Genomic DNA, 55,233 nt, shown 5'->3' with positions numbered 1-55,233 from the left:
CAGCCCCGCCCCGACTGGGTTCGCATTCTGGCCTGGGTGATCCTGGCGGTGCTGGGCGTGCAGGTGGTCACCACCGCAATTCGCGCCCCCGCGCAGCCGTTCGACACCGTGCTGGCCGTGGTGGTGGTGCTGTGCTTTGTGGGGCTGCTGTTCGTGTCCTGGCACATGCAAACGTCGATCACCACGATCGACGATCGCGGGCTGCGCCAAACCTGGTTCACGCGTCGCGAAGTGGCGTGGGAAGACGTACGCTATGCGCGCTTCGTGCCCATGCTGTTTTCCAAGCGTCTGGTGATATTCACGCACCGAGGCAAACCCGTCATCATCCAGGGCGGCACGCGCGAACTGCGCGCGGCCTTTGTGAAGATCGCGCAGCTGTATCGGCGCGGATGACGGGCTTGGAGCCAGGGTGCGGCGTTACCGCAACCCTGTAACCCCGCCGGTCAGCGGATCGGCAACGCGTACATCAAGCCGCCTTGCGTCCATTGCGCATTCAGGCCGCGCTTGATCTTCAGCGGGCTGCCTTCGCCCACGTTCCGTTCAAAGCTCTCGCCGTAATTGCCCACCTGCTTGACGATGTTGTAGGCCCATTTTTCGTCCAGGCCCAGGTTCGCGCCGCTGCCGGGCGTTACGCCCAGAATGCGCTTGATGTTGGGGTTGGCGCTTTTCAGCTGCTCGTCCACGTTCTTGGACGTGACGCCGTATTCTTCGGCTTCTATCATTGCCGACAGCGACCAACGCACAATGTTCAGCCACGTATCGTCACCCTGGCGCACGAACGGGCCCAGCGGTTCTTTGGAAATGATCTCGGGCAGCACGACGTAGTCGTCGGGATTTTGCAGTTTGGAGATACGGATCGACGCCAGGCCCGACGCGTCCGTCGAGAACACGTCGCAACGGCCCGCGGCGAAGGCGTTGACCACTTCGTTGAAGGTCTCGATCACCACCGGCTTGTACGTGACGTTGTTGGCGCGCGCCCAGTCGGCCAGCGTGTTTTCGTTGGACGTGCCCGTTTGCAGGCAGATGGTTGCGCCGTTGATGTCCTTGGCGCTTTTCACGCCCAGCGACTTGGGCACCAGAAAGCCCTGGCCGTCGTAGAAATTGATGCCGGCATGGATGATGCCCAGCGCCGTGTCGCGCTGCTGTGTGACGGTGGTGTTGCGCGTCAGCACATCCACTTCGCCCGATTGCAACGCGGTGAAGCGCTGCTGCGAGTTCAGCGGCACCACCTTGATCTTGTTGGCATCGCCAAAGACCGCCGCGGCGATGGCGCGGCAAAGGTCTACGTCCAGCCCTTGCCACTTGCCTTGCGCGTCGGGCGCGGAAAAGCCGGCAAAGCCCGTGGTCGTGCCGCAAGCCACGGCGCCACGCTGGCGCACGACGTCTACCGTTGCCGCCTGCGCGCCCTGCGCCGCCGCTACCAATAGCGCCGCGCCCACCAACCCTTTTGCAATGTTCATGACCTGGATTCCTGTTGTACCGGGCGCGCGGACGCGCCGAGGCAAGAAGCTTATAGACATGAAGCGCCCGCGCCAAATAACAAGCGCTCATTAAGGTATGCGCGGCGGCGACCGGGTGCCTGGGCCCCTACGCCGCCAACGAAATCGACACCGGCTCGTTGGCTACGCAAGCGTCCAGCGCGCGACCCAAACGCACCATGCCCTGCGCAATTTCCGCTTCATTCATGGTGGCAAACGACATGCGCATGGCGAACAGGTCGGCCTGTTCGACGTTGGCGTAGAACGCCTTGCCGGGTACATAAACCACTTCGTGTTCAATCGCGTACGGCAACAGGCGCGTCGCGTCCACATCGCCCGTCAGCCGTGCCCAGAAGAACATGCCGCCTTCGGGCTTGCTGAAGCTGACGCGGCCGTCCAGTTCGCGCGCCAACGCCTGGGCCATCGCATCGCAGCGCAGGCCATAGGCGGCGCGAATGCGCGGCACGTGTTCGTCATAGCGGCCGTTGGCCAGGTATTGCGCCACCACTTCCTGGATCCACGCCGACGAGGCCATATCGTCGGCCGCCTTGGCGCTGACGCAGCGGCGACGGATTTCAGGCGGGGCGATCAGCCAGCCGATGCGCAGCGCGGGCGCCATGGTCTTGGACATGCTGGCCAGGTATACGGCCCAGTGGCGGGCTTCGCCTTCCGCCAGGGCCGCGATGGGCGGCACGGCTTCGCCGGCAAAGCGCAGTTCGCTGTACGGGTCGTCTTCAACGATCAGGAAGCGGTGCTTGACGGCCAGTTCCAGCAAGCGCAGGCGGCGCTGGCGCGAAATGGTCGCCCCGCAAGGGTTCGAGAACGAGGCCACGACGCAAACCATCTTCGGCTTGATCCGCGCGGCCAGCTCGTCCAGCGCGTCCACGTCGATACCGTCCGGGCCGGAGGCCACCGTGTGCACCGTGGCCCCGGTGTAGCGCAACGCCTGCACGGAATTGGGGAACGCGGGCGATTCGATGATGGCGTGGTCGCCCGGTTGCAGCATCACCCGCGTCAACAGCGCCAGCGCCTGCTGCGACCCGCCCGTTACCACCAGTTCGGTGTCCGCATTGCAATGCAGGCCACGCGCGGCGGACAGGCGGGCCAGTTCGTTACGCAGGCTGGCCTGGCCGTCGATATTGGAATATTGCAGGCAGGCACCCAGCCGCGACATGACCTGGGTGGACGCCACCGACAAGCCCTCGACGTCAAACAGTTCCTGCGCGGGATAGCCGCCGGCCAGCGAAATGGTGCCGGGACGCAACGCGTACGGCATCAGCGATCGGATGGGGGAAGCGGGGGGATTCAGGAAAGGCGTGGCAAAGGCGTATTCTGGCGCAGCGCTGGACATGGCGGGAGACTGGGGAAGGTGGGAAACCGTGTCGCCCGCTGGGGCGGCGCCGGAGGGCATAGAACATTGAAATATAAACAAATCTCCGCAAATTCTAAGCCTGCGTATTACGCAGGGTCAACGACTGGCGCGCATCGTGTGGCGAAACGATCGCGCGCAGTCCTACACTATGGGACATCCTGTTCCTGCAAGAGAGCTGCATGACCGTCGAAGACACCATGGCCGGGCGCATTGCCCACATCCACCAACGCATTGCCGACGCCTGCGCGCGCGCCGGGCGCAGCCCGGACAGCGTGGTGCTGCTGCCCGTCAGCAAGACCTTCGAGGTGGACGCGATCCGCGAAGCCATGGCGCTGGGCATGACGCGCTTTGGTGAAAACAAAACCCAGGAAATCCGGCAGAAGGCGGCTGCCCTGGCCGGCCAGGGCCTGCAATGGGTGCTGATCGGCCATTTGCAGACCAACAAGGCCAAGGACGCCGCGCGCGACGCCACCGAAGTGCAGTCGCTGGACCGCGTCGACCTGGCCGAAGCCCTGCATCGCCGCCTGCTGAATGAAGGCCGCACGCTGGACGTGCTGGTGCAGGTGAAAACGTCTTCCGAGCCCAGCAAGTTCGGCATGGCGCCTGAAGACGTGTCGGCCTTCCTGCGGCGCATCGCGGCCGAATTTCCCACGTTGCACGTCAAGGGGTTGATGACGCTGGCCGTCAATTCGCCCGATCCAGAACAGGTCCGGGCCTGCTTTCGCGCCCTGCGCATGCTGCGCGACAGCCTGCTGTCCGAAAACATCGAGGGCGTGTCAGTGGACCGGCTGTCGATGGGCATGAGCGGCGACTTCGAACTGGCCATCGAGGAAGGCTCGACCGAAGTGCGCATCGGCACGGCGATTTTCGGCGCCCGCACCTACCCCGACCCGCAATAACCGGGTAGCGCGATGCGGGAAAACAGGGGGCCGGGCGGCCCCCTTTTCACGTCGAACGCGAGCATAATAGCGGCGCAAAAAATAGCGACGCGAACCGACGGCGCAGAACACGACCGCCCGCGTCGCGCTCAAACTTTGATCCCGCACGAGGAGACACCCCATGCAACATTCCGCACGGCGCCTATTGGCGCTGGCCGCCCTGTCGTTGGCCGCCGCCACGGCATTCGCCCAATCGTGGCCCACGCAACCCGTCCGCTGGATCGTGCCGTACCCGGCCGGCGGCGGCACCGATGTGGTGGCGCGCACCGTCGCCAGCGCTCTGGAAAAATCGTTGGGCCAGACCATCGTGGTGGAAAACCGCCCCGGCGCGGCCACCATCATCGGCGCCACCGCCATCGCGCAGGCAGAATCCACCGGCTACATGGTGGGCACGGCGGACTCGGGCACTCTGGCGTTCAACTCGTCGCTGTACGCCAAGCTGTCCTACGATCCGGCCAAGTTCACCTACATCGGTGGCATTGCCAAGTTTCCGCTGCTGTTGGCCGTGAACGTGAATTCGCCGTACAAGACGGTGCAAGACGTGCTGGATGCCGCCAAGAAAGAGCCCGGCAAGCTGACCGCGGCGTCGGCCGGCGCGGGTTCGCCGCACCATCTGGCGCTTGAGCTGTTCAAGCAGCGCACCGGCGCCAACCTGTTGCACGTGCCCTACAAGGGCGCGGCGCCCGCCATCCAGGATCTGCTGGGCGGACAGGTGGACGTGATGTTCATTGACCTGGCCTCGGGCCTGCCCAACGTCAAGGCGGGCAAGCTGCGCGTGCTGGCCGCCGCCACGCCGGAACGCGTGTCGGTCTTGCCCGACACGCCGACCATGGCCGAACAAGGCGTGGCCAACTTCACGGCCTACGCCTGGCAAGGCCTGGTGGGCCCGGCCGGCGTGCCGGAAGCGGTGGTGAAGAAGCTGTCGGGGGATTTGGACGCCACGCTGAAAAGCCCCGCCGTGTCGCAAAAGATGCTGGACATGGGCGTGATCCCGATGCCGATGTCCGCGCAGGACTTCAAGGCCTATGCCGAACAAGAGCGCAGCGCCTGGGCCGACGTGATCAAGAAGGCCAACATCAAGCTGGAGTGATCCGTCATTCGGCCAGGCGATAAAAAACCCGCGTTCATCGCTGAACGCGGGTTTTTTCATGGGGTCAGGCGGGGGCCGCTTTACACCAGCACGCGCTCGATACCGCCGGCGTTGGCGCGTTTCACGTAGTCTTCCATCCAGCCTTCGCCCAGGATGTGGCGGGCCATTTCGACGACGATATAGTCGGCTTCCATCTTGACGTCGCCTTCATAGCGCGACAAGCCCTGCAAGCACGACGGGCAGGACGTCAGCACCTTCACGTCGCCCGCAAAGCCGTCGCCGCGCAGCGCGGCATCGCCCTTGAGCAGCTCTTCCTGCTTGCGAAAGCGCACCTGCGTCGAGATGTCGGGCCGGCTGACCGCCAAGGTGCCCGATTCCCCGCAGCAGCGGTCGCTCTTGATGGCTTCGTCGCCGACCAGGGCGCGAACCGTCTTCATCGGCTCTTGCAGCTTCATCGGAGTGTGGCAAGGGTCGTGATACATGTAGCGCACGCCCTTGGCGCCTTCCAGCTTGATGCCCTTTTCCAGCAGGTATTCGTGGATGTCGATCAGGCGGCAACCCGGGAAGATCTTGTCGAATTCATAGCCCGACAGCTGGTCGTAGCAGGTGCCGCAGCTGACCACCACGGTCTTGATGTCCAGGTAGTTCAGCGTGTTGGCAACGCGGTGGAACAGCACCCGGTTGTCGGTGATGATCTGCTCGGCCTTGTCGGTCATGCCGTTGCCGCGCTGGGGGTAGCCGCAGCACAGGTAACCCGGCGGCAAGACCGTCTGCACACCGGCGTGCCACAGCATGGCTTGCGTGGCCAGGCCCACCTGCGAGAACAGGCGTTCGGAACCGCAACCGGGGAAATAGAACACGGCTTCGGTGTCGGCGGTCGTGGCCTTGGGGTCACGAATGATCGGCACGTAGTTCGCGTCTTCGATGTCCAGCAGCTTGCGCGCCGCCTGCTTGGGCAGTCCGCCGGGCATCTTCTTGTTCACGAAGTGAATGATCTGCTCGCGCAGCGGCGGCTTGCCGACGGTGGCCGGCGGCTTGGCCGTCTGCTTTTTCACCAGGCCGGAGAACAGGTCATGCGCCGCGCGCTGCACCTTGTAGCCCACGCCCACCATCGCCTTGCGCGTCGCGTTGATGGTGGCCGGGTCCTTGGCGTTCAGGAAGAACATGGCGCTGGCCGTGCCCGGGTTGAACGACTTGCGGCCCATGCGGCGCAGCACGGCGCGCATGTTCATCGACACGTCGCCAAAGTCGATATCGACCGGACAGGGGTTGTAGCACTTGTGGCAGACCGTGCAGTGGTCGGCAACGTCTTCGAATTCTTCCCAGTGCTTCAGGCTGACGCCGCGGCGGGTCTGCTCTTCGTACAGGAACGCTTCCACCAGCAAGGAGGTGGCCAGGATCTTGTTGCGGGGCGAATACAGCAGGTTGGCGCGCGGCACGTGGGTGGCGCACACCGGCTTGCACTTGCCGCAACGCAGGCAGTCCTTGATGGATTCCGAAATGGCGCCGATGTCGCTTTGCTGCATGATCAGCGACTCGTGGCCCATCAGGTTGAAGCTGGGCGTCCAGGCGTGGCGCAGGTCGGCGCCCGGCATCAGCTTGCCGGCGTTGAAGTGGCCGTTGGGGTCCACGCGACGCTTGTAGTCCTGGAACGGCGCCAGTTCGGCTTCCGTCAGGAATTCGTACTTGGTCAGGCCGATGCCGTGTTCGCCCGAGATCACACCGTCCAGGTCGCGGGCGATCTGCATGATGCGGTCGACGGCCTGATGGGCCTCGCGCAGCATTTCGTAGTCGTCCGAGTTGACCGGGATGTTGGTGTGCACATTGCCGTCCCCGGCGTGCATGTGCAGCGCGACAAACACGCGGCTTTTCAATACGCGGCCGTGGATGGCGACGAGTTCGTCGACGATCTTCTTGTACGACGCGCCCGAGAACGTGCGCTGCAAACCCGCCAGCACTTCGGTCTTCCAGGACACGCGGATGGTGCGGTCCTGCACCACGTCGAAGACGCGCGCGGTGGGCTGCGCGACCAGGCGGTCGGTCAGCGTGGCCTGGACGTCGCCCAGGCCCAGCGCTTGCAGTTCGGGCAGCGCCTGCGCCAGCGGCAGGTCCAGGTTGTCCAGCAGCCATTGCCAGCGCTGGCGCACGCTGCCCAGCAGCTCAAGCGCCTGGCGCGTGCGGTCGGCCAGCACTTCGGCGCGGGTGCTTTCGATATCGGCGTCGTCGGCCTTGCCCACCGGCAGCGGCGTGCACAGGTAGGCATCCAGCGCGCCCAGCAGCTTGAGCTTGTTGCTGGTCGACAGTTCGATGTTGATGCGTTCGATGTGATCCGTGTATTCGCCCATGCGGGGCAGCGGGATCACCACGTCTTCGTTGATCTTGAAGGCGTTGGTATGGCGCGCGATGGCGGCGGTGCGCGAGCGGTCCAGCCAGAACTTCTTGCGCGCCTCGGGGCTGACGGCCACGAAGCCTTCGCCATGGCGCGTGTTGGCCAGGCGCACGACTTCGCTGGCGGCTGCCGCTACGGCATCATCGTCGTCGCCGACGATGTCGCCGATCAGGACCATCTTGGGCAGCACGCCGCGCTTGCTCTTGGTGGCGTAGCCGACCGCGCGCAGATAGCGTTCGTCCAGGTGTTCCAGGCCGGCCAGGATGGCGCCACGCGCCTTGCCTTCGCCGTCCAGATAGCCCTTGACCTCGACAATCGACGGGATGGCGTCGCGCGCCTGCCCGAAGAATTCCATACAGACCGTGCGCGTGTGGCGCGGCATGCGGTGCAGCACCCAGCGCGCCGACGTGATCAGGCCGTCGCAACCTTCCTTCTGAATGCCGGGCAGGCCCGCCAGGAACTTGTCGGTAACGTCCTTGCCCAGGCCTTCCTTGCGGAACACCCGACCCTTGATTTCAAGCAACTCGGTTTTCAGCAGGCGCTCGCCGGGCTTGCCCTTGCCGTCGAACCACTTGAGTTCGAAGCGCGCCGTTTCCACGTCATGGATCTTGCCCATGTTGTGTTCCAGGCGGGTGACTTCCAGCCAGTTGCCATCCGGGTCCACCATGCGCCACCAGGCCAGGTTGTCCAGCGCGGTGCCCCACAGCACGGCCTTCTTGCCGCCGGCGTTCATGGCGATATTGCCGCCCACGCACGACGCTTCGGCCGAAGTCGGGTCCACGGCAAATACGAAACCGGCGGCCTCGGCCGCTTCGGAGACGCGCTTGGTGACGACGCCGGCGCCGGCATGGATGACGGCCACGGGCTCGGTCAGGCCGGGCAAGATACAGGACTCGACCTTGCCCAGCTTGTCGAATTTTTCGGTGTTGATGACGGCCGACTTCCAGGTCAGCGGGATGGCGCCGCCGGTGTAGCCGGTGCCGCCGCCGCGCGGCACGATGGTCAGGCCCAGTTCAATACAGGCGGTGACCAGCGCGGCGATTTCGTCTTCGGAATCGGGGGTCAGCACCACGAACGGGTATTCCACGCGCCAGTCGGTGGCGTCCGTCACGTGGGATACGCGTGACAGGCCGTCGAACTTGATGTTGTCGCGCGCGGTGATGCGGCCCAGCACCTTCTGCGCCTGCTTGCGCATCATGGTGGTCTGGTCGAATTCCCCTTCGAAGGCGGCAATCGCGGAACGGGCGCGGGCCAGCAGGCCAACAACCTTCTCGTCGCGATGCGGGTCGTGGCCTTCTTCGGTGGGCGAACCCGGCTCGCGGCGGCGATCGATTTCGCTCAGGCGATGATGCAGGGCGTCGATCAGCTGCTTGCGGCGCTTGGGGTTGTCCAGCAGGTCGTCTTGCAGGTACGGGTTGCGCCGCACCACCCAGATATCGCCCAGCACTTCGTACAGCATCCGCGCGGAGCGGCCGGTACGGCGTTCGCCGCGCAGGTCGGACAGCAGGCTCCAGGCGTCATCGCCCAACAGCCGGCCCACAATCTCGCGGTCGGAAAACGACGTGTAGTTGTAGGGGATTTCGCGCAATCGCGCGGGAGCGGCGGGCGGCATCGCCCCGTTCAAGATGTGGCTAGCGAGTGGGGCGTTCATGGCGGCAAGAGGGGCCCATAAAAAATTATTTTATGCCATTGGCCGGACTTGACCCCTAATACCCCTAGGAAGCCGGCCCATGGCGCGGGGAAAACGGCATGTACCGTCCCCGATTAAACGAAAGTTGGTGCTTAGATCTGGCCCGGGAAGAACCACAGCAGGCTGGCCGTCATGGCCAGGTAGCGCAGGAATTTGCCGATAGCCATATAGACCACGCACGGCCAGAACGACAAACGCAGCCAGCCGGCCACGGCGCAAAGCGGATCGCCCACGGCGGGCAGCCAGGACAAGAGCAGCGCGGGCGGGCCCATGCGGTGCAGCCAGTCATGCGCGCGTTCGTTCCAGCGGCCGCGCATGCGCCCGCCTTCGGTGGCGTCCGGATGCGGATGCGGGTGCTTTTCCTTCCACCGTTGCACGGCTTTTTCAGCGCCTACGCCCATCCAGTAGCTGATTGCCCCGCCCACGGTGTTGCCGGCGGTGGCCACCAGGATGGCGGGCCAGAACATATCGGGCGCCAGCTTGATGAAGCCGAACACCGCCGGCTCGGAGCCCAGCGGCAGCAAGGTGGCGGATATCAGCGACACCGTGAAGATGGCGGACAGGCCCACCGAGGGCAGCGCCAACATTCCCAGCAACCAGTGAACAGCGGATAAGAGGCTTTCTTCCATGAGGAGCGAGTGTAGCCGCGCGCAGTGAAATGACGATCAGGAATCGAACCGGCCCGCGTGTCCACGTCGCGGCATCGCAACCAGAAACCTGACGGGCGACGCGGCTTTCCCTGCAATAATCTCGCCCAATCCTCACTTTTGCTTCTTTGCGCGGCCCCATGTCCACTGATTATCTGAAACGCATCCTGACTTCGAAGGTTTACGACGTGGCGGTGGAATCGCCGCTGGAGGCCGCGCCCCAGCTGTCCGCGCGCATGTCGAACACGGTGCTGCTCAAGCGTGAAGACACCCAGGCAGTGTTCAGCTTCAAGCTGCGCGGCGCCTATAACAAGATGGCGAACCTGCCGCCGGCTGCATTGAACCGGGGCGTGATTGCCGCCTCGGCCGGCAACCATGCCCAGGGCGTGGCGCTGGCCGCCAGCCGGCTGGGCTGCCGCGCCGTCATCGTCATGCCCACGACCAGCCCCCAGGTAAAGGTGGACGCGGTGCGCCGCCTGGGTGGCGAAGTGGTGCTGGCCGGCGAGAGCTTCACCGACGCCTTCGCGCACGCGCAAACCCTTGAGAAGAAAGAAAAGCTGACCTTCGTCCACCCCTTTGACGACCCCGACGTGATCGCGGGTCAGGGCACGGTGGGCATGGAGATCTTGCGCCAGCACCCGGGCCCCATCCACGCCATCTTCGTGGCGATCGGCGGCGGCGGCCTGATTTCCGGCGTGGCTGCCTATATCAAGCAGTTGCGCCCCGAGATCAAGATTATCGGCGTGCAGACGGAAGACTCCGACGCCATGCTGCGCAGCGTGCGCGCCGGCCGCCGCGTGCAGCTCAATGACGTCGGGCTGTTCTCGGACGGCACCGCCGTCAAGATGGTGGGCGCCGAAACCTTCAAGCTTACGCGCCAGTACGTGGACGACTTTGTCGTGGTCAACACAGATTCGATCTGCGCCGCGATCAAGGACGTGTTCCAGGACACGCGCAGCGTGCTGGAACCGGCGGGCGCCATGGCCGTGGCCGGCGCCAAGCAATACGCCGCCGAACACAACCTGAAGGGCAAGACGCTGGTGGCGATCGCCTGCGGCGCCAACATGAACTTCGACCGCCTGCGCTTCGTGGCCGAGCGCGCCGAAGTCGGTGAAATGCGCGAAGCCGTCTTTGCCGTGACCATGCCAGAACAACGCGGCAGCTTCCGCCGCTTCTGCGAACTGGTGGGCGAACGCAGCGTGACCGAATTCAACTATCGGATATCCGACGCGGACCGCGCGCATGTGTTCGTGGGCATCCAGGTGTCCTCGGCCGCCGAGCCTGACAAGATTGCCGCCAATTTCCGCCGCCACGGCTTTGACACGCTGGACCTGACGCACGACGAAATGGCCAAAACGCACTTGCGCCACATGGTGGGCGGCCGGTCGGCGCTGGCGCGCAACGAACTGCTGTACCGCTTTGAATTCCCGGAACGCCCGGGCGCGCTGATGCGTTTTTTGAACGCGATGAATCCGGACTGGAACATCAGCCTGTTCCACTATCGCAACCAGGGCGCCGACTATGGCCGCATCCTGATCGGCATCCAGGTGCCGCCCGCCGACAAGAAACAGTTTCGCGCGTTTGTGGCCGAACTGGGCTACCCGCACTGGAACGAAACCGAGAACCCGGCCTACAAGCTGTTCCTGTAGACGACGCGCCACCACACCACGCGCCGCCCCAATGCGAGAGGGCCTCCATCTGGAGGCCCTTCCCTTCTGTCCGTCAAAGACGCCCGGCCGAACCCAAGGGGGGCTCGCTGTCACTCGGCGGCCTACGGAGATAAGCCGCGCATTCAGCAGGGTTCAGCCAGACGTCCCGCCGATTAGAAGCGGTGGCGCAAGCCCACGGCGACGGCGGTGTCGCGTGCGTCGTGCTGGAACGCGTAGTTGTCGCCGTAGGACGCGTACGCGTACAGGTTGGTGCGCTTGGTGAAGTCGTAGGTATAGCCCAGGCTGTACACGTTGAACGTGGCGTCATCGCCCGTCAGTTTGTCGTTGCCGGGGGTGGCGCGCTGCCACGAACCGAAGACGGCGTGACGGCCCAACGGAACGGTGGCGCCGATCATGTACGAATTGGCGCGAAAGCCGTCGGCCAGCTTGAACGAACCCAGGTTGTTCATGCCTTCCGGCGTGGTGCCCATGTTCTGGCCAACGAACCAGCCGTCGCGCGTCTGGCCGAATGCGGCAGCCAGCTTCACCACTTCAAAGTCGTACGAACCGCCGACGATGTATTCCTGAATGCGCGCGGCGCTCTTGCCGCCAACGCGATCGTTGGTCGGGTCGAAGCGGTCATACGCGGCGGCCAGGTTCAACGGGCCGTTCACGTACTGCGCGCCTACGGTCAGCACGCGGTTGTTGTTGCCGGTGGCAAAGCCGGTCTGCGTGGTGTCGCTGACGGTGTCATCCGCGCTGAACGAATAGCCCACGCCGGCCTTGAAGCCGCCCAGGCTGGGCGTTTGATACAGCACCATGTTGTCCAGGCGCATCGTATTGGCGCTGCCGAACGTCGTACCCATGTTGGCGGTGTTGTAGCTGATCGAGAACGGGTCGATGGAGCCGAAGTACTTGGACGCCAGGTTCGTTTGACGACCGAATTCCAGACGGCCCCAGGAATCGCTGTCCAGCCCAACCGTGGCTTGACGACCGAACAGGCGGCCGTTCTGGGCCGACTTGCCGTTCATCGGGCCAAAGCCGCCTTCCAGGGTGAACACGGCGCGCAGGCCGTCGCCCAGGTCTTCCGTGCCGCGCAGGCCGAAGCGCGAGCCGCTGCTCACGCCCTGCACGCCGCCAATACGGCTTTGCTTCACACCGTTGAACTTCACTTGTTCGTAGCCGATACCGGCGTCGATCAAGCCGTACAGCGTCACGGAGTCGGCGGCTTGCGCGGCGCTGGCAAAGCCTGCCAGCAACGCGACGGCCAATAGCGTCTTCTTCATAACAGTTACCCCAAAATGGCGAGATGAAAAGGCATGCGCAGCGGCCGCGCCCAAGCGGCGGGCCTGCTGCGTGCCGCTGCGATCCGCATGCGGCGTCTGCACTGACGCTAGTGTCCGGCGTGCTGCAACGCGAAGTAACACGGATTTCGACGAACTACTTTCCATGGTTGGGATAATCCCGCCGCGCAAGCCTGGCTTGGCGACATCGCGCCACGCTTAAGGCCTTGAAAATAAATGCGAATGTTTGCTCGCCATTGCGTCGCGCGCGGCGCGGACGACTTCGATGTGGCAGAATTTTCCGACAGCACTTGTTGTGCGCCTCGACCAGTTGTGCGGCAAAAACGCCACAGTGTGCGGGGCTTCACACATGCCGACAAAAATGGCCGGCAAATAAAAAACCCCTTGGCGTCTCAAGGGGTTCTTCGTGACCAGCGGGCAGTGCAATAAAACAATAGGCGGGCTTACTTGCCCTTGGGCGGGTAGTCCAATTCGCCAAAGGTGTATTCGCCGCGCGCCTTGGCTTCGGCCAGTTCCTGGCGCACCTGTTCGCGCGTCTTGCCACCGGATTGCGACACGGCGGCGCGAGGCGGGTAGTCCAGTTCAGCGGTGGTGACCTGGCCGGCGGCCTTGGCGCTTTGCAGTTCTTGCTGAACCTGATCGCGCGTCAGACCAGTTTGCTGCACGGTGGCGGGCGGGTAGTCCAGTTCACCAAACGTGACCTGACCGGCGGCCTTGGCGGCTTGCAGTTCTTGTTGGACCTGTTCACGCGTCTTGCCATCGGCGTGGGCGGCGGACATGCCAACCAGGGTTGCGGTAACCATGAGTGCGGTTGCTAGGGCTTTCATTGTGATGACTCCATCCTAAACCTTGCACAGCGTGCGGCGCCAGAATGGCGGCCGCGATGTGACTGTTTGATTGCTGGGACGAAGTATCTGGAAAATCACGCCTAGTAAAAACCCTTAATTTGGGGAACATATTTGCACGGATGGGACAATCGCAGAATGTATCCGGCTGCCGCTGTGCCACGGTTGCGGAATTGGGCGGGGTGTCTTGAGCGTGACAGCGGCGCCAAGGCGCCGCAAGCCTTGCGGGCATTCAGCTTCCCGCAAGCCAACGCGCCGAAATCGGGAAGCGCCAAGAAGGAAGCGGACCTTCAGCGCAAGGAAATAGACATTTCAGCTGGCGGGACAATAAATCCATTTATCATACAAACCTGCCAGAAATGGAATTTAGAGAGTCGAGGACCCCATGGATATCCAGCTTAACGACATCGCGCTTTTTGTCGAAGTCGCCAAGCGCAAGAACTTCAGCCACGCCGCCGAAGCCTTGAATATTCCAACGTCCACGCTGTCGCGCCGCGTCAGTGAACTGGAACGCAGCGTTGGCATGCGGCTGCTGAACCGCAGCACGCGCAAGATCGACCTGACCGAAGCCGGCGCCATTTACTTCGAGCGCTGCCGGCACATCGTTGAAGAAGCGCGCATCGCGCACGACCAGTTGCTGGACATGGCGGTGCAGCCCAAAGGGCGCCTGCGTATCTCGCTGCCGACCAGCCTGGCCCAGCTTTTCCTGCCGGCCGTCATCAGCGAATTTCGCGAGCAGCATCCCGACATCGAATGCGATTTCGATCTGAGCATGCGTCCGATCGACCCGATCAGCAATCCGTTTGACCTGATCCTGCGCTTTGGGCAGCAACCCGATTCCAGCTTGATTTCGCGCAAGATCGTACTGATGGCGCACCAGCTTTACGCGTCGCCGGATTACCTGGCACGCTATGGCGAACCGCGTGTGCCGGGCGACCTGACCCACCACGAATGCCTGCGCCCGACCATGCGCGAGGAATCATCCTTCTGGATGCTGCATTCGGGAGACAAGGTGGAACGCGTGCAGGTGTCGGGCAGGCTGTCCGCCAACAACGTGGGCATGTTGGGGCGGCTGGCCAGTCAGGGGCTGGGCATTACGCCGCTGCTGGTGTTCGATGCGATGGAACGCGCCATCAAGCAGTCCGGGCTGGTGCGGGTGCTGCCCGATTGGAGCCTCACGCCGCTGCCGTTGTTTGCGCTGCTGCCCTCGCGCATGTTGCCCGCCAAGACCAAGGCGTTTCTGGATTTCATCCAGCCCAGGCTGTCGGATTCCTAAGCGCGACCTAGGTTTAGGGCGTGGCCGCGCCGTACTGACAGACGGTGAATAGCGGCGTGCCGGTTTCGGCCACTTTGGTCGAGCCGCCCAGATCGGGCAGGTCGATAATCGCGGCGGCCTCGACCACGTTGGCGCCCAGGCGCTGCAACAGCTTGATGGCCGCCAGCATGGTGCCGCCCGTGGCGATCAGGTCGTCGACCAGCAGCACGCGCTGGCCGGTGCGCACGGAATCCGTGTGCATCTCGACGGCGGCATTGCCATATTCCAGCGAATATTCCTCGGCCACGGTGCGGAAAGGCAGCTTGCCCTTTTTGCGCACGGGCACAAAGCCCAGGTTCAGCTCGTAGGCCAGCACGCTGCCCACGATGAAACCGCGCGCGTCGATGCCGGCCACCAGGTCAAGGCGTTGGCGCATGTAGCGGTAGACGAACAGATCGATCAAAACCCGGAACGCCCGCGGGTCCTGCAGGACGGGCGTGATGTCGCGGAAGATGACACCGGGTTGGGGCCAGTCCGGAACGCTGCGGATGGTGCGCCGGATGGTCTCGGCGTTGTCGGTCTGCATGAAAGGCGGGCCTGAAGAATTGAAGCAAGGCGAACTATAACCCTGCCACCGCGCTTAAGCCAGGATTGCCGCCTGCGGTGACAAGTCATGTAATTGACCATTGCACAATTGCAGGCTGCGGTGCACGGCGCCGGGGGGTAGCGCGGCGTGCGTCACCAGCACCACCGAGCGGCCGGCTACCGCGCGTTCCAGGTCATTGAAGAAGCTGGCCTCGGCAGCGGCGTCCAGCCCGGCGGTGGGCTCGTCCAGCACGATAACGGCCGCCGGCGACAACAGGGCGCGCGCCAGACACCGGCGGCGCGCCTGCCCGGCCGACAACTGCGACCCCGTTTCACCTGCCCAGGTGTCCAGCCCTTCCGGCAGCGCGCGAACAAAGTCGCCCAGGCGGGCGGCGTCCAGCGCGCGCCACAATGCCGTGTCGTCGGCGTCGGCATCGCCGATCAACAGATTGGTGCGCAGCGTGCCCAGGAATACGGGAGCATCTTGCGACAGCAAGGCGATGCGGCGGTGCCAATCACGTTGCGTGCACGCGCGGGCGTCCACGCCACCGAAATGCACCTGCCCGGCTTGCGGATCTTCCAGCCGCAGGATCAGGTGCAGCAGCGTGGACTTGCCCGCGCCGCTGGCGCCCAGAATGGCCACGCGTTCGCCCGGTTCGACATGCAACTGGATGCCGTCCAGCACGATCGGGCTGTCGTCAGCCGACCGCGCCGGGTAGCGGAACGTGACCCCGTCCAGCGCCAGCGCGCCGCTTTCGGGCAAGGCGCGTGGGTGGGTGGGGTCTTGCATGTCGGGTTGGGCCTGCGTGACTTCGCGGATGCGGGCGGCGGCAGTCATGGCGGAGCCCATGCGCGACGCCCCTCGCATGATGGGGCCGGCCACCTCAAAAATGCCTATCACCGCCAGCAGCAGCCCGACCAGTACGGGGCCGTCGATACCGCCTGCTTCGTGGGTGCCCAGGCCGAACCACAGCAATGCCAGCACCGACACACCCGCGGCGACCTGCAAGAACCACTGACCGCGTGCGGCGACACGCGCCTGGCTGCGTCGAGCTTGCGCGCTGGCCTTACACAGGTGCTGAAAATGTTCGGCGGTCTGCGCCTGCGTATGCAGCGCGACCATGTCGGCGTGACCTTCCACGGCGTCCAAGGTTGCCGCGCGCAACCCGGCGGCGCTTTCCTGGGCGGCCGCGCCGGGTTTTTTCGCGGCCCGCAGCAACCACAGCGGCACCAGCACGCAGGCGGTCAGCAAGGCCAGCGCAAACGTCAACGCCGCTGCCGGCACCCACATGCCCAACACGGCGGTCAGGACGGCGCCGGCCAACACGGCCGTCGCCAAGGGCGCCAGCACGAACAGGAACACCGTATCCAATGCGTCGACGTCACCCGTCATGCGCGCGACCAGGTCGCCGCTGCGATAGCGGGCCAGTTGCCGTGGCGTCAAACGGATCAGTGCGGCAAACACCATGGCGCGCAAGTCGGCCAACAGGCGCAGCGTGGCGGAATGGCCCACCACGCGATCGGCGTAGCGGGACACGATGCGCAGGAATGACAGCCCACGCACCAGCGCGGACGGCGCGAACAAGTTGAACACACCGCCCGCCCCCGCCAACGCCGCGCCCGTCAGGAACCAGCCCGACACGCCAAGCAAGCCGACGCCGGCAGCGACGGTGGCCAGCGCACAGAATAATGCGAGTAAAAGCCCGCTTTTTCGGCGCGCGTATAGAGGGAGCAGTAACAGCAGGTTCTTCATGCAGCTTCCAATCTTCCGTTCGCAAGCCGAAGCACCTGGCCCACGCGCGCGGCCACGGCCGGCGAATGCGTGGACAGCAACAAGGTGCGGTCTTTGGAAAATTCAACGATCTCGTCCAGCACACGCGCCTGCGTCGTTTCGTCCAGATGCGCGGTGGGTTCGTCCAGCAGGACCAGTCCCGGGTCGCGCAGGAACAAGCGCGCCAGCGCCACGCGCTGGGCTTGTCCGCCAGACAAGCCATGGCCGCGGCTACCCAGCCGCGTATCCAAGCCCTGCGGCAAGGTGTCGGTAAACGCCAGCACGCACGCGCGGCGCGCGGCCTCGTGCACGTCTTCATCGGACGCGGCCGGGCGGCCCAGGCGGATGTTGTCGGCGATGGACCCGGCCAATAGCTGCGGCGTCTGGCCGATCAACGCTACCCGCCCGCGCAATGCGGCTTCGTCCCATGCTTCCAGCGGCTGGCCGTCGATGAGGATATTGCCCTGGCAGGGACGCAGCCGGGCGACGGCCTCGATCAGCGTGGACTTGCCGATGCCGCTGGGCCCCATCAAGGCGGCGTGTTCGCCGGGCGCGAGGGTTAGCGAGGCATCATTTAGCACCGGTTGCGTTCGGCCCGGGGCCAGAACGGTCAGCGCAGACACCGACAGCGCGACGCCGGACGGGTGGAATCGGACAGTGGCGTGCGGCAGGGTCTGCGATTGCGGCCGCGCCGGCTCGGCGGCGCCATCCGTGGGCAAGCCGTCGAACAGCACCGCGATCTGCGTCACGGCGGCCAGCGCCGTGGCGCGGTCGTGATAGTGCGCGGCGAACTGGCGCAGCGGCGCGTAGACTTCCGGCGCCATCAGCAGGCAGAACAAACCCGCCTGCAAGGTCAGCGGCGACCAGCGCACATCCAGGAAACCCAGGTACGTCAGACCGATGTACACCGCCACGCCCGCCACGCCCAGCGCGGCGAAGAATTCCAGCACGGCAGACGACAGGAACGCGATGCGCAACACCGACATCGTGCGCTGGCGCAGCGCATCGCTGGCGGCGACAACCGAGGCGGCCTCGGCGTCGGCGCGGCCGTACAGCTTCAACGTGGACAGACCGCGCAAGCGATCCGCGAAAAAGCCCGACAAGCGCGCAAACGCACGCAGGTGCCGGCGGCTGGCGCCTTGCGCGCCCCACCCCACCAGCGCCATGAACAAGGGAATCAGCGGCGCGGTGATCAGCAGCACCAGGCCGGCCACCACGTCCACCGGCAGCAGCACCACCGAAAACGCCACGGGCAACAGCGCGGCGGCGGCCATGGCGGGCAGGTACTTGGCAAAGAAGCCGTCCAGCGCTTCCACCTGGTCCACGACCGCGCTGGCCAATTCGCCCGAGGCCTTGCCACGAGTCCAGTAAGGCCCCTTGGCCACCATGCGGGAAAACAAGGACTGGCGCACGTGGCGCTTAATGCGTTCGGCGGCATCCGCGCCGGCACGTTCGCCCGCCCAGGTGATGGTGGCGCGCAGCAGCATCAACGCCGCAATGGCCAGGATGCTGGTCAGCAGTTGCTGGCGCGGCACGTGCTGAACGATTGCGGCGTCCAGTACACGCGCCAACAACCACGCCTGCACCACCAGCAACGCGCCGCTGACCAGCGGCGCGGCGCCTGCGAGCATCAAGCCGGGCCTGGCCGCGTTGGCCAGCGTCATCAACCACCGCGATTGTTCGCGCGGTGGTTTTTGCAAACTGGCCGACGGGTCGTGCTCCAGGCTGCTGGCGCCGCCGCTCACTCGTCGTTACGGCTGACGCGCGGGTCGTGCGAGTGACCTTCGCGCAGCTCGAACCACATGGCGTTGAGGATGGCAAAAGCGCATGCCAGGCCCAGGCCGAGTATCCATGAGAAATACCACATGAGGCGGCTCCTTTTAGTACGAATTGGGCGTGCCGCCCACGGATTCATGGGTGACCTTGCCGCGCATGACGCGATACACCCAGGCGGTGTACAGCGTCACGATCGGCAGGAACACAGCCACGGCAATCACCATGATCCACAGCGTCAGGTGGCTGGACGAACCGTCCCAGATGGTCAGGCCGGCTTGCGGCTTGGTCGAGGACGGCATGACGAACGGGAACAGTGCAAAACCCACCGTCAGGATGACGCCCGTGATCGACAACGCCGACGCCAGGAACGCCAGCATGTTGGCGCGCGCCGTCAGCAGCAGCACCACCAGCAGCGCGCCGCCCACGCCCAGCGCGGGCGCGATCCACATCAACGGCCACGTCGCATAGTTGGCCATCCACGCGCCCGACTGCACCGCCACGGTCTTGAGCATGGGGTCGGACGGGCCACCCATGTTGACCGCGCTGGTGATGGTGTGGCCGCCAATGCCGCCGGCCACCCAGAAGCCGCCCGCCACGAACAACGTCGCGGTCAGCAGGCCGGCCAGCCGGCCCCAGTTGCGGGCACGCGAGGACACGGGATCGTCCGTGCGCCAGGCCAGCAGCACCGCGCCGTGCATCGCCAGCATCACCACGCTGAGCACGCCGGCCAACAAGGCGAACGGCGCGAACAGCTGATAGAAGTGCCCTTCGTAGATGGGCCGCAACGTCACGGGGTCAAAGGTGAACGGCACGCCCAGGATGATGTTGCCCATGGCCACGCCGAACACCAGCGAGGCCACCACGCCCGAAAAGCACAGCACGCCATCCCAGCTGTTGCGCCAGCGCGTGCCTTCCATCTTGCTGCGGTACTTGAAGCCCACAGGACGCAGGATCAGCGCAACCAGCACCAGCATCATTGCCAGGTAGAAGCCGGAGAAGGATGCTGCGTATAACAGCGGCCAGGCGGCAAAGATGGCGCCGCCCGCCGTGATCAACCACACCTGGTTGCCTTCCCAGACCGGGCCGACAACGTTGATGACGATGCGGCGTTCGGCGTCCGTCTTGGCCACCACGGGCAGCAAGGCGGCCACGCCCAGGTCAAAGCCGTCCATGACGGCAAAACCAATCAGCAAGGCGCCCAGCAGCACCCACCAGATGACACGCAAGGTGCCGTAATCAAAAGGAATCAGGGTATCCATGTGCTTGTCTCCGCTTAGGCGCGCACGGCGGCGCGCACAGGATCGGCGGCGGCGTCGCTTGCCACCGGCCCATCGGATTTCGGACCCGCCTTGATGGCGTGCAACATGACCTTCACGCCGATGATCAGCAAGACGGTGTACAGCACCAGGAAGATGGCAAGGCTGATGGCCAGGTCGGCAATCGTCAGGCCGGATGCCGCGTAATACGTGGGCAGCACGCCTTCGATCACCCAGGGCTGGCGGCCGTACTCGGCCACGAACCAACCGCTTTCAATGGCGACCCAGGGCAGCGGCAAGCTCCACAGCGCCACCTTCAGCAAGCCACGGCGGCTGTCCAGGCGGCCGCGCGAGGCCAGCCAGAACGCCACGCCGAAGAACAGGATCAGGTACATGCCCACCGCGACCATGATGCGGAACGCCCAGAACAGCGGCGCCACGTTGGGCACGGTATCGATCGCGGCCTGCTTGATGTCGGGCTCGGTCACCTTGGTCATGTCTTCCTGATAGCGCTTGACCAGCAAGGCGTAGCCCAAGTCGGGCCAGGTCTTGTCAAAGACCATGCGCGCGTCCGTATCCTTGGGGTTGGCGCGGATCTTCTGCAAGGCGTCATACGCCACCATGCCGTCGCGGATGCGGTTTTCGGCGCGCAGGATCAGGTCGTCGATACCCAGCAGCGGCGTGGTCAGCGAACGCGTGCCGATGATGCCCATGACGTACGGGATCTCGATGGCGAAGTCGTTCTTGCGTTCGGCCTGGTTGGGAATCGCGATCAGGTTGAAGGATGCGGGCGCCGGCTCGGTGTGCCACATGGACTCCATGGCCGCGATCTTCATCTTCTGATGCTCGGTGGTCAGGTAGCCGCTTTCGTCACCCAGCACCACCACCGAGAGCGCGCCCGCCAGACCGAAGCTGGCGGCCACGGCCATCGAACGCTTGGCCAGGTCGGTATGACGGCCCTTAAGCAGGTACCACGCGCTGATCGACATCACGAACATGGCGCCCGCGACGTAGCCGGCGCTGACCGTGTGCACGAACTTGGCCTGCGCCACCGGGTTGAAGATCACCGCCGCGAAGTCGGTCATCTCCATGCGCATGGTGTCGGGGTTGAAAATGGCGCCCACCGGATTCTGCATCCAGCCGTTGGCAATCAAAATCCACAGCGCCGAGAAGTTTGTGCCGAACGCCACCAGCCAGGTCACAACCAGGTGGCTGACCTTGGACATGCGGTTCCAGCCGAAGAAGAACAGGCCGACGAAGGTGGCTTCCAGGAAGAAGGCCATCAGCCCTTCCAGCGCAAGCGGCGCGCCGAAGATATCGCCCACGTAGTGGCTGTAGTAGGACCAGTTCATGCCGAACTGGAACTCCATCACCACGCCGGTGGCTACACCCAATGCAAAGTTGATGCCGAACAGCGTGCCCCAGAACATCGTCATCCGTTTCCAGATGGGGCGGCCGGTCATGACGTACACGCTTTCCATGATGGCCAGCATGAACGACAGGCCAAGCGTGAGGGGAACGAACAGGAAATGGTAAAGCGCGGTCGCGGCAAACTGGAATCGCGACAGGTTGACGACGTCTAGATCAATCATTGGGGCGCTCCCAAGCAGTCAAGACACCGTGGCAACCGGCGTGGTTCCCCGGCCGACTCTGGCGCCATGTTACGGGCGATGAATACAACGTCATAGCAATTTCCTGAAAAATCGGGGCGCATGGAAACTCAGTCCTTGCCCCGCAATTTGCCGGCGAAGCCCAGCACTTTCTGCACTTGCGAACCCAGTCGCATGAGCTTTTGCACGGTCTCCGGGGGCAGGCGTTGAACCTCATCGAACCATCCGGACGACAGCTCGATGAGTTCCAGCATTTCGGTCATGCGTTGTTGCGCGTAGGCGTCGTTGGGGCCTGACGGGGTCTCCAGCAAGGTGTCGCGCAGCAGGGTCATCGTGGGGTTGATTTCGCGTTTGCGCTTTTCTTCCATCAGAATGCGGAAGATTTCCCACACGTCTTTGGGCGTTTCGAAGTAATCGCGCCGGTCGCCCACTTGGTGGACCAGCTTGACCAGGCGCCACGACTGCAATTCCTTCAGACCCAGGCTGACATTCGAGCGCGAAAAACCCAGTGTCTCGGCAATCTCGTCGGCGTTCAGGGGGTCGGGGTGCAGGAACAGCAGCGCGTAGATCTGGCCAACGGTGCGATTCACACCCCAGCGGCTGCCCATTTCGCCAAAGTGCAAGACGAAACGTTCGTTTTGAGGGGTAAGAACCATGTGTTTATTGCGCCGTAGGACAAGTACACGGTGTTTTGGATGAATCTAGTTACACCGTTTTCAGAAATTCCTGAAATTATCGAACAAACTGTGCGATTGCGCAAACCACAATATCGGCAGGGGCAAAGACGCAAGCGACGCATCGTGGCAGGAAAACGACGGCGGGAAAGCGACGTTCACGGGTGGGGATGACAGGCAACGACAACAGCCACCGGCCCGGAGGGCGCGGTGGCTGCGAGGACAGGGAAAATACGGGCGGCTATTTAATAGAGCCGGGGGGCCCAATGGACCCGGGCGGACATGCCCGTGCCTCAGCCCGCCTTGACGGTGACCGCGGCGCAAACGCGCTTGGCCTTGGCGCGCGCGGCGGCCACGTCGTCGGCCACGGCCAGGCCCACGCCCATGCGGCGCTTGACGAAGGATTCGGGCTTGCCGAACAGCCGGATGTCGGTGCCGGGTTCGGCCAGCGCGTCGGCCACGTTATGGAAGGACACGGCGGCGGCGTCCACGCCGCCATAGATCACGCTGCTGGCGCCGGGCTGGCGCAGGCTGGTGTCCACCGGCAGGCCCAGCAAGGCGCGGGCGTGCAATTCAAATTCGTTCTGGGTTTGGGTAATCATGGTGACCATGCCCGTGTCGTGCGGACGCGGGCTGACTTCCGAAAACCAGACCTGGTCCCCCGCCACGAACAGCTCGACCCCGAAGATGCCCAGCCCGCCCAGGTCCGAGGTGACGGCCAGCGCGATTTCGCGGGCGCGTTCCAGCGCGGCGGGCGACATGGGATGCGGCTGCCAGCTTTCAACGTAGTCACCGTCAACCTGCTTGTGGCCGATGGGCTCGCAGTAACGGGTTTCGACCTTGCCGTCGGCGCCACGCGCACGCACCGTCAGCAGCGTGATTTCGTAGTCGAAGCGGATGAATCCTTCAACAATCGCCCGGCCGCCGCCCACCCGGCCGCCTTCCTGGGCGTAGCGCCACGATTGGGCGACGTCATCCGCGCTTTTGATGACGGATTGGCCCTTGCCGGACGAGGACATCACCGGTTTGATGACGCAGGGGTAGCCGATGCCGCCGTCGATGGCGGCGCGCAATTCTTCTTCGGTGTCGACAAAACGGTAGGGAGAAGTGGGCAGGCCCAACGTCTCGGCCGCCAGGCGGCGAATGCCCTCGCGGTTCATGGTCAACTGGGCGGCGCGCGCGGTCGGCGTCACGCGGGCCACGCCCGCCGCTTCCAGCTCGACCAGCAAACTGGTGGCAATGGCCTCGATTTCGGGGACAATAACGTGCGGCTGTTCCTGCTGGATGATCTTTTTCAGGGCGTCCGCGTCGGTCATGGACACCACATGCGCACGGTGCGCCACCTGATGGCCCGGCGCGTCGGCGTACCGATCCACCGCAATGACCTCCACGCCCAGCCTTTGCAGGGCAATGATGACCTCTTTGCCCAATTCGCCCGAACCGAGCAACATGACTCGGGTGGCCAGGGGGGACAGGGGCGTGCCAAGGACGGGGCTGGAAATGCTGGACATGGAGCGGGCCTGGATAAGAAGAATTGAAAGCCGTTGAAAAGAGCCGCCAGAATGCCATACGGCCCTGGCGGGGGCAAACCCGCCCACTGATATTAAAATCCCCGCATGACTGATCATCCCATCACTTCGTCCGATGCCGCGCTGGCATCCGCCCGCCGCACCTTGCAAGTCGAAAGCCAAGGCCTGCTGGACCTGTCCGCGCGGCTGGACGACTCGTTCACCCAGGTTGTCGCGCTGCTGCTGGCCTGCCGTGGCCGCGTTGTGGTCACCGGCATCGGCAAGACCGGGCACATTGCCCGCAAGATCGCCGCGACCTTCGCCTCGACCGGCACGCCCGCCTTCTTCGTGCACGCCGCCGAAGCCGTGCACGGCGACCTGGGCATGATCACGAAAGACGACGTGGTCATCGCCATCTCTTATTCAGGGGCCGGGCAGGAATTGCTGACCATCCTGCCGGTGGCGCGCCGCATGGGCGCCAAGCTGGTGGCCATTACCGGCAACCCGCAATCCGAACTGGCGCGATTGGCGGACGTGCACCTGGACGGCAGCGTGGCGCAGGAAGCCTGCCCGCTGAACCTGGCGCCCACTGCCAGCACCACGGCCGCGCTGGCGCTGGGCGATGCGCTGGCGGTTGCCTGCCTGGAAGCGCGCGGCTTCAGCCCGCAGGATTTCGCGCGGTCCCACCCCGGTGGCGCCCTGGGCCGCCGCCTGCTGACTTTGGTGCGCGACGTGATGCGCCACGGCGATGCCCTGCCCATCGTGCTGGCCGGCACCCCCGTATCGCAAGCGCTTGAGGTGATGTCCGCCAAGGGCATGGGCATGACGGTCGTGACCGACGCGCAACACCGCCCGCTGGGCATCTTCACCGACGGCGACTTGCGCCGCCTGATTGCCCGGCACGGCGACATCCGAAGCTTGACCGTGGAGGCGGGCATGACCCGATCGCCACGCAGCATTCCCCCCGACGCACTGGCCGTCGAGGCCGCGCAGCAGATGGACGAGCTTCGGCTCAGCCAGATGCTGGTGTTGGACGCAGACGGCGCCCTGCTGGGCGCCTTGCACATGCATGATCTGATGGCCGCTAAAGTGGTATGACTATGACTCTTCCTGCATCCGTGACTCACCCGGCCGAAGCGCTGGTTCTTGCCCGCATCCCCGCTACCGTGCGCGATCGCGCCGCCGCCGTGCGCCTGATGGTGTTCGACGTGGACGGCGTGCTGACCGACGGCAGCCTCTATTACGGTGAAGGCGGCGAACTGCAAAAGCGCTTTCACGCCCTGGACGGCCACGGGCTGCGCCTGCTGATGGAAGGCGGCCTGAAGGTGGCGCTGATGACGGGCCGCTCTGGCCCCATCGTGGCCCGCCGCGCCGCCGAATTGGGCATCTCGGAAGTGATGCAGGGCGTGCGCGACAAGGGTTCGGCGCTGGCAGAACTTGCGCAGCGCTCGGGTGTCCAACTGAATCAAACCGGCTACATGGGCGATGACATCATCGACCTGCCGGCCATGCAACGCGCGGGTTTCGCAGCCAGCGTGCCCAACGCACCCGGCTATGTCAGCCAGGCCGCCCATTGGGTTTCCACGCAGGCCGGCGGCAGCGGCGCGGTGCGCGAATGCTGCGACCTGCTGTTGGCTTCCCAAGGACGCCTGGGCGCGTTCCTGGCGGCGCCCGGCCTGCTGGGCCCCGGCGCCATCCAATGACGGCCACGAACTTCGACACGCCCTGGCGGCGACACTGATGAAAGAACGTTTTCCTTCCCTGATCGCGCTGTTCCTGCTGCTGGTGCTGGTCACCAGCTCGTGGTGGGCCGCCGATTACGCGCAGCGGGCGATCCAGGTCGACCCGCCGCGCCGCATCACCCACGAAATGGACGCGTGGTCGCGCGATTTCGTCATGCTGCGCACTGACCCGACGGGCCGTCCGATCAACCGGCTGGAAGGCGAATACGCCGAGCATTTCCCCGACGACGATTCGTATCACATCACCGCGCCCCGCGCGGTGGGCCAACGCGAGGCCAACCCCGTGACGGTGGGCGTCTCGAAAACCGCCGTGATGGAACAAGGCGGCAAGCGCATCGTCATGAATGGCGATGCGCACGTGCATCGCCAACCCGACGCCAACAACGACGTGCTGGACGTACGCAGCCAGCAGCTGATCATCCTGCCCGACGAAGACGTCGTGTATACCGACCTGCCGGCGGAAGTGCTCAAGGGCCGCTCGCGCATGAACGGCAAGGGCATGCACTACAACAACAAGACGCGCCAATTGCAGGTGTCCGCGTCGACGGATGTTGAAATTGCCGGTTCCGAAGGCAAGCAACAGCGCCGCACCGAGATACCCGCCAACAACACTGACCAAAAGAAACCATGACCGACCTTCGGACTCTCTTTGCCCCGACGACTCGCCTGCTTGGCGCCGTCCTGCTGACGGCCTCGGTGTTCGCGCCCACCCACGCGGCGGAACCCGCGGCCAAGCCGGCCGAAGAGCCCAGCACCCTGATCCTGTCGGACACGCTGCACTATGACGACGTAAAGAAACAAAGCGTTTTCACTGGCAACGTCAACATGACGCGCGGCCTGATGACGCTGACGTCCGACACGCTGGAAATGCACGAAGACGCACAGGGCGGCCAGTACGGCACGGCCACCGCCAACAAGGGCAAGGTCGTGACCATTCGGCAAGAGCGCCCCGAGACGTTCGAGTTGATCGAAGGCAAGGGCCTGCGAGCCGAATACGACGGCACCAAAAGCACGTTCGACCTGATCGGCCAGGCCGTTGTGGTCCGTTACGTCTGTGGCAAACCGTTCGACACGATTCGCGGCGAACGGGTACGCTACAACGAAAAAACCGGCACCTATGAAGCGCAGGGCGGCCCCAACTCCGCCGCTGCCGGCGGTCGCGTGCGTTCGGTTGCCGAGCCTCGCGCCAAGTCCGATGCCGCCGTGGCCGAATGCCGCAAGCAGCAAGCCGCCAAGAAAGGACGCTAAAGCGTCCCCCATGCAACACCACTCGCAGCCACGATGAACCAACCTTCTGTGCCCACACCCGTGACCTCCGCCCCCTCGGGGGTCAAGCAGGGCAGCCTGCGCGCAACCGGCTTGCGCAAGACCTATAACGGCCGGACCGTGGTGCAGGATGTGTCCCTGTCCGTGGTCAGTGGCGAAGTCGTGGGCCTGCTGGGCCCGAACGGCGCCGGCAAGACCACCAGCTTCTACATGATCGTGGGCCTGGTGCCCGCCGACGCGGGACGCATCGAGATCGACGGCGCCGTCATCACGGCGATGCCGATCCACAAGCGCGCGCGCATGGGCCTGTCGTACCTGCCGCAGGACGCATCGGTGTTCCGCCGCCTGACCGTCGAGCAGAACATTCGGGCCGTGCTGGAATTGCAGCTGGGTCCCGATGGCCGCGCGCTGTCCACGCCCAAGATCAACGAGCAGATGGAATCGCTGCTTGAAGAGCTGCAGATCGGCCACATTCGCAGCAATGCCGCCATTTCGCTGTCGGGCGGCGAACGCCGCCGCGTGGAAATCGCGCGCGCGCTGGCCACCAGCCCACGCTTCATCCTGTTGGACGAACCCTTTGCCGGCGTGGACCCCATCGCCGTCATCGAAATCCAGCGCATCGTGCGGTTTTTGAAGGGCCGCGGCATCGGCGTGCTGATCACCGACCACAACGTGCGCGAGACGCTGGGCATCTGCGATCGCGCCTACATCATCAGTGAAGGCAAGGTGCTGACCGACGGTCACCCGGACGAAATCGTGGGCGATCCGGCCGTGCGCCGCGTGTACCTGGGCGAGCACTTCCGCATGTAACGGGCACCCTGGGGAAGACCCCTAGACGCCTCTCGGGCGTAGGCAAATACGCCCTAGGGGTTCAGCCATAAAAATGCCATGTTCTTGCGCTAGGTCAGCTTGTTTTCTCGGCCCGAGTCTATACACTAGTACTAAACGCACCCACCAATCCAAGGAGAACGCCTAACGACCTCACCGCGCATTTTGCGCACCCATTTTTCTCTTTTAGAAGGAGAGCACACTATGAACCTGAGCATCTGCGGTCGTCACCTCGACGTCACCCCGGCAATCCGGGAATATGTCATGAACAAACTGGCGCGAGTGCTGCGGCATTTCGATCACGTCATCGATACCCAGGTCATGCTCTCAGTAGAGCCCCTGCGGCACAGAGCCGAAATCACCATGCGTCTAAGCGGTAAGGATATTCATTGTGAAGCGACCGATGAAAATCTCTACGCAGCCATAGACCTTCTTGCTGACAAAGTCGACCGTCAGGTCATCAAGCACAAGGACAAGGTACGAAGTCACTCAGCGGAGTCCGTGAAGCGGCAAGCGGCGAGCCTCTCGCCACCCCAGCAGTAATGCGCTTCATGATCACTCGCCCTGCGCGATAAGCTAAACAGCGATTGTAAAAATCCTGCCTAAGTCCCGGTGTCCCGCTAGACGTCAGTCCAGCCGGGGCATCGGCAAAACTCCCCGCTCTACCCCCTCTCGCGCATTCCCCAATCCCCCTGTTTTTGCCATGCCTGGCCGTGTCCACGGGCTGGACGCTGTGTGTGAACGCCCACAACGCGCCGCGATCAGACTATGCTGTCGCTCTTGCCACGCCGTTCGCCGCCTGTCCACCGGGCGGGGCGCCAGGCCAATTTATTGCACTGCGTCATATAACCATATAATGATCCGATGAATCATTTGTCGCGCATCCTACCCGCCGGCAACGTCGTGCTCGATATGCTCGCAACGAGCAAGAAACGGGCGTTCGAACAAGCTGGCCTTCTCTTTGAAAACAACCATGGCTTGGCACGCGCGCTCGTGTTCGACAGCCTGTTTGCCCGGGAACGTTTAGGCTCCACTGCCCTTGGGCAGGGCGTGGCCGTTCCGCATGGCCGCGTGAAGGGGCTTGAGCAGGCATTGGCGGCGTTTATCCGCTTGAGCCAGCCGATCTCGTTCGACGCGCCCGACGGGCAACCGGTGTCGATGCTGCTGTGCCTGCTGGTGCCCGAAACGGCTACGCAACAGCACCTGGACATCCTGGCCGAACTTGCACAGCTGATGTCCAACAAGGCATTGCGCGAGGCCCTGGCCACCGAGCCCGACCCGGCCATCGTCCACCGCATGCTCACCACCGGCCAACTCTGATCCTCGCGGAAACGCTGCCATGCTCACGGTGCAGGAACTCGTCGACGACAACGCCGACAAAATCCCCTTTAACTGGATTTCGGGCCAAGGCGCCGCTGACCGCGCCATTCCCGATGACGGCATGGCGGCCGCCGATCTTGTCGGCCACCTTAACCTGATCCACCCGTCGCGCATCCAGGTGTTCGGCCAGGAAGAACTGGCGTATTACACGCGCTTCGACCTGCGGCGCCGCATGCACCACATGGACGAGCTGCTGATCGGCGGCGTGCCGGCCATTTTGCTGGCCGATGGGCTGACGCCCCCGCAAGACCTGGTGGACCAGTGCGACCAGCATCAGGTGCCGCTGCTGTCCACGCCGGTCGCCGCCGCGCAGTTGATCGACCTGCTGCGCATCTACCTGGGCAAGAAGCTGGCGCCCACCACCACCGTGCACGGCGTGTTTCTTGATGTGCTGGGCCTGGGCGTGTTGATTACCGGCGAGTCGGGCCTGGGCAAAAGCGAGTTGGCGCTTGAACTGATTTCACGCGGCCACGGTTTGGTGGCCGACGACGCGGTGGAGTTTTCCCGCACCGCGCCCAACATGATCGAAGGCCACTGCCCCCAGCTGCTGCAAAACCTGCTGGAAGTGCGCGGCCTTGGCCTGCTGGATATCCGCACCATCTTCGGCGAGACCTCGGTACGCCGCAAAATGCGCCTGAAGCTGATCGTGCATCTGGTGCGCGCCACCGCGCAGGACAAGTTCGAACGCCTGCCCCTGCAAGACATCACGCAAGACATGCTGGGCCTGCCCGTACGCAAGGTGATGCTGCAAGTGGCCGCGGGCCGCAATCTGGCGGTGCTGGTCGAAGCCGCCGTGCGCAACACCATACTGAAGTTGCGCGGCATTGATACGCTGGGCGAATTCATGGAACGCCAGGCCATGGCGATCCTGCAAAGCAGCAAATGAACGCGCGCGGTCTCGCGGCATCGTGAGCCTGTACGAAACCCTAGCCGACGAGATCGCCAAATCGATCCGAGACGGCGTCATGCGTGTGGGCGACAAGCTGCCCTCGGTACGCGACGCATGCGCGGCGCGCGGGGTCAGCCCGTCCACGGTATTCCAGGCGTACTACCTGCTTGAAGCGCGCGGCCTGATCCGCGCGCAGCCGCGTTCAGGCTATTACGTGCATGCCCCCGCCGAATCCCTGCCGCCTGAACCCGGCACGTCGAACCCGGACGGCGAATCCACCGAGCTTGCCATCAGCGAGCGCATCTTCGACATCCTCGGTTCCGTGCGCAACCGCGACGTGACGCCGTTGGGGTCTGCCTTTCCGTCGCCCCTGCTGTTTCCGCTGCCCCGATTGGCGCAAGCCATGGCCGCACACCTGAAACGCCAGGACCCGCTGGATACCGTCGAAGACCTGAGCCCGGGCAATCCCGGGCTGCGGCGGCAGATCGCCCTACGCTACCTGATCGGCGGCATGAACGTGCCGGCCAGTGACATCGTCGTCACCAATGGCGCGCTGGAAGCGTTGAACCTTTGCCTGCAAGCCGTGACGGAAGTGGGCGACACCGTCATGGTCGAAGCCCCCACGTTCTACGGCGCCTTGCAAGCCCTGGAGCGCCAGGGCCTGAAAGCGTTGGAAGTGCCGACGCATCCGCGCACGGGCGTGGACCTGGACGCCATGGAGGCCGCCATCAAGCGGCACGCGCCCCGTGCCTGCTGGCTGATGACGCAATTCCAGAACCCGCTGGGCAGCCTGATGCCTGACGACAAGAAGCGTCAGCTGGTGGAAATGCTGGCGCGCCACGGCATTCCATTGATCGAAGACGACGTCTACGGCGAGCTCTATTACGGCGCTGCGCGGCCCGTGCCGGCCAAGGCCTACGACACCGAGGGGCTGGTGCTGCATTGCTCGTCTTTTTCGAAATGCCTGGCGCCTGGCTACCGCATCGGCTGGGCATCGGCGGGCCGCTATTCGCGGCGGGTGCAGCGGCTGAAACTATCGTCCACGCTATCCGCGTCGGGCCCCGCACAAGGCGCTATTGCCGAGTATCTTGAGCAAGGCGGATACGACCGCCATCTGCGCCGCTTGCGGCAAACATTGCAGGCACAGCAAGACCGCATGGCCGATGCGATAGCGCATGAATTTCCCGCGGGCACGCGCGTGACGCGTCCGCAGGGCGGCTTCTTTTTGTGGGTAGAGTTGCCGGCGGCGGTGGACGCACTGGCCATGCATCGCGATGCGCTGGCGCGCGGCGTCAGCGTGGCGCCCGGCCCGATTTTTTCAGCCAGCAGCCAATTCGCCAGCGCTTTGCGCTTGAATTACGGCCATCCCTGGGATGCCGCGCACGAAGTTGCCATCCGCGTGCTGGGCGAACTGGCCCGCCAGGCTTGCGCGCGGGCCAGCGAGAAACGATAGACCCGCAGCAATCGGCATCAGTTCAGCGTCGACGCCGCGCGCGCGCGCTTGACGTCCAGCGCGGTCACGCCGCCCGCTTCATTGCCCCAGCTATTTCGGATGTAGGACACCAGCATGGCGATATCACTGTCGTTCAGGATCTGGCCGAACGGCGGCATGCCGTGCGGCCGGGGATTGGCTGCCGTGGCGGGCGCGTACCCGCCATCGAGCACCATGCGGATAACGTTGGTGGGCACGGGCGCCGTCACGGTCGGATTGCCGGCCAATGCCGGCCACGCCGTGCCGCTGCCCTGCCCCTGTGGCTGGTGGCATTGCGCGCATTGCTGGCTGTAGATCTTGCTGCCCAGTTCCATGGCCGCCGGCGCCGCCGCCGATTGCTGACGCGGCGTAGAAGCCGGCGTGGCCGGCAAGGACTTGATGTACACGCCGATAGCCAGCGCATCGTCATCCGTCAGGTGCTGGGTGCTGCCCAACACCACTTCGGCCATCGGGCCGCTGGCGCTGGAATGCGCCGAGATGCCGGTCTTGAGCAACGCGGCGATATCGGCCGCCGTCCAGCGGCCCATGCCGGTCTGCATGTCGTTGGTGAGCGGCGGTGCGTACCAATCCAGCACCGGGATCACGCCACCGGTCAGGGCCTCGGACGTCTTGGTGGCGCCCAGGCGATTGCGGGGGGTATGGCAGGCCGCGCAGTGACCCAGCCCTTCAACCAGATAGCGGCCGCGATTCCATTGCACCGACTGGCCCGGGTCGGCCTCTTGCACGCCGGGCTTGAAATACAACGCGCGCCAGGCAGCCAGAAGCTCGCGCTGGTCGTACGGAAACGCCATGTCGGCCGGCCGATTCGGTTGTTCTACCGGCGCCACGCTACGCAGGTAGGCGTACAAGGCATCGGCGTCGGCGCGGCTGACGCGGGTGTATTCCGTGTAGGGAAACGCGGGATACAGCAAGGTGCCGTCCTTGGACTTTCCGTTGTGCAGCGCCTGCCAGAAATCGTCGGCCGTCCACGAGCCAATGCCCGTCTTGTCGTCGGGCGTGATGTTGGGCCCGTAGACGGTGCCGAACGGCGTCGGTATGGGCGTGCCGCCCGCCAACGCCTTGCCGCCCCGGCTGGTGTGGCAGGCCATGCAGTTGCCCACTTGCGCCAGATAGCGGCCGCGGTCGACCAGCGTGGCCGCGTCGGCCGCGGTGGCGGCGGGTCCCGTGCTGGTGTCCTCGCGCGTACCCAGCCAATACAGGCAGCCCACGGCGACGATCAGCGCGACGAAGACGAAGGTCAGGATTTTCTTGAACAGTTTCATGGTGGCCCCAGGGTCAGCGTTGCGCCTGGCTGCCGCATTGCGCGGGCAAGGTCAGCGAGGCCGCGGCGTCGGGCACATAGGGCTCGATAACGGGTTGCGACGACAGCCACGCCGCCAGGGCGCCGATGTCGGTGGGGGTCAGCTTTTGGGCGATGTCGGCCATGCAATCGGGCGCAGCCGCGCGACGCAGGCCATTCTTCCAGCTGCCGATCTGCGAACCGATATAGTCGCGCGGCAGACCCAGCAAGCCGGGAATGGCGGGCATCAAGCCGCCCAGCGCGGCGCCATGACAGGACGCACAGGCGGGCAAGCCGCGCGCCGCGTCGCCCTGCAAGGCCAGCACGCGGCCGGCTTCCAGCGTGGCGCTGGAGACGTCCGCGCGGATGGGCGGCGGATACGGCACATGCTGCTGCGAGAAATACTGGGCCATCTCGCGCAGATAGTCGTCGGGCAGGCCCACCAGCAGATGCGACATGGGCCGGTACTGGCGGCGCTCATCGCGAAAGTTCAGCAGCTGATGATAGAGGTAGTCCTGAGGCTTGCCGGCCAGACGGGGGTAATAGCCATCGGTGCCGGCCCGGCCCTGCGCGCCGTGGCAGGCCGTACAGGCCGCAACGCGTGCCGCCATGGTGTCGGGGCGCAGCGTGTCCGGCGCTGCCGGCTGGGCCTGTGCAACGCTTGTCGTAAAGACAACAGCGGCGGCCGCGAGCACGCGGAAAATCGCCCTGAACCGCGGCAGTGAAACACTACGAATGGAAATGAGGGCTAACATCTACGTCGAATTCCTATCCCCCGAAAGCATGACGGCGGGGGTGTCGTAAGTGAATCGAACCAGTATCCGACCCGCAAGCTTACGCGACCGGGCAAGAAAGGGTACAGAACCAGATTCCCGAATTGCAGCCATATCAGATGCCATCCCGCCCGCATCGTCCCGGAAAAAGCGTGCCACAATCATGTCCATGTTGAAAGTCGTCCTTGTCACCGGCATCTCAGGTTCAGGCAAATCCGTTGCGCTTCGCATGCTGGAAGACGCCAGCTACACCTGCGTCGATAACCTGCCCGTGCGGTTCCTGACGGAATTCATCGCCAATGCGCGCGACGAAGGCCTGGAACGCGTGGCCGTGGCTATCGACGTGCGCTCGCCCGGCGAACTGGCCGAACTGCCCGATGTGGTGACCGCGCTGCGCGCCATGGGCACCAGCCTGCGCGTGGTTTTCCTGGACGCCAACACCTCGACACTGGTGCAGCGCTATTCCGAATCGCGCCGCCGCCATCCGTTGACCGACCGCCTGCAACGCGGCGGCACGCCGCCGTCGCTGACGGACTGCATCGCGCTTGAACGCGAACTGCTGGCGCCGCTGCGCGAACAAGAACACGTCATCGATACCTCGGACCTGACGCCCGGCCAATTGCGTGCCTGGATCCGCGACCTAATCCAGGCCGACCGCGCACCGCTGGTGCTGACGTTCGAATCCTTCGCCTACAAACGCGGCGTGCCCGGCGACGCCGACCTGGTGTTTGACGTGCGCTGCCTGCCCAACCCCCACTACGATCGCAACCTGCGCCCCTTGACCGGCCGCGACGAACCCGTTGCCACCTGGCTGGCCGGGTACGAGCAGGTGGGGCAGATGATCGACGACATCGCCGGCTTCTTGAACCGCTGGTTGCCGCTCTACACGCAAGACACCCGCAACTACCTGACCGTGGCGATCGGCTGCACGGGCGGCCAGCACCGCTCTGTGTATGTGGTCGAACAGCTGGCGCTGCGTTTTGCCGACCACGACCCCTTGCTGGTGCGCCACCGAAACCAACTGCCCACCGAATCCGCATGACCCTGTCCCGCCCGCTCCACCTGGTCCTGATGTTGCTGCTGGCCATTGCCGTGGCCGGCTGCTCTTCCACCGGAGGTCGCAAGAAGGGCGGCGGGTACTACAAGGATGACGGCCCGGACGCCAATCCGCCGGCAAACCTGGACCAGGTGCCGGATGCGGTGCCGCGTATCGAACCCTATGCCAGCGGCGCGAACCGGCCCTACGTGGTATTCGGCCAGCGCTACGTGCCGGATACCAGCGGCCAGCCGTACAAGCAACGCGGCATTGCGTCGTGGTACGGCAAGAAGTTCCATGGCAATTCCACGTCCATCGGCGAGTCCTACGACATGTACGCCATGACGGCCGCGCACACGACGCTGCCGATTCCCAGCTATGCGCGCGTCACCAGCCTGGTCAACGGCAAAACGATCATCGTGCGTGTGAACGACCGCGGGCCGTTCCACAGCGACCGCATCATGGATCTATCGTACGTGGCGGCCTACAAGCTGGGCATCATCGGGCCGGGTAGCGGTCAGGTCGTGGTCGAGAGCATTCCGCAAGAAGAGATCCGCCGCCTGGCCTCGCAAGGGACGCCCGCCGCGCCCGCACCGGAACCGGCGTCGGCCACCGGCTCGCTGCCGATCCAGGCCCCCGTGTCCGCCGAGCCGGTCGCGTTGACGGCCGAGCCCATTCCCGGCCCCGCGTCCGGTTCAGCCCCGGTACGCCAGGGGCCGGCCGCCGGGCTTGGCAGCGTGTATCTGCAAGTGGGCGCGTTCAGCCAGCCCGGCAATGCGCAGTCGCTGGTGGCCCGCATCAATTCGCAGCTAAGTTCGGCGGGCGCGCCGCCCGCGCAGGTGGAACAATCGAACAACCTGTATCGCGTGCGGATCGGCCCCTATCCCGACCGCCAAAGCGCCTTGAACGCCGTGCCGCTGGTGTCGGACCGCATCGGCATCCTGCCCAGCATCGCTACGCAGTAGACCCGTAAGCCCGGCCGCGCTCTACCAGGGCAGCTCCGCCTGCCCGTCGCAAATCCGCCGAGCCCGCGCGGTGCGGCTGACGTAGCGGTTGCCTTCGTGCGCCAGCAGCGCCTGCTTGCGCGGCAGGCCGCCGCCAAACCCCGTCAATGAGGTATCGGCGCCGATCACCCGGTGGCACGGAATGATGATGATGATGGGATTTCGCCCCACCGCGCCACCGACCGCCTGCGCGCCCTTGGGCCGCCCCACGGTCCGGGCCAGATCGCCATAGCTGGCAAGCTTGCCGAACTCCAGCGCGCACAGCGCGTGCCAGACCTTGTGCTGGAACGTGGTGCCGATGGGGTCCAGCGCCACGTCGAAGCCACGACGCTTACCCGCGAACCATTCGTCCAGCTCGCGCCGCGCCTGCTCCAGAATCGGGTCGGCATCGGCGTGCGTCCAGCCTTCAGAAGACGGCAGTAATTCCTGGTCGGTGAACCAGGCGCCACGCAGGCCCTTGGGGCTGGCGACCAGGCGCAGTTCGCCCAGCGGGGTCTCGATGTCGCGGTACGCAAGCGGCTCAAGCGGGTCGGCCGGCTTGTTCGACACAATGGTTGAATACGCCATGGCTTTACTCCGCCGATTTCTTGCGCGACAGCGCCCGGTTGTACAACACGTCGCGCGCCTGGCCCGTGACCTTGGCGGCGACCCTGGCGGCATCGCGCACGGACATCGATTCCAGCAGCGCGTCCAGCAGCACGTCGGTGCGCGGGTCGGCGTCCTCGTCAATTTCCTGCGCCGCTTCGGCATGGGCGATCAAGACGAACTCGCCTTGCTCGCGATGCGCGTCGGCAGCCAGCCAGGCGGCGGCTTCACCCATCGTCAGCGTGGCGATTTCTTCAAAGCGCTTGGTCAGTTCGCGCGCCACCGTCAGTTGGCGGTCGGGCCCGCAGACTTCCAGCAGATCCGCCAGCGTGGCGGCCAGCCGATGCGGCGATTCGAACATCACCACGGGCGCGGGCAAGGCGCACCAGGACCGTAGCCATCGCTGGCGGGCCACGGCCTTGGGCGGCGGGAAGCCCGCAAAGGCGTAGGCGGGGTTTTCATCGGTGGTGACGCCGCTGCCCATCAGCGCGGCGATGACCGCGCTGGGGCCGGGCACCGGCATCACGGCAAAGCCGGCTTCGCGCACGGCACGCACTACTCGGGCGCCGGGGTCGCTGACCGCGGGCGCGCCCGCATCCGACACCAACGCCACGCGCTGGCCTTGGGCCAGGCGTTCGCAGATGGCTTGGGCGGCGGCGGCCTCGTTGTGGCGGTGCGCGGCCATCAGCGGCGTATTGACGCCCCAGGCGTCCAGCAAGGTGCGGCTGGCGCGCGTGTCTTCAGCGGCGATCACGTCGGCGCGTTGCAGGGCGTGCCACGCCCGCAGCCCCAAGTCGCCCAGGTTGCCGATCGGCGTGGCCACGACGTACAGCGTCGAAGCGGGCCAATGCTGCCCGGCAACGCGATCCGCCACGCGGCTCCAGGCGTCGCCGGTGGGCGGGGGTGAGACATTTTGATTCATTGCAGCCTACTGACACGGGAAACCATGTCAGTGTAGCCGCCAACCCCGCCATCCCAGGAGCCCGCATGACGGACGACACCCTGCGCCTGGCCTGCGATCTGGCGCTAGCTGCACGACACCGCGCGGACAGGCGCCGCCGTCGGGCGGGCTCTCGGCGCCCGGCTGCCGAGCGGCGCGCTGACCGAGGTGTCGACCCGGGCGCCGACCAGCACGGCGGCATGCCCGCAAACACACCGCAGCGCCGCTCGCCCATGCAGCGCAGGGGCGATCAGCACGAAGACACGGCGTTGCGCTGGCTACAGGCGCGTGGCCTGGTGCTGTTGGCGCGCAACCTGTGGACGCGCGCCGGCGAGCTGGATCTGGTGATGCGCGACGGCGGCACGCTGGTCTTTATCGAAGTGCGCGCGCGTGCCCTGTCCCGTTTTGGCGGCGCCGCCGCCAGCATCGGCCCCGCCAAGCAAGCCCGGCTGGCGCGCGCGGCGGCGCACTGGCTGCCCGAACTTGCCCGGCGCCACTTCCAGGGCGTGACGCCGCCCGCCCGCTTTGACGCGGTGGTGTTCGACGCCGGCCGGCCGCAATGGCTGCAAGACGCTTTCTCCCTTCCGTAGACGCAGGCGGCGCCGCCGCGACCCGGGCGGTAACGCCCTGCCGCACAGTCGTTACGCCTGGACAGAACAGCGCGACTGCCGCGTGAGATAATCGCGCCCATGGATATGACCTCTCGTATGACGTCGCACTTTCGCGACGCCATGGCTGCTTGCGAACAAAGTATGAACGTCCTGGCGGAACCGCTGGCAGTGGCGGTCGACGTGCTGTTCGGCGCCCTGGCGAACAATGGCAAGATTCTGGCTTGCGGCAACGGCGGCTCGGCGGCCGACGCGCAGCATTTCATCGCCGAACTGGTGGGCCGCTTCGAACGCGAACGCCTGCCCTTGGCCGGCATCGCGCTTAATACCGACACCTCGATCCTCACCGCCGTCGGCAACGACTACGGCTTTGACGAGATCTACGAACGCCAGGTCAACGCGTTCGGTCAGGCCGGCGACGTGCTGGTCGCGATTTCCACCAGCGGCAATTCGCCCAACGTCGTGCGCGCCATGGAAGCCGCCAGCTCGCGCGAGATGCACGTGCTGGCCCTGACCGGCAAGGGCGGCGGCGTCATGGGGGAACTCATCACGCCGATGGACGTCCATCTATGTGTTCCCAGCGACCGCACCATGCGGATCCAGGAAGTCCATATTCTGCTGCTGCATGCGCTGTGCGACGGCATCGACGCTCTTTTGCTTGGAGACACCGAATGATTTCTGACGTCAGAACCGCAGTTCGCCCCCTGATGCTCGCCGCGGCGCTGTCCACCGCGGCGCTTTCGCTGACGGCCTGCGCCCCCCTGATCGTAGGCGGCGCGGCCGCCACCACGGCGGTCGTGGTCACGGACCGCCGCACTTCCGGTATCCAGCTTGAAGACCAGAACATGGCCTTCAAGGCGCAAAGCCAGATCTCGCAAAAGCTGGGCGACACCGCCCGCGTCAACGCCATGGCCTATGGCGGCCACCTGCTGCTGACGGGCGATGTGCCCACGGAGCAGGCCAAGGCCGAAGCGACCACCATCGCCCAGGGCGTCGAGAACGTCAAACAGGTCATCAACCAATTGAACGTCGGCCCCATCGCCTCGTTCGGCACGCGTTCGAACGACACGTGGCTGACGTCCAAGGTCAAGACCGCGCTGATCAACACCAAGTACGTGCCGTCGGGCACCATCGCCCTGACCACCGATCACAGCGTCGTCTACCTGATGGGCAAGGTCACCCAGGCCGAAGGCGAGTACGCCGCCAACGCCACGGCGGATGTCGGCGGCGTGGCCAAGGTGGTTAAACTGTTCGAGACCATCAGCCGCGAAGAAGCCATCCGGCTGTCCAACAGCAGCACCCGGGACGCCTCCACAGAAACCAAAGCGCCTATTCAAAGCGGCGCCGGCGCAGCACCCAGCGACAACAACGCGGCCGGTAGCAGCAATGGCGTTGAAGCCATGCCCATCAAATGAAAAAAGCCATCGTAGCCCTCGCCGTCCTGGTGGCGGTCGGTATCGGCGCCTGGTTCGTCTGGCGCCCCGCGCAAACGGCCCCCGACGTCTCGTTCACCACGCTGGAAGGCAAAACCTTCTCGATGCAGGACCTGCGCGGCAAAGTCGTGCTGGTCAAGTTCTGGGCGACCAGCTGCGTCACCTGCGTGAAGCAGATGCCGGAAACCATCGCCGCCTATAAGGAATACGCCGCCAAGGGCTACGAGGCCATCGCGGTCGCCATGAACTACGACCCGCCAAATTTCGTCTTGAACTTCGCGGACCAGCGCAAGCTGCCGTTCCCCGTGGCGCTGGACACCAAGGGCGACATCGCGCGCGCCTTTGGCGACATCCGGCTGACGCCCACTGCCTTCCTGATCGACAAGCAGGGGCACATCATCAAGCGCTACCTGGGTGAATACGACGTGGCTGAATTCCACGCCACGGTGGAAAAGGCGCTGGCGGCGGGCTGATTGCCCGGCTCTGCGACCTCCCGGCTTCAATAAAAAACCGCCCACAAGGGCGGTTTTTTATTGGCAGTGATCCATTGGCGATCATTCATATCCGGCCAGCCGGAACCATTCGCCCGGCGGGCAAGCTGGAACCCGGAACGCAACCAGGAGCCGCCTCTCAGGCTTAGAACGCCGGAATGACGGCGCCCTTGTACTTTTCCTGAATGAATTTCTTCACGTCCGCCGAGTGCAGCGCGTCGACCAGCTTCTTGATTCCGGGTGCGTCCTTATTGTCGGAACGCGTGACCAAAATGTTGGCGTAGGGCGAATCGGCGCCTTCGATGAACAGCGCGTCCTTCGTGGGCACCAGGCCGGCTTCCAACGCGTAGTTGGTGTTGATCAGCGCCAGGTCCACGTCGTCCAGCGAACGCGGCAGCATGGCGGCTTCGAGCTCGCGGAATTTCAGCTTCTTGGGGTTGTCCACCACGTCGGCGGCCGTGGCCAGGATGTTGGACGCGTCCTTCAGCTTGATGATGCCCTGCTTTTGCAGCAGCACCAGCGCACGGCCGCCATTGGACGGATCGTTCGGGATGGCGACGGTGGCGCCGTCCTTCAGGTCGGCCAGGCTCTTGATTTTCTTGGAATAACCGCCGAAGGGCTCGACGTGCACCAGCGCGACCGGCACCAGCGTGGCCTTGCGGTCTTTGTTGAACGTGTCCAGATACGGTTTGTGCTGGAAGAAATTGGCGTCCAGCTGCTTGTCTACCAATTGCAGGTTGGGTTGCACGTAGTCGCTGAACACCTTGATGTCCAGCTCGACGCCCTGCTTGGCCAGCTGCGGCTTCACCACTTCCAGGATCTCGGCGTGCGGGACCTGCGTGGCGCCCACCACCACTTTTTCTGCATGGGCAGCGTTGGCCGCCACCAGGAAGGCCGATGCCGCCAGGGCGGCGCGGACGATGTTCAAACGCATGGCTTGCCTCTTTTATGGAAAGAAAATGGGGGCTGATGCCCCGACCGGTGCGGATTTGCCCCCTTTTGCGGAGGCCTCGCGTCTCGAAAACGCCCCAATTTACCTGAATGCCGGTTATTTGTCGGGCATATGGACATGGGTTTTAGGCATATGAAACGCGTGGGTACTACAATCCGTCGTATGCTTGCGCTACCGCGTTTCCAACGCGATGTTGTGCAGGCATTTTTTCTAACCACTCATACTTATTTGCCGACTTAGCTGCCATGACCGACACCCCCGACCCTGCTGCCGTTTCGTCCCCCGCTGTCAAAGCCGCTGTGCTGTCTGAAGCACTGCCGTATATCCGACGATTCCACGGCAAGACCATCGTGGTCAAGTACGGCGGCAACGCCATGACGGAAGAGCGCTTGCAGCGCAGCTTCGCGCACGATGTCGTGCTGCTCAAGCTGGTGGGTCTGAACCCGGTGGTGGTGCACGGCGGCGGTCCGCAGATCGACGACGCGCTGCGCCGCATCGGCAAGCAGGGCACCTTCATCCAGGGCATGCGCGTGACCGACGCCGAGACCATGGAAGTGGTCGAATGGGTGCTGGGCGGCCAGGTCCAGCAAGACATCGTCATGATGATCAACGAGGTCGGCGGCAAGGCCGTGGGCCTGACCGGCAAGGACGGTGGCTTGATCCAGGCTCAGAAAAAACTGATGGCCAACAAGGACAACCCCGCCGAACCCATCGACATCGGCTTCGTGGGCGACATCACGCTGGTTGAACCGGCCGTGGTCAAGGCCCTGCAAGACGACCAGTTCATTCCCGTGATCTCGCCCATCGGCTATGGCGAAGACGGCACCGCCTACAACATCAACGCCGACGTCGTCGCCGGCAAGATGGCCGAAGTGCTGGGCGCTGAAAAGCTGTTGATGCTGACCAACACCCCGGGCGTGCTGGACAAGGCGGGCAAGCTGCTGCGCAGCCTGTCGGCCCAGACCATCGACGAACTCTTCGCCGACGGCACCATCTCGGGCGGCATGCTGCCCAAGATCTCGTCGGCGCTGGATGCCGCCAAGAACGGCGTTAACTCCGTTCACATCGTCGACGGCCGCGTGCCGCACTGCCTGCTGCTCGAAATCCTGACCGACCAAGGCGTGGGCACGATGATCAGCTCGCATTGATGCGAGCTCAACGTCTGCTGTTACGGCCGGCGGTGCGCATGCGCCGCTCGCGCCGCATGGCCACGGGCGTTTCCGAACGCCTGTGGCTGTTTGACCTGGACAACACGCTGCACGACACCTCGCACGCCATCTTCCCGAAGATCGACCTGGGCATGACCATGGCGGTGGCCGAGGCGCTGAACGTGGACGTGGACACCGCCAACGACCTGCGTCGCAAGTATTGGCAGCGTTACGGCGCCACGATGATCGGCATGGTGCGCCACCACGGCGTCAACCCGCACGACTTCCTGCACCGCAGCCACGACTTCGACGTCAACCCGCTGGTGCGTGGCGAAAAGGCGCTGGCCTATAAGTTGCGCCAGTTGCCCGGCCGCAAGGTACTGCTGACCAACGCACCGCTGCGCTACGCGCGGTCCGTGCTGGAACGCCTGGGCATCCTGCGGCAGTTCGACAGCCTGTGGGCCATCGAACATATGCGGCTGCATGGCGAATTCCGGCCCAAGCCGTCGCCCGCGCTGTTGCGCTATGTGCTGGCCCGCGAAGGCGTGCCCGCCCACCGCGCCGTACTGGTCGAAGACACCCTGGCCAACCTGCGCGGCGCGCGCCGCGTCGGCGTGCGTACCGTGCACGTGTATCACCCCGGCACCCCCTTCTCGCGCGGTCGTTCGCATCGTCCGCCCTATGTCGACTTGCGGGTAAACTCCGTCAGTGATTTGTTGTTACGCCGGCGTCCCCTGCGGGGATAGCGGCGCGCTCCTCCCCTCCCCCCCTTCACCGTCAAGCCTGCGCGAGAGCAGTCCCTTCCATGGCGAGCAAACCCGGCGAGCGCAAGACCCAGATTCTGCAGACCCTGGCCGAAATGCTGGAGCAGCCGCACGCATCCCGCATCACCACGGCGGCGCTGGCCGCGCGTCTGCAGGTGTCGGAGGCCGCCTTGTACCGGCACTTCGCCAGCAAGGCGCAGATGTTCGAAGGGCTGATCGAATTCATCGAGACCAGCATCTTCACGCTGGTCAACCAGATTGCCACCGTGGAGCCCTACGGCGTGCCCCAGGCGCACAAGACCGTGGCCATGCTGCTGACGTTCTCCGAACGCAACAAGGGCATGACACGCGTGCTGACCGGCGATGCGCTGGTCACGGAAGACAACCGGCTGCAAGAGCGCATCAACCACATCAATGACCGCATCGAAACGTCGCTGAAGCAGTCGCTGCGCATTGCGATCACCGATGGCGGGCTGCCCCCCGACGCCAATGTGGCCGCGCACGCCAGCCTGCTGACGCATCTGGTGCTGGGACGCTGGCTGCGCTATGCCCAAAGCGGCTGGCGGGTGGCGCCCACGCTGCATCTGGACGAACAACTGCGCCTGGCGCTGGGATGATTGCCGGCGCGGTGCGCCCTGGCGTGCTTGCGGCGCAACACGGCGCGCGAGCATAATGCGCCGGATGGGTTTACTCAAGCCGAAATCCTTATCGGTTTGATCCATATCAATGCGGGTTTTCCTCAATGCCGTCACGATCGTCCTGTAGCGTCGACACATAGAATTGAATAAACCCGTGCTCGCGGGAAGTGTGTCGACGGTTTGACCTCAACCGGAGATGGATATGACCGCGCCAGCCGCCGTCCCTGCCTCGCAGGCACCCCAAAAAGCAAAAATTCCCATCGGACTGATCGCCGGTTTCGTGGTGATGATCGGGGTATTGTTGATGCCCCTGCCCGCCGACCTGCCGGTCGCGGGACACCGCATGCTGGCGATCCTGGCATTCGCCGTGGTGGTCTGGATTACCGAAGCCGTGTCTTACGAAGCCAGCGCGATCATGATCACGACGCTGATGGCTTTCCTGTTGGGCACGGCTCCGACAATCAAAGACCCCAACGTGCTGTACGGCACGTCTGCCGCCATCAGCATGGCGCTGACCGGCTTTGCCAACTCGGCGCTGGCGCTGGTGACCGGCGCCTTGTTCATTGCCGCCGCCATGACCTTTACCGGGCTGGACCGGCGCATTGCGCTGGTCACGCTGTCGCGGGTGGGCACCAGCACGCGGCGAATCCTGATCGGATGTATCGCCGTGACGATCGTGCTGAGCCTGGTGGTGCCCAGCGCCACCGCGCGCAGCGCCGCCGTGGTGCCGATCATGATGGGCGTCATCGCCGCGTTCGGCGTGGACAAGCGCTCCAACATCGCCGCCGGCATCATGATCATCGTGGCGCAGGCCACCAGCATCTGGAACGTGGGCATCCAGACCGCCGCCGCGCAAAACCTGCTGACGGTCGGCTTCATGGAAAAGATGTTGGGCGAACGCGTGGCGTGGTCGGACTGGCTGATCGCGGGCGCACCGTGGTCGCTGATCATGTCGGCCGTGCTGATCGTGGTGGTGCTCAAGTTGCTGCCGCCGGAAAGCGACAGCATCGCCGGGGGCAAGGAAGCCGTCGAAAAGTCGCTGATTGAACTGGGCCCGATGACCGGCGCGCAAAAGCGCCTGATGGCCGTGTCGATCATGCTGCTGCTGTTCTGGTCAACCGAAGGCAAGCTGCACAAGTTCGACACCACGTCGACCACCTACTTCGGCTTGGTTCTGTTGATGCTGCCGCGCTTTGGCGTGATGACGTGGAAGGACGTGCAATCGCGTATCCCATGGGGCACCGTGATCGTGTTCGGCGTGGGCATCAGCCTGGGCACTGCCCTGTTGACGACGCAAGCCGGCCAATGGCTGGGCAACCAGGTCGTGGCGCACACCGGGCTGGATCACCTGGGTCCGCTCGCCATCTTCGCCGTGCTGGCCGCCTTCCTGATCGTCATCCACCTGGGTTTTGCCAGCGCCACCGCGCTGACGTCGGCCATGCTGCCCATCCTGATTTCGGTGCTGGCCACGCTGCCGGGCGATTTCAGCCGGCTGGGCATGACGATGCTGCTGGGTTTTGTCGTCAGCTATGGCTTCATCCTGCCGATCAACGCGCCGCAGAACATGGTGTGCCTGGGTACGGAAACCTTCAACGCCAAGCAATTCGCCAAGGTCGGCATCATCGTCACCATCGTGGGCTACCTGCTGATGCTGCTGATGGGCATGACCTACTGGCGCTGGCTTGGCTGGCTGTAAGGAGTGCGCATCATGAAACTCTCTTTAGCCCAAGCCAATGAATACGGCCGCCGCGTGCTGATGGCGCAAGGCGTGCCGGAAGATATCGCGCGCGACGTGGCCGAACACCTGGTGGAGTCCGACCGCGTCGGCTACACCAGCCACGGCCTGTCCATCCTGACGAACTACCGCCGCGTGCTGTCCGAAGGACTGGCGCGGGCCGACGGCCGGCCCGAGCTGGTCAATGACCGTGGCGCCATGCTGGCCTACGACGGCCATCACGGCCTGGGTCAGTACGTGGGCAAGGTCGTCATCGAAAAGGCCATCGAACGCACGCAGGAACACGGGCAATGCATCGTGACGCTGCGCCATAGCCATCACCTGGGCCGCATGGGCCACTTCGGCGAAATGGTGGCTGCACAAGGCCTGGTCCTGCTGGCCTTCACCAACGTGATCAACCGCTCGCCCACCGTGGCGCCCTTCGGCGGCGCGCAGGCGTGCCTGACGACCAACCCGCTGTGCTTTGCCGGCCCGCTGCCCGGCGGCCGCCCGCCGTTCATCGTGGACATGGCGACCAGTTCAATCGCCGTGAACCGCGCGCGCGTGCTGGCGGCCAAGGGCGAAAAGGCCCCACCCGGGTGCTTGATCGATGCCGAGGGCAACCCCACGACGGACCCGAATGCCTTGTTCGCCGACCCGCCGGGCGCCCTGCTGCCGTTCGGCGGACACAAGGGTTATGCGCTGGGCCTCGTGGCCGAGTTGCTGGCGGGCGTGCTGTCCGGCGGCGGCACGATCCAGCCGCAGCACCCGCGCATTGGCGTGGCGACGAACAATATGTTCGCGCTACTGCTGGACCCCCAGGTGGATTTCAATACCGACTGGCGGTCGATGGAAGTCGGCGCGTTCATTGATTACCTGCACGCCTGCAAGCCGCAACCCGGCGTGGAAAGCGTGCAGTATCCGGGCGAGTACGAGGCGCGCAACCGCGCCGTCAATGCGGATTCAATCGAGTTCGACAGCCGTATCTGGGACGGGCTGACGACGCTGGCGGTTGAGCTGGGCGTGCCGGACGCATTGCCCGGCTAAGCGGAACAGGCGCGTTGCCGCAGGCCGGGCAGCGCGCCTTGCTCCGATATCGGATCCGGCCTCAGGCCTCAGGCCTTAGGCCTTCACCGAACGATGCCGGCTGATGCTCATCATGATGCCGAACGCGATGCCCATGGTGAACAACGCCGTCCCGCCGTAACTCATGAATGGCAAGGGCACCCCCACCACGGGCAGGATGCCCGTGACCATTCCGACGTTCACGAACACATAGATGAACAGCATCATTGTCAGGGCGCCGGCCAGCAGCCGCCCGAACTGTGACGCGGCCCGCGACGCGATCGTCAGCCCGCGCGCCATCATCAGGCCGTACAGCACCAGGATGGCAATGCCGCCGTACAAGCCGAATTCCTCGGCGTAGACGGCGAAGATGAAGTCGGTGGTGCGCTCGGGGATGAAGTCCAGGTGGGTCTGCGTGCCCTTCATGTAGCCCTTGCCATACACGCCGCCCGAGCCCACCGCGATCATGGACTGGATAGTGTGAAAGCCCTTGCCCAATGGGTCCGAGCTGGGGTTCAGCAGCGTACACACGCGGTGCTTTTGATAATCGTGCAGCACCACCCAGCTTACATCCGGCTCGCACAGCTGATCTTCGTAATACACCAGCGTGCCGATCGCAATGATGCCGGCCAGCATCACGGGCACCAGCAGCTTGAACGACAGCCCCGCAAAATAGATGACGAAGAAACCCGCGCCGAACACCAACAGCGCGGTGCCCAGGTCGGGTTGCAGCACAATCAGCCCGAACGGCGCGGCCAGCATCGCGGCAGCGGCCAGAAAGTCACGGATGCGCACAGCGCCTTCGTGGCGCTGGAAATACCAGGCCAGCATCATCGGCACGGCAATCTTCATCATCTCGGACGGCTGGATGCGGGTCACGCCCAGGTTCAGCCAGCGCGTTGCACCCTTGCTGGTTTCACCAAAGAACTCCACACCCAACAGCAGCACCACGCCCACGACGTAGAAGGGCAACGCCAGCTTCATCAGCCATTTGGGCGGAATCAAGGCCATGATCCACATCGCGAAGAACGCGATGACAAAGTTGCGCGACTGCTCGGCGAACCGCCAGTCCGTGCCGCCCACGGCCGAATGCATGACGGTCAGGCCCAGCGCCGCGAACATCATCAGGATGGCCAGCAGCGGCCAGTCGAACGCCGTGAAGACGCGTAGCAGGATAAGGCCCAGGCGCTTCATTGTTGGCGCACCACGTCAGAAGTAATGGTTTCAACCGAGGCCAGCGGGTCGGCGCGCTCGGGGCGCACGATCTTGTCCTGGCGGTCCTTGGCCAGCCAATAATCGAACACCTTGCGCGCGACCGGTGCGGCCACGCTGGCGCCCCAGCCGGCGTTCTCGACGATCAGCGACAGGGCGATGCGCGGGTGTTCCAGCGGTGCGAATCCCATGAACAGCGCGTGGTCGCGCAGGCGTTCATCAATGGCGCTGGCGCGGTAATGGCCGCCACGCAGGCTGAACACCTGCGCGGTGCCCGTCTTGCCGGCCGCTTGGTACGGCGCATTGGCAAACGCGCGGCGTGCGGTGCCCGCCCGCACCACGTCCGCCATGGCATTCTTGATGACATCCACATTGGCCTGCTTGAGCGGAATACGGTAGTCAGGCGTGGACTCGGTGGGTTTGGCCACACCGCTGCGCGGGTCGCGCACCGCGTGCACCAGGTGCGGCCGACGAAACAACCCGTTGTTGGCCAACGTGGACGTACCTTGCGCCAGTTGCAACAAGGTGAACGCGTTATAGCCCTGGCCCACCGCAACCGAAATGGTTTCGCCCGCGTACCAGCGCTGACGGTCCTTGTCTTTGTAGGCCGCGCGCTTCCAGTCGGTGGACGGCAGCACGCCGCGCTTTTCGCCTTCCAGATCGATGCCGGTGATCTGGCCAAAGCCGAACTGCTTGGTGAAGTCGTGCAGCGCGTTCACGCCGATCTCGGGGCCCAGCGAATAGAAATACGTGTCGGACGACACCACGATGGCCTTGTGCATGTCGGTCATGCCGTAGGCCGCGCCGCCCGCGTTGCGGAATTTCTGTCCGCCGAATTCGAAGTAACCAGGGTCCGAGATGCGATCCGTGGCGCGGCGCTTGCCCAGTTCCAGCGCGGCCAGGCCCACGAAGGGCTTGTAGGTCGACCCGATGGGGTAAGTGCCGTACAGCGGGCGGTTGATCAGCGGGTGGTCGGGCGATTCGTTCAGCATGCGCCAGTTGTCCACGTCGATGCCGTCCACGAACAGGTTCGGGTCGAACGACGGCTGCGACACAAAGGCCAGCACTTCGCCCGTGTCGGGGTCGATGGCCACCAGCGCGCCGCGCTGTCCTTCAAACGCTTCCTCGGCCACCTTCTGCAGGCCCAGGTCAATGGACAGCATGATGTCGGACCCGGGCACCGGGTCGATGCGCCGCAGCGTGCGCATCGGCCGGCCGCCCGCCGTGACTTCCACTTCTTCAAGCCCGGTGCGGCCGTGCAGCTGCTCTTCCCAGGTTTTCTCGATGCCTTTCTTGCCGATGACGTCGGTGCCGCGGTAGTTGCCCAGTTGCCCGGCGCGTTCCAGCTCTTCGTTGTCGCCTTCGGCAATGCGGCCGATGTAGCCCACCACGTGGGCGGCCGACACGCCTTGCGGATATTCGCGCACCCAGCGCGCGCGCAACTCCACGCCCGGAAACTGGAAGGCGTGCGCGGCGAACCAGGCGGCTTCGGTTTCGTTCAGGTTGTTGCGCAGTTGCAGGCTGGCGTAGCGGCTGGATTCGGCGGCGCGGCGCTTGAAGCGGCGCTGGTCCGTCGGGCTGATGTAGACCACTTCGGTCAGTCGTTCGAACAATTCGTTCATGTTGCCGGCGTGAGCGGGCACGACTTCCAACGTGTAGGTGCGGTAGTTGCGCGCCAGCACTTCACCGTTACGGTCCAGGATCTCGCCGCGCCTGGGCGGAATCGGCACCACGGCGATGCGGTTGCGATCGGCGCGTTCGGACAGGCCTTCGTAGCGATCCACCTGCAAATACCAGAACCGGCCCACCAGCACGCCAAAGCACAGCAAGGCGAACACGCCGCCCACCCACGCGCGCAGGCGGAAGCGCTGCTTTTGCTGCTGGCCGGTTTTCTTGAATTCAAACATGACGCGACGCCGCCATCAGGCGGAGGAAGATTCGGCGTCGTCGGCACCGCGCTGCGGCAGGTGCAGGACCCAACCCGCCAACGGCCACAGGGCAGCCGTGATGGCCACGCTGATGCACCAATCCCAGCCCGGCCACTTGCCCGCGACCCAGGCATGGATGATCTGCGTAAGGAAGCGCGCCACGAAGAACACAGGCAGCATGTGCATCGCCTGGCTCCAGAGATCGAACCGTTGCAGCCGGCGATGCAGCACCACGGCGCCATAGGCGACCAGCGTGTAGGACAACGCGTGTTCGCCCAGCATGCCGGCGTCGTGCACGTCCATCAGCAAGCCGAAGAAAAACGCCGTGAACAGGCCGACGCGGCGCGGCTCATGCACGCACCAGAAGGCGATGATCAGCAGCAGCACGTCCGGCGCGCCCTGCCAAAGCCGCCACGGCAGCAACGACACCAGCCACACCAGCAGTACCGTGCCCCACACGAACACGCCGTGCGCCGGACCGGACAGCCGGTCGGGGTGCACGTTGCTGGGCGTACCCAGGCGGCGCCTGGGTTGCGAAGAATTAGTCCGATCCACCGGAATCGACCTCCTGACGGTTGGACTCGGCGCGCGCCACATCCACCTGCAAGACCAGGAAGTGGCGATAGCGTTCGGGATGGGCCAGCGGTTCACACACGGCGCGAGCGAAACCGGAGGCGGTGTCGCGTTCGACCGAGGTCACTTTGGCCACGGGAAGTCCGGCGGGGAACAAGCCGCCCACGCCGCTGGTGACGATAGTATCGCCTTCCTTGATGTCGGCATTGGCGGCAAGGTAACGAACTTCCATCTTGCCGGGCGAATTGCCGCCGAACGCAATCAGGCGCAAGCCATTGCGCAGCAGCTGCACGGGGATAGACACCTGCTCGTCGGTGACCAACGCGGCTTCGGCCGTCATCGGCGTTACGCGCACGATCTGGCCGACCACGCCGCCTTCGTCGATCACCGGCATGCCCGGCGCCAGGCCGGCCTTGCTGCCCTTGTTGAACACCAGCCGCTGCGTGAACGCATTGGTGGGTTCGTACATGACTTCGACCACCACGGCCGATTGCGCCACGGTATCGGTCACGCCAAGCAGGCGGCGTAATTGGGCGTTTTCGGCGGCCAACTGGGCAGCGTGCGACGCCACCTGGGCCAGCTCGATGCGCTGACGCTGCAAGGCTTCGTTTTCACTACGGATAAGATTGGCCGCGTTGACCCATTCGTTGACCTGTTGGACCAGGTCACGCGGCGCCATGACGGCGCGCTGGAAGGGGTAAAGCGCCACGGCGATCGTACGGCGCGCCGGTTCAAGCATGCGCCATTGCGAATCGATGATGATCAGGGCCAACGCCAGGACGACCAGGACGACCAGCCGCACCTCCGCGGGTGGGCCGCGCCTGAATAAAGGGGGGGTCCCTTGTCGTTGCATGAATCTCAGCCCGGGCGCCCGCGTCCGAAGCCCCCGCAGCGGCCGGAGCCGAAAAAAAGCGGGGCTCCGGGCTGGCGGGCGGTATTAATCGTTGATGAAGATGGCGCCCAGTTTCTCAAGGTGTTCCAGCGCTTCGCCGCAACCGCGCACGACGCAGGTCAGGGGATCGTCGGCCACCACGACGGGCAAGCCGGTTTCTTCCTGGAGCAGGCGATCCAGGTCGCGCAGCAGCGCGCCGCCACCGGTCAAGGCGATGCCCTTGTCGGTGATGTCGGCGCCCAGTTCCGGCGGGGTCTGCTCAAGCGCGATTTTCACCGCGGACACGATCTGGTTCAGCGGGTCGGTCAGCGATTCCAGGATCTCGTTGGACGAGACCGTGAAGCTGCGCGGCACACCTTCGGCCAGATTGCGGCCCTTGACTTCGATTTCGCGGACTTCGGAACCCGGAAATGCCGAGCCGATTTCCTTCTTGATCAGTTCAGCCGTGGGTTCGCCGATCAGCATGCCGTAGTTGCGGCGGATGTAGTTGACGATGGCTTCGTCGAACTTGTCGCCGCCCACGCGCACCGAACCCTTGTAGACCATGCCGCCCAGCGAGATGACCGCCACCTCGGTGGTGCCGCCGCCGATGTCGACGACCATGGAGCCGCTGGCGTCGGACACGGCCAGGCCGGCGCCGATGGCCGCGGCCATGGGTTCTTCGATCAGGAACACGTGCGAAGCGCCCGCGCCCAACGCCGATTCACGGATGGCGCGACGTTCGACCTGGGTGGAACCGCAAGGCACGCAGACGATGATCCGCGGGCTGGGAGCCAGCATGTTGCGGGGGTGCACCATGCGAATAAACTGTTTGAGCATCTGTTCGGTGACCGTGAAGTCGGCGATAACGCCGTCCTTCATGGGCCGAATGGCCTCAATATTGCCGGGAACTCGGCCGAGCATCTGCTTGGCTTCGTGGCCGACGGCCTGGATGATCTTTTTGCCGTGAGGCCCGCCTTCATGACGGATTGCGACCACGGAGGGCTCATCGAGCACGATGCCCTTGCCGCGGACGTAAATCAGCGTATTGGCGGTACCGAGGTCAATCGCCATATCGCTGGAAAAATAACTGCGCAGGAATCCGAACATGGGAGCTCAGCTAAATTCTGGGGGGAATTGGGTTCATGCCATGGGGCGTTTGGCCCGAAAAAGGTCGGGTCCGCCTGTCATCACGGCGATTAAACCGTGAATCATAACTTATAATTTCACCGGAAATAGCGCATAAATGCAGGCTATTCAAGCTTTGTAACGGGATCGGCGCATACATACTGCCCGGTCCCGCCCTTCGGCCTTCGCTTATCGATTTTGCAATCCCTATGGCGCTCAATGACACAGATGTGGCCCGCATTGCCCGGCTGGCCAGAATCGAACTGACCCCCGACCAGCGCACCCTTGCGCAGGCCGAACTCAACGGCATTCTCCACTTGATCGAACGGCTTCAGTCGGTCGACACCCAAGGCGTCGAACCGCTGGCCCACCCCCTGTCCGCCCATGAGGACATCGTGCTGCGCCTGCGTGAAGACGCCGTGACCGAGGCCAGCTCGGAAACACGCCGCGAGGCGCTGCTGGCCAACGCCCCCGACGCCCAGGAAGGCTTGTTCCTGGTCCCCAAAGTCCTCGATTAAGCCATGACAAAACCCGCCTTGCATACCCAATTCGAGGGGATCGCCGCCTTGCGCGCGGCCCTCGCCCAACGCCAGGTCAGCGCCGTCGAACTGGCGCAAAGCGCCCTGGCGGCCGCCGATGCGGCCAGCGGCCTGAATTGCTTTTTACATATTGACGCTGAATTGACGCTGGCCCAGGCGCGCGCCGCCGACGCCGCATTGGCCGCGGGTTCGGCCGGCCCCTTGGCCGGCGTTCCCATCGCCCACAAAGACGCGTTCGTGACCCGTGGCTGGCGCACCACCGCCGGCAGCAAAATGCTGGACGGCTACGTCAGCCCGTTCGACGCCACCGTGGTCGAACGCCTGGGTACGGCGGGCGCCGTGTCCATCGGCAAGCTCAACTGCGACGAATTCGCCATGGGTTCCGGCAACGAGAACTCGGCGTACGGCGTGGTGAAAAACCCCTGGGACCACGCGGCCGTGCCGGGTGGTTCGTCCGGTGGCTCGGCCGCTGCGGTGGCCGCGCGATTGGTGGCGGCCACCACCGGCACCGACACCGGCGGTTCGGTGCGCCAGCCCGCCGCGCTGTGCGGCGTCAGCGGCATCAAACCCACGTACGGCACCGTGTCGCGCTACGGCATGGTGGCGTTCGGCTCCAGCCTGGACCAGGCCGGCCCGCTGGCGCAAAGCAGCCGCGACCTGCTTGAGCTGCTGGATGTCATCAGCGGCTTCGATCCGCGCGATGCCACCAGCCTTGAAAAATGCGATGGCGCCGTCAACGAGCCGGGCCGCGTGCGCCGCGACTTCGACGCCGCGCAAACCGCGTTCGACGGCGCCGGCAGCCAGCCGCTGAAAGGCCTGCGCATTGGCGTGCCTGAAGAATATTTCGGCGCCGGCCTGGCAGCCGACGTGGCCGCCGCGGTGGAAGCCGCGCTGGCGCAGTTCGAAGCGCTGGGCGCCGTTCGCGTGCCCGTGTCGCTGCCGCGCACCGAATTGGCCATTCCGGCCTATTACGTCATTGCCCCGGCGGAAGCGTCCAGCAACCTGGCGCGCTACGACGGCGTGCGCTACGGCCACCGCACCGAGCAGTATGGCGACCTGAACGAGATGATCAGCCGCTCGCGCGCCGAAGGCTTCGGCGACGAGGTCAGGCGCCGCATCCTGATCGGCACTTACGTGCTGTCGCACGGCTACTACGACGCCTACTACCTGCAAGCGCAACGCCTGCGCCGCCTGATCGCGCAGGATTTCCAGCGCGCTTACGCAGGCCAGTGCGACGTCATCATGGGCCCGGTCACGCCGTCGGTCGCCAAGAACATCGGCGACAACCGCGACGACCCCACCGCCGACTGGCTGGCCGACGTCTACACGCTGGGCGTGAGCCTGGCCGGCTTGCCCGCCATGTCGATTCCGTGCGGGTTTGGCGGCGACAACGGCAAGCGTCCCGTGGGCTTGCAGATCATCGGCAATTACTTTGACGAAGGCAGGCTGCTGGCCATCGCCGACCGCTACCAACAAGTGACGGACTGGCACAAGCGGTCCCCGCTGTGATGATGCCCCCACGCCTCCTGCGCCCGAGGCTCCCGAAAGGGGCTGCCGGCGCCTGGGGCGGCCCGGGGCCGCTGGCATCGCAGCCGCGGCTCTACTGATTGGAACTACAGATAATGAACTGGGAAATCGTCATCGGCCTGGAAACGCACACCCAGCTTTCCACCGACTCCAAGATTTTTTCGGGCAGCAGCACGCAATTCGGCGCGGCGCCCAACACGCATGCCAACGAGGTCGACCTGGCGTTGCCGGGCAGCCTGCCGGTCATGAATCGGGGCGCGGCTGAACGCGCCATTCGCTTCGGCCTGGCGGTGGGCGCGACCATCGCGCCGCGCTCGGTCTTTGCGCGCAAGAACTACTTCTACCCCGACCTGCCCAAGGGCTATCAGATCAGCCAGTACGAATTGCCCGTCGTGGTGGGTGGCTCGCTGTCGTTCTTCGTCGGCGAAGAAGAAAAAACCATCAACCTGACGCGCGCGCATCTGGAAGAAGACGCCGGCAAATCGCTGCACGACGACTTCACGCTGGCCAACGGTTCGCCCGCCAGCGGCATCGACCTGAACCGCGCCGGCACCCCGCTGCTGGAAATCGTGACCGAGCCCGAAATGCGCTCGGCGGCCGAAGCCGTGGCCTACGCGCGCGCGCTGCACAGCCTGGTTGTCTGGCTGGGCATTTGCGACGGCAACATGCAGGAAGGCTCGTTCCGCTGTGACGCCAACGTGTCCGTGCGCCCGGTTGGCCAGAAAGAGTTCGGCACCCGCACCGAGATCAAGAACGTCAACTCGTTCCGCTTCCTGGAACGCGCCATCGTCTACGAAGCGCGCCGCCAGATCGAACTGATCGAGGACGGTGGCACGGTGGTGCAGGAAACGCGCCTGTACGATGCCGACCGCGACGAAACGCGCAGCATGCGCAGCAAGGAAGACGCGCACGATTACCGCTACTTCCCCGACCCCGACCTGCCCACGCTGGTGATCTCCAGCGCCTGGGTGGATGAGGTGCGCGCCGCCATGCCCGAACTGCCGGCCGCCCAGCGCGCCCGCTTCGAATCGGAATACGGCCTGCCCGCCTACGATGCCGCCCAGCTGACCGTCAGCCGCGATCTGGCCGCGTACTTCCAGGCAGTGGCCAACGCCCTGCCGGCCGGCCAGGCCAAGCTGGCCGCGAACTGGGTCATGGGTGAAGTGTCCGCCGCCTTGAACAAGGACGAAAAGACCATCGCCGAATCGCCGGTGCAAGCGCCGGCGCTGGCGGCACTGATCAGCCGCATCATCGACGGCACGATCTCCAACAAAATCGCCCGCGAAGTCTTCGGCGCCATGTGGGCCGGCGAGAACGGCGGCGACGCGGACGCCATCATCGACGCTCGCGGCCTGAAGCAGATCAGCGACACGGGCGCCATTGGCGCCATGATCGACGAAGTGCTGGCCGCCAACCCGGCCATCGTGGAAGAGTACCGGGCGGGCAAGCAAAAGGCGTTCAACTCGCTGGTGGGCCAGATCATGAAGGCCGCGCGCGGCAAGGCCAACCCGCAGCAAGTAAACGACCTGCTCAAGGAAAAGCTGGGCGGCTGATACCCATACAGGGATCAGCCCTGCAAAAGGGCGCGGCG

Annotated in this window: 52 protein-coding genes; 28 read left to right on the top strand and 24 right to left on the bottom strand. The window is 64.8% G+C overall.

Annotated elements, in window-relative coordinates; genetic code table 11:
• Window positions 1–393: hypothetical protein (locus ACNPP0_RS03640; protein WP_448705036.1), on the top strand; the 393-nt coding region annotated here is incomplete at its 5' end.
• 50 nt (window positions 394–443) lie between these two features.
• Here the strand turns inward: ACNPP0_RS03640 and ACNPP0_RS03635 are convergent.
• Both ACNPP0_RS03635 and ACNPP0_RS03630 read right to left on the bottom strand, forming a co-directional pair.
• Complete coding sequence (locus tag ACNPP0_RS03635) at window positions 444–1,460, bottom strand: amino acid ABC transporter substrate-binding protein (RefSeq protein ID WP_104142648.1); 1,017 nt, start codon at window positions 1,458–1,460, stop codon at window positions 444–446.
• 127 nt (window positions 1,461–1,587) lie between these two features.
• Window positions 1,588–2,829, bottom strand: a complete 1,242-nt coding sequence (locus ACNPP0_RS03630) for an aminotransferase-like domain-containing protein (RefSeq protein WP_448705035.1) — start codon at window positions 2,827–2,829, stop codon at window positions 1,588–1,590.
• 200 nt (window positions 2,830–3,029) lie between these two features.
• On the opposite strand from ACNPP0_RS03630, the gene ACNPP0_RS03625 reads away from it, so the two are divergent.
• Window positions 3,030–3,749, top strand: a complete 720-nt coding sequence (locus tag ACNPP0_RS03625) for a YggS family pyridoxal phosphate-dependent enzyme (protein WP_448705034.1) — start codon at window positions 3,030–3,032, stop codon at window positions 3,747–3,749.
• 160 nt (window positions 3,750–3,909) lie between these two features.
• Window positions 3,910–4,878, top strand: a complete 969-nt coding sequence (locus ACNPP0_RS03620) for a Bug family tripartite tricarboxylate transporter substrate binding protein (RefSeq protein ID WP_448705033.1) — start codon at window positions 3,910–3,912, stop codon at window positions 4,876–4,878.
• An 80-nt stretch (window positions 4,879–4,958) separates the two neighbouring features.
• On the opposite strand, the gene ACNPP0_RS03615 is transcribed toward ACNPP0_RS03620, so the two are convergent.
• Entirely contained in the window at window positions 4,959–8,918 is a 3,960-nt protein-coding gene (locus tag ACNPP0_RS03615) for a DUF3683 domain-containing protein (protein WP_448705032.1), read from the bottom strand.
• Between the two features lie 131 nt (window positions 8,919–9,049).
• Window positions 9,050–9,586 carry a YqaA family protein gene (locus ACNPP0_RS03610; RefSeq protein ID WP_332609711.1) on the bottom strand — a complete coding sequence of 179 codons (537 nt, stop codon included), beginning with the start codon at window positions 9,584–9,586 and terminating at the stop codon, window positions 9,050–9,052.
• A 158-nt stretch (window positions 9,587–9,744) separates the two neighbouring features.
• Here ACNPP0_RS03610 and ilvA point away from each other — a divergent pair, with 158 nt between their 5' ends.
• Window positions 9,745–11,253, top strand: a complete 1,509-nt coding sequence (gene ilvA / locus ACNPP0_RS03605) for a threonine ammonia-lyase, biosynthetic (RefSeq protein WP_332609709.1) — start codon at window positions 9,745–9,747, stop codon at window positions 11,251–11,253.
• A 173-nt stretch (window positions 11,254–11,426) separates the two neighbouring features.
• On the opposite strand, the gene ACNPP0_RS03600 is transcribed toward ilvA, so the two are convergent.
• On the bottom strand, window positions 11,427–12,539 hold the full coding sequence (locus ACNPP0_RS03600) for a porin (protein ID WP_448705031.1): 1,113 nt from the start codon (window positions 12,537–12,539) through the stop codon (window positions 11,427–11,429).
• Window positions 12,540–13,000: 461 nt separating this feature from the next.
• Entirely contained in the window at window positions 13,001–13,384 is a 384-nt protein-coding gene (locus ACNPP0_RS03595; protein ID WP_332609705.1) for a DUF4148 domain-containing protein, read from the bottom strand.
• Between the two features lie 403 nt (window positions 13,385–13,787).
• Here ACNPP0_RS03595 and ACNPP0_RS03590 point away from each other — a divergent pair, with 403 nt between their 5' ends.
• Window positions 13,788–14,678, top strand: coding sequence for a LysR family transcriptional regulator (locus ACNPP0_RS03590; protein ID WP_046803091.1), 891 nt, complete (start codon window positions 13,788–13,790; stop codon window positions 14,676–14,678).
• Window positions 14,679–14,691: 13 nt separating this feature from the next.
• On the opposite strand, the gene ACNPP0_RS03585 is transcribed toward ACNPP0_RS03590, so the two are convergent.
• From ACNPP0_RS03585 to purT, 8 genes are all read right to left on the bottom strand, one after another.
• Window positions 14,692–15,243, bottom strand: a complete 552-nt coding sequence (locus ACNPP0_RS03585) for an adenine phosphoribosyltransferase (RefSeq protein ID WP_046803090.1) — start codon at window positions 15,241–15,243, stop codon at window positions 14,692–14,694.
• Window positions 15,244–15,297: 54 nt separating this feature from the next.
• Complete coding sequence (gene cydC, locus ACNPP0_RS03580; RefSeq protein ID WP_448705030.1) at window positions 15,298–16,995, bottom strand: thiol reductant ABC exporter subunit CydC; 1,698 nt, start codon at window positions 16,993–16,995, stop codon at window positions 15,298–15,300.
• On the bottom strand, window positions 16,992–18,758 hold the full coding sequence (gene cydD / locus ACNPP0_RS03575) for a thiol reductant ABC exporter subunit CydD (protein WP_448705029.1): 1,767 nt from the start codon (window positions 18,756–18,758) through the stop codon (window positions 16,992–16,994). The genes cydC and cydD overlap by 4 nt, the downstream gene beginning before the upstream one ends.
• Window positions 18,755–18,880, bottom strand: a complete 126-nt coding sequence (gene cydX / locus ACNPP0_RS03570; RefSeq protein WP_046803087.1) for a cytochrome bd-I oxidase subunit CydX — start codon at window positions 18,878–18,880, stop codon at window positions 18,755–18,757. The genes cydD and cydX overlap by 4 nt, the downstream gene beginning before the upstream one ends.
• Before the next feature lie 13 nt (window positions 18,881–18,893).
• Window positions 18,894–20,048, bottom strand: coding sequence for a cytochrome d ubiquinol oxidase subunit II (gene cydB / locus ACNPP0_RS03565; protein ID WP_448705028.1), 1,155 nt, complete (start codon window positions 20,046–20,048; stop codon window positions 18,894–18,896).
• A 14-nt stretch (window positions 20,049–20,062) separates the two neighbouring features.
• The gene (locus ACNPP0_RS03560; RefSeq protein WP_448705027.1) at window positions 20,063–21,637 is read right to left on the bottom strand and encodes a cytochrome ubiquinol oxidase subunit I; all 1,575 of its coding nucleotides are present in this window, start codon (window positions 21,635–21,637) and stop codon (window positions 20,063–20,065) included.
• A gap of 128 nt (window positions 21,638–21,765) precedes the next feature.
• On the bottom strand, window positions 21,766–22,311 hold the full coding sequence (locus ACNPP0_RS03555; protein ID WP_104142636.1) for a GbsR/MarR family transcriptional regulator: 546 nt from the start codon (window positions 22,309–22,311) through the stop codon (window positions 21,766–21,768).
• Between the two features lie 311 nt (window positions 22,312–22,622).
• Entirely contained in the window at window positions 22,623–23,840 is a 1,218-nt protein-coding gene (purT, locus tag ACNPP0_RS03550) for a formate-dependent phosphoribosylglycinamide formyltransferase (protein ID WP_448705026.1), read from the bottom strand.
• A gap of 105 nt (window positions 23,841–23,945) precedes the next feature.
• Here purT and ACNPP0_RS03545 point away from each other — a divergent pair, with 105 nt between their 5' ends.
• The 9 genes from ACNPP0_RS03545 to ACNPP0_RS03505 all read left to right on the top strand — a co-directional run bounded on the left by ACNPP0_RS03545 (window position 23,946) and on the right by ACNPP0_RS03505 (window position 31,395).
• Window positions 23,946–24,935, top strand: coding sequence for a KpsF/GutQ family sugar-phosphate isomerase (locus tag ACNPP0_RS03545; RefSeq protein WP_332609691.1), 990 nt, complete (start codon window positions 23,946–23,948; stop codon window positions 24,933–24,935).
• A complete protein-coding gene (locus ACNPP0_RS03540; RefSeq protein ID WP_448705025.1) occupies window positions 24,932–25,540 on the top strand; it encodes a KdsC family phosphatase in 609 nt (202 codons plus the stop codon). Before ACNPP0_RS03545 ends, ACNPP0_RS03540 begins: the two co-directional genes overlap by 4 nt.
• Before the next feature lie 37 nt (window positions 25,541–25,577).
• The gene (gene lptC, locus ACNPP0_RS03535; protein ID WP_046803080.1) at window positions 25,578–26,210 is read left to right on the top strand and encodes an LPS export ABC transporter periplasmic protein LptC; all 633 of its coding nucleotides are present in this window, start codon (window positions 25,578–25,580) and stop codon (window positions 26,208–26,210) included.
• Window positions 26,207–26,827, top strand: coding sequence for a lipopolysaccharide transport periplasmic protein LptA (gene lptA, locus ACNPP0_RS03530; protein ID WP_332609688.1), 621 nt, complete (start codon window positions 26,207–26,209; stop codon window positions 26,825–26,827). Before lptC ends, lptA begins: the two co-directional genes overlap by 4 nt.
• A gap of 33 nt (window positions 26,828–26,860) precedes the next feature.
• The gene (gene lptB, locus ACNPP0_RS03525) at window positions 26,861–27,655 is read left to right on the top strand and encodes an LPS export ABC transporter ATP-binding protein (RefSeq protein ID WP_332609686.1); all 795 of its coding nucleotides are present in this window, start codon (window positions 26,861–26,863) and stop codon (window positions 27,653–27,655) included.
• A 222-nt stretch (window positions 27,656–27,877) separates the two neighbouring features.
• A complete protein-coding gene (gene hpf / locus ACNPP0_RS03520; RefSeq protein WP_006216296.1) occupies window positions 27,878–28,216 on the top strand; it encodes a ribosome hibernation-promoting factor, HPF/YfiA family in 339 nt (112 codons plus the stop codon).
• A 321-nt stretch (window positions 28,217–28,537) separates the two neighbouring features.
• Window positions 28,538–28,993, top strand: a complete 456-nt coding sequence (locus tag ACNPP0_RS03515; RefSeq protein ID WP_104142633.1) for a PTS sugar transporter subunit IIA — start codon at window positions 28,538–28,540, stop codon at window positions 28,991–28,993.
• A gap of 19 nt (window positions 28,994–29,012) precedes the next feature.
• Window positions 29,013–29,939: an HPr(Ser) kinase/phosphatase gene (gene hprK / locus ACNPP0_RS03510; protein WP_006216298.1), complete on the top strand. Its 927-nt coding sequence runs from the start codon at window positions 29,013–29,015 to the stop codon at window positions 29,937–29,939.
• Between the two features lie 22 nt (window positions 29,940–29,961).
• Window positions 29,962–31,395: an aminotransferase-like domain-containing protein gene (locus ACNPP0_RS03505; RefSeq protein WP_448705024.1), complete on the top strand. Its 1,434-nt coding sequence runs from the start codon at window positions 29,962–29,964 to the stop codon at window positions 31,393–31,395.
• Between the two features lie 17 nt (window positions 31,396–31,412).
• Here ACNPP0_RS03505 and ACNPP0_RS03500 read toward each other — a convergent pair whose 3' ends face one another.
• On the bottom strand, window positions 31,413–32,696 hold the full coding sequence (locus ACNPP0_RS03500) for a cytochrome c (protein WP_448705023.1): 1,284 nt from the start codon (window positions 32,694–32,696) through the stop codon (window positions 31,413–31,415).
• Between the two features lie 13 nt (window positions 32,697–32,709).
• Window positions 32,710–33,468 (bottom strand): c-type cytochrome, encoded by a 759-nt coding sequence (locus ACNPP0_RS03495; protein WP_332609681.1) that lies wholly within the window; start codon window positions 33,466–33,468, stop codon window positions 32,710–32,712.
• A 187-nt stretch (window positions 33,469–33,655) separates the two neighbouring features.
• On the opposite strand from ACNPP0_RS03495, the gene rapZ reads away from it, so the two are divergent.
• Together rapZ and ACNPP0_RS03485 are read left to right on the top strand one after the other, a co-directional pair.
• A complete protein-coding gene (gene rapZ / locus ACNPP0_RS03490; protein ID WP_046803145.1) occupies window positions 33,656–34,528 on the top strand; it encodes an RNase adapter RapZ in 873 nt (290 codons plus the stop codon).
• Window positions 34,525–35,487 carry a septal ring lytic transglycosylase RlpA family protein gene (locus ACNPP0_RS03485; RefSeq protein ID WP_332609680.1) on the top strand — a complete coding sequence of 321 codons (963 nt, stop codon included), beginning with the start codon at window positions 34,525–34,527 and terminating at the stop codon, window positions 35,485–35,487. Before rapZ ends, ACNPP0_RS03485 begins: the two co-directional genes overlap by 4 nt.
• Before the next feature lie 21 nt (window positions 35,488–35,508).
• On the opposite strand, the gene ACNPP0_RS03480 is transcribed toward ACNPP0_RS03485, so the two are convergent.
• Window positions 35,509–36,093 carry a methylated-DNA--[protein]-cysteine S-methyltransferase gene (locus ACNPP0_RS03480; protein ID WP_046803072.1) on the bottom strand — a complete coding sequence of 195 codons (585 nt, stop codon included), beginning with the start codon at window positions 36,091–36,093 and terminating at the stop codon, window positions 35,509–35,511.
• A gap of 4 nt (window positions 36,094–36,097) precedes the next feature.
• Window positions 36,098–37,033 (bottom strand): 16S rRNA (cytidine(1402)-2'-O)-methyltransferase, encoded by a 936-nt coding sequence (gene rsmI / locus ACNPP0_RS03475; protein WP_332609676.1) that lies wholly within the window; start codon window positions 37,031–37,033, stop codon window positions 36,098–36,100.
• 65 nt (window positions 37,034–37,098) lie between these two features.
• Between rsmI and ACNPP0_RS03470 the strand changes: the two genes are divergently transcribed.
• From ACNPP0_RS03470 to ACNPP0_RS03455, 4 genes are all read left to right on the top strand, one after another.
• The gene (locus ACNPP0_RS03470; RefSeq protein ID WP_448705022.1) at window positions 37,099–37,641 is read left to right on the top strand and encodes a YraN family protein; all 543 of its coding nucleotides are present in this window, start codon (window positions 37,099–37,101) and stop codon (window positions 37,639–37,641) included.
• A gap of 99 nt (window positions 37,642–37,740) precedes the next feature.
• Window positions 37,741–38,334 (top strand): phosphoheptose isomerase, encoded by a 594-nt coding sequence (locus tag ACNPP0_RS03465; protein ID WP_006216307.1) that lies wholly within the window; start codon window positions 37,741–37,743, stop codon window positions 38,332–38,334.
• Complete coding sequence (locus ACNPP0_RS03460) at window positions 38,331–39,074, top strand: BON domain-containing protein (protein WP_332609674.1); 744 nt, start codon at window positions 38,331–38,333, stop codon at window positions 39,072–39,074. Before ACNPP0_RS03465 ends, ACNPP0_RS03460 begins: the two co-directional genes overlap by 4 nt.
• A complete protein-coding gene (locus ACNPP0_RS03455; RefSeq protein WP_046803068.1) occupies window positions 39,071–39,565 on the top strand; it encodes a peroxiredoxin family protein in 495 nt (164 codons plus the stop codon). The genes ACNPP0_RS03460 and ACNPP0_RS03455 overlap by 4 nt, the downstream gene beginning before the upstream one ends.
• 163 nt (window positions 39,566–39,728) lie before the next feature.
• Here the strand turns inward: ACNPP0_RS03455 and ACNPP0_RS03450 are convergent, their stop codons facing one another.
• Window positions 39,729–40,517 carry a MetQ/NlpA family ABC transporter substrate-binding protein gene (locus ACNPP0_RS03450; protein ID WP_448705021.1) on the bottom strand — a complete coding sequence of 263 codons (789 nt, stop codon included), beginning with the start codon at window positions 40,515–40,517 and terminating at the stop codon, window positions 39,729–39,731.
• Window positions 40,518–40,780: 263 nt separating this feature from the next.
• Here ACNPP0_RS03450 and argB point away from each other — a divergent pair, with 263 nt between their 5' ends.
• The 5 genes from argB to ACNPP0_RS03425 all read left to right on the top strand — a co-directional run bounded on the left by argB (window position 40,781) and on the right by ACNPP0_RS03425 (window position 45,846).
• Window positions 40,781–41,683 carry an acetylglutamate kinase gene (argB, locus tag ACNPP0_RS03445; RefSeq protein WP_006216311.1) on the top strand — a complete coding sequence of 301 codons (903 nt, stop codon included), beginning with the start codon at window positions 40,781–40,783 and terminating at the stop codon, window positions 41,681–41,683.
• The gene (locus ACNPP0_RS03440) at window positions 41,683–42,429 is read left to right on the top strand and encodes a pyrimidine 5'-nucleotidase (RefSeq protein ID WP_104142624.1); all 747 of its coding nucleotides are present in this window, start codon (window positions 41,683–41,685) and stop codon (window positions 42,427–42,429) included. The genes argB and ACNPP0_RS03440 overlap by 1 nt, the downstream gene beginning before the upstream one ends.
• A gap of 59 nt (window positions 42,430–42,488) precedes the next feature.
• On the top strand, window positions 42,489–43,064 hold the full coding sequence (slmA, locus tag ACNPP0_RS03435; protein ID WP_332609670.1) for a nucleoid occlusion factor SlmA: 576 nt from the start codon (window positions 42,489–42,491) through the stop codon (window positions 43,062–43,064).
• A 223-nt stretch (window positions 43,065–43,287) separates the two neighbouring features.
• Complete coding sequence (locus tag ACNPP0_RS03430) at window positions 43,288–44,781, top strand: DASS family sodium-coupled anion symporter (protein WP_332609668.1); 1,494 nt, start codon at window positions 43,288–43,290, stop codon at window positions 44,779–44,781.
• Between the two features lie 12 nt (window positions 44,782–44,793).
• A complete protein-coding gene (locus ACNPP0_RS03425) occupies window positions 44,794–45,846 on the top strand; it encodes an Ldh family oxidoreductase (protein WP_332609667.1) in 1,053 nt (350 codons plus the stop codon).
• A 75-nt stretch (window positions 45,847–45,921) separates the two neighbouring features.
• Here the strand turns inward: ACNPP0_RS03425 and rodA are convergent, their stop codons facing one another.
• The 5 genes from rodA to ACNPP0_RS03400 form a co-directional block, all read right to left on the bottom strand.
• Window positions 45,922–47,058, bottom strand: coding sequence for a rod shape-determining protein RodA (gene rodA / locus ACNPP0_RS03420; protein WP_332609666.1), 1,137 nt, complete (start codon window positions 47,056–47,058; stop codon window positions 45,922–45,924).
• On the bottom strand, window positions 47,055–48,983 hold the full coding sequence (gene mrdA, locus ACNPP0_RS03415; RefSeq protein WP_332609664.1) for a penicillin-binding protein 2: 1,929 nt from the start codon (window positions 48,981–48,983) through the stop codon (window positions 47,055–47,057). The genes rodA and mrdA overlap by 4 nt, the downstream gene beginning before the upstream one ends.
• A 15-nt stretch (window positions 48,984–48,998) precedes the next feature.
• On the bottom strand, window positions 48,999–49,559 hold the full coding sequence (gene mreD / locus ACNPP0_RS03410; protein WP_006216318.1) for a rod shape-determining protein MreD: 561 nt from the start codon (window positions 49,557–49,559) through the stop codon (window positions 48,999–49,001).
• On the bottom strand, window positions 49,546–50,430 hold the full coding sequence (gene mreC, locus ACNPP0_RS03405; RefSeq protein WP_039882480.1) for a rod shape-determining protein MreC: 885 nt from the start codon (window positions 50,428–50,430) through the stop codon (window positions 49,546–49,548). Before mreC ends, mreD begins: the two co-directional genes overlap by 14 nt.
• A gap of 84 nt (window positions 50,431–50,514) precedes the next feature.
• Window positions 50,515–51,558, bottom strand: a complete 1,044-nt coding sequence (locus ACNPP0_RS03400; protein ID WP_006216320.1) for a rod shape-determining protein — start codon at window positions 51,556–51,558, stop codon at window positions 50,515–50,517.
• 227 nt (window positions 51,559–51,785) lie between these two features.
• Between ACNPP0_RS03400 and gatC the strand changes: the two genes are divergently transcribed.
• The 3 genes from gatC to gatB all read left to right on the top strand — a co-directional run bounded on the left by gatC (window position 51,786) and on the right by gatB (window position 55,195).
• Window positions 51,786–52,094, top strand: a complete 309-nt coding sequence (gatC, locus tag ACNPP0_RS03395) for an Asp-tRNA(Asn)/Glu-tRNA(Gln) amidotransferase subunit GatC (RefSeq protein WP_046803060.1) — start codon at window positions 51,786–51,788, stop codon at window positions 52,092–52,094.
• A 3-nt stretch (window positions 52,095–52,097) separates the two neighbouring features.
• Complete coding sequence (gene gatA, locus ACNPP0_RS03390) at window positions 52,098–53,624, top strand: Asp-tRNA(Asn)/Glu-tRNA(Gln) amidotransferase subunit GatA (RefSeq protein ID WP_448705020.1); 1,527 nt, start codon at window positions 52,098–52,100, stop codon at window positions 53,622–53,624.
• Between the two features lie 113 nt (window positions 53,625–53,737).
• Window positions 53,738–55,195 carry an Asp-tRNA(Asn)/Glu-tRNA(Gln) amidotransferase subunit GatB gene (gene gatB / locus ACNPP0_RS03385; protein WP_046803058.1) on the top strand — a complete coding sequence of 486 codons (1,458 nt, stop codon included), beginning with the start codon at window positions 53,738–53,740 and terminating at the stop codon, window positions 55,193–55,195.
• Window positions 55,196–55,233: the final 38 nt, after the last annotated feature.

This window comes from Achromobacter semiaridum, assembly GCF_053543755.1.
Note: the sequence above shows the minus strand (reverse complement) of the source record. Positions and strands in the feature narration are given on the sequence as shown.

What these genes read in the sequence shown, in the direction of transcription:
- ACNPP0_RS03625 (WP_448705034.1), top strand. Translation starts at nt 3,030, where the DNA reads ATGACCGTCGAAGACACCATGGCCGGGCGCATTGCCCACATCCACCAA.
- cydB (WP_448705028.1), bottom strand. Translation starts at nt 20,048, where the DNA reads ATGGATACCCTGATTCCTTTTGATTACGGCACCTTGCGTGTCATCTGG.
- ACNPP0_RS03585 (WP_046803090.1), bottom strand. Translation starts at nt 15,243, where the DNA reads ATGCAGACCGACAACGCCGAGACCATCCGGCGCACCATCCGCAGCGTT.
- ACNPP0_RS03400 (WP_006216320.1), bottom strand. Translation starts at nt 51,558, where the DNA reads ATGTTCGGATTCCTGCGCAGTTATTTTTCCAGCGATATGGCGATTGAC.
- ACNPP0_RS03470 (WP_448705022.1), top strand. Translation starts at nt 37,099, where the DNA reads ATGACGGACGACACCCTGCGCCTGGCCTGCGATCTGGCGCTAGCTGCA.
- ACNPP0_RS03425 (WP_332609667.1), top strand. Translation starts at nt 44,794, where the DNA reads ATGAAACTCTCTTTAGCCCAAGCCAATGAATACGGCCGCCGCGTGCTG.
- ACNPP0_RS03620 (WP_448705033.1), top strand. Translation starts at nt 3,910, where the DNA reads ATGCAACATTCCGCACGGCGCCTATTGGCGCTGGCCGCCCTGTCGTTG.
- ACNPP0_RS03540 (WP_448705025.1), top strand. Translation starts at nt 24,932, where the DNA reads ATGACTATGACTCTTCCTGCATCCGTGACTCACCCGGCCGAAGCGCTG.
- ACNPP0_RS03515 (WP_104142633.1), top strand. Translation starts at nt 28,538, where the DNA reads ATGAATCATTTGTCGCGCATCCTACCCGCCGGCAACGTCGTGCTCGAT.
- ACNPP0_RS03635 (WP_104142648.1), bottom strand. Translation starts at nt 1,460, where the DNA reads ATGAACATTGCAAAAGGGTTGGTGGGCGCGGCGCTATTGGTAGCGGCG.
- ACNPP0_RS03465 (WP_006216307.1), top strand. Translation starts at nt 37,741, where the DNA reads ATGGATATGACCTCTCGTATGACGTCGCACTTTCGCGACGCCATGGCT.
- ACNPP0_RS03555 (WP_104142636.1), bottom strand. Translation starts at nt 22,311, where the DNA reads ATGGTTCTTACCCCTCAAAACGAACGTTTCGTCTTGCACTTTGGCGAA.
- ACNPP0_RS03480 (WP_046803072.1), bottom strand. Translation starts at nt 36,093, where the DNA reads ATGGCGTATTCAACCATTGTGTCGAACAAGCCGGCCGACCCGCTTGAG.
- purT (WP_448705026.1), bottom strand. Translation starts at nt 23,840, where the DNA reads ATGTCCAGCATTTCCAGCCCCGTCCTTGGCACGCCCCTGTCCCCCCTG.
- gatB (WP_046803058.1), top strand. Translation starts at nt 53,738, where the DNA reads ATGAACTGGGAAATCGTCATCGGCCTGGAAACGCACACCCAGCTTTCC.
- rodA (WP_332609666.1), bottom strand. Translation starts at nt 47,058, where the DNA reads ATGAAGCGCCTGGGCCTTATCCTGCTACGCGTCTTCACGGCGTTCGAC.
- ACNPP0_RS03615 (WP_448705032.1), bottom strand. Translation starts at nt 8,918, where the DNA reads ATGAACGCCCCACTCGCTAGCCACATCTTGAACGGGGCGATGCCGCCC.
- hprK (WP_006216298.1), top strand. Translation starts at nt 29,013, where the DNA reads ATGCTCACGGTGCAGGAACTCGTCGACGACAACGCCGACAAAATCCCC.
- ACNPP0_RS03590 (WP_046803091.1), top strand. Translation starts at nt 13,788, where the DNA reads ATGGATATCCAGCTTAACGACATCGCGCTTTTTGTCGAAGTCGCCAAG.
- rsmI (WP_332609676.1), bottom strand. Translation starts at nt 37,033, where the DNA reads ATGAATCAAAATGTCTCACCCCCGCCCACCGGCGACGCCTGGAGCCGC.
- ACNPP0_RS03430 (WP_332609668.1), top strand. Translation starts at nt 43,288, where the DNA reads ATGACCGCGCCAGCCGCCGTCCCTGCCTCGCAGGCACCCCAAAAAGCA.
- ACNPP0_RS03495 (WP_332609681.1), bottom strand. Translation starts at nt 33,468, where the DNA reads ATGTTAGCCCTCATTTCCATTCGTAGTGTTTCACTGCCGCGGTTCAGG.
- cydX (WP_046803087.1), bottom strand. Translation starts at nt 18,880, where the DNA reads ATGTGGTATTTCTCATGGATACTCGGCCTGGGCCTGGCATGCGCTTTT.
- ACNPP0_RS03440 (WP_104142624.1), top strand. Translation starts at nt 41,683, where the DNA reads ATGCGAGCTCAACGTCTGCTGTTACGGCCGGCGGTGCGCATGCGCCGC.
- ACNPP0_RS03610 (WP_332609711.1), bottom strand. Translation starts at nt 9,586, where the DNA reads ATGGAAGAAAGCCTCTTATCCGCTGTTCACTGGTTGCTGGGAATGTTG.
- mreC (WP_039882480.1), bottom strand. Translation starts at nt 50,430, where the DNA reads ATGCAACGACAAGGGACCCCCCCTTTATTCAGGCGCGGCCCACCCGCG.
- ACNPP0_RS03560 (WP_448705027.1), bottom strand. Translation starts at nt 21,637, where the DNA reads ATGATTGATCTAGACGTCGTCAACCTGTCGCGATTCCAGTTTGCCGCG.
- lptA (WP_332609688.1), top strand. Translation starts at nt 26,207, where the DNA reads ATGACCGACCTTCGGACTCTCTTTGCCCCGACGACTCGCCTGCTTGGC.
- ACNPP0_RS03450 (WP_448705021.1), bottom strand. Translation starts at nt 40,517, where the DNA reads ATGCGTTTGAACATCGTCCGCGCCGCCCTGGCGGCATCGGCCTTCCTG.
- cydC (WP_448705030.1), bottom strand. Translation starts at nt 16,995, where the DNA reads ATGAAGAACCTGCTGTTACTGCTCCCTCTATACGCGCGCCGAAAAAGC.
- ACNPP0_RS03500 (WP_448705023.1), bottom strand. Translation starts at nt 32,696, where the DNA reads ATGAAACTGTTCAAGAAAATCCTGACCTTCGTCTTCGTCGCGCTGATC.
- ACNPP0_RS03595 (WP_332609705.1), bottom strand. Translation starts at nt 13,384, where the DNA reads ATGAAAGCCCTAGCAACCGCACTCATGGTTACCGCAACCCTGGTTGGC.
- slmA (WP_332609670.1), top strand. Translation starts at nt 42,489, where the DNA reads ATGGCGAGCAAACCCGGCGAGCGCAAGACCCAGATTCTGCAGACCCTG.
- ACNPP0_RS03545 (WP_332609691.1), top strand. Translation starts at nt 23,946, where the DNA reads ATGACTGATCATCCCATCACTTCGTCCGATGCCGCGCTGGCATCCGCC.
- ACNPP0_RS03460 (WP_332609674.1), top strand. Translation starts at nt 38,331, where the DNA reads ATGATTTCTGACGTCAGAACCGCAGTTCGCCCCCTGATGCTCGCCGCG.
- lptC (WP_046803080.1), top strand. Translation starts at nt 25,578, where the DNA reads ATGAAAGAACGTTTTCCTTCCCTGATCGCGCTGTTCCTGCTGCTGGTG.
- rapZ (WP_046803145.1), top strand. Translation starts at nt 33,656, where the DNA reads ATGTTGAAAGTCGTCCTTGTCACCGGCATCTCAGGTTCAGGCAAATCC.
- gatC (WP_046803060.1), top strand. Translation starts at nt 51,786, where the DNA reads ATGGCGCTCAATGACACAGATGTGGCCCGCATTGCCCGGCTGGCCAGA.
- ilvA (WP_332609709.1), top strand. Translation starts at nt 9,745, where the DNA reads ATGTCCACTGATTATCTGAAACGCATCCTGACTTCGAAGGTTTACGAC.
- argB (WP_006216311.1), top strand. Translation starts at nt 40,781, where the DNA reads ATGACCGACACCCCCGACCCTGCTGCCGTTTCGTCCCCCGCTGTCAAA.
- hpf (WP_006216296.1), top strand. Translation starts at nt 27,878, where the DNA reads ATGAACCTGAGCATCTGCGGTCGTCACCTCGACGTCACCCCGGCAATC.
- gatA (WP_448705020.1), top strand. Translation starts at nt 52,098, where the DNA reads ATGACAAAACCCGCCTTGCATACCCAATTCGAGGGGATCGCCGCCTTG.
- ACNPP0_RS03630 (WP_448705035.1), bottom strand. Translation starts at nt 2,829, where the DNA reads ATGTCCAGCGCTGCGCCAGAATACGCCTTTGCCACGCCTTTCCTGAAT.
- lptB (WP_332609686.1), top strand. Translation starts at nt 26,861, where the DNA reads ATGAACCAACCTTCTGTGCCCACACCCGTGACCTCCGCCCCCTCGGGG.
- ACNPP0_RS03485 (WP_332609680.1), top strand. Translation starts at nt 34,525, where the DNA reads ATGACCCTGTCCCGCCCGCTCCACCTGGTCCTGATGTTGCTGCTGGCC.
- ACNPP0_RS03600 (WP_448705031.1), bottom strand. Translation starts at nt 12,539, where the DNA reads ATGAAGAAGACGCTATTGGCCGTCGCGTTGCTGGCAGGCTTTGCCAGC.
- mrdA (WP_332609664.1), bottom strand. Translation starts at nt 48,983, where the DNA reads ATGTTTGAATTCAAGAAAACCGGCCAGCAGCAAAAGCAGCGCTTCCGC.
- ACNPP0_RS03455 (WP_046803068.1), top strand. Translation starts at nt 39,071, where the DNA reads ATGAAAAAAGCCATCGTAGCCCTCGCCGTCCTGGTGGCGGTCGGTATC.